The organism is Halomarina litorea (assembly GCF_024227715.1).
Taxonomy (GTDB): domain Archaea; phylum Halobacteriota; class Halobacteria; order Halobacteriales; family Haloarculaceae; genus Halomarina; species Halomarina litorea.
This window is the reverse complement of sequence record NZ_CP100448.1, coordinates 2,126,085-2,179,847: the sequence shown is the minus strand read 5'-3', so window position 1 is coordinate 2,179,847 and position 53,763 is coordinate 2,126,085. Positions and strand designations below refer to the sequence as shown.

The 53,763-nt window shown below is 69.3% G+C and carries 61 protein-coding genes (1 of these 61 cut by a window edge); 28 read left to right on the top strand and 33 right to left on the bottom strand.

Going from position 1 to position 53,763, the window contains the following annotated elements; genetic code table 11:
* Positions 1 to 21: 21 nt before the first annotated feature.
* Together NKG96_RS11955 and priS are read right to left on the bottom strand one after the other, a co-directional pair.
* Entirely contained in the window at positions 22 to 1,026 is a 1,005-nt protein-coding gene (locus NKG96_RS11955; RefSeq protein ID WP_254535179.1) for a DNA replication complex subunit Gins51, read from the bottom strand.
* A 17-nt stretch (positions 1,027 to 1,043) separates the two neighbouring features.
* Complete coding sequence (gene priS, locus NKG96_RS11950; protein WP_254535178.1) at positions 1,044 to 2,231, bottom strand: DNA primase small subunit PriS; 1,188 nt, start codon at positions 2,229 to 2,231, stop codon at positions 1,044 to 1,046.
* A gap of 85 nt (positions 2,232 to 2,316) precedes the next feature.
* Here priS and NKG96_RS11945 point away from each other — a divergent pair, with 85 nt between their 5' ends.
* The gene (locus NKG96_RS11945) at positions 2,317 to 4,599 is read left to right on the top strand and encodes a hypothetical protein (RefSeq protein ID WP_254535177.1); all 2,283 of its coding nucleotides are present in this window, start codon (positions 2,317 to 2,319) and stop codon (positions 4,597 to 4,599) included.
* A 168-nt stretch (positions 4,600 to 4,767) separates the two neighbouring features.
* Here the strand turns inward: NKG96_RS11945 and NKG96_RS11940 are convergent, their stop codons facing one another.
* Positions 4,768 to 5,241, bottom strand: coding sequence for a GNAT family N-acetyltransferase (locus NKG96_RS11940; RefSeq protein ID WP_254535176.1), 474 nt, complete (start codon positions 5,239 to 5,241; stop codon positions 4,768 to 4,770).
* A gap of 100 nt (positions 5,242 to 5,341) precedes the next feature.
* Here NKG96_RS11940 and NKG96_RS11935 point away from each other — a divergent pair, with 100 nt between their 5' ends.
* Positions 5,342 to 6,163 carry a DUF502 domain-containing protein gene (locus NKG96_RS11935; RefSeq protein WP_254535175.1) on the top strand — a complete coding sequence of 274 codons (822 nt, stop codon included), beginning with the start codon at positions 5,342 to 5,344 and terminating at the stop codon, positions 6,161 to 6,163.
* Positions 6,164 to 6,165: 2 nt separating this feature from the next.
* Here NKG96_RS11935 and NKG96_RS11930 read toward each other — a convergent pair whose 3' ends face one another.
* From NKG96_RS11930 to NKG96_RS11905, 6 genes are all read right to left on the bottom strand, one after another.
* On the bottom strand, positions 6,166 to 6,525 hold the full coding sequence (locus NKG96_RS11930; protein WP_254535174.1) for a group I truncated hemoglobin: 360 nt from the start codon (positions 6,523 to 6,525) through the stop codon (positions 6,166 to 6,168).
* Positions 6,526 to 6,594: 69 nt separating this feature from the next.
* A complete protein-coding gene (locus tag NKG96_RS11925; RefSeq protein ID WP_254535173.1) occupies positions 6,595 to 7,257 on the bottom strand; it encodes a helix-turn-helix domain-containing protein in 663 nt (220 codons plus the stop codon).
* 67 nt (positions 7,258 to 7,324) lie between these two features.
* Entirely contained in the window at positions 7,325 to 7,648 is a 324-nt protein-coding gene (locus NKG96_RS11920) for a DUF7969 family protein (protein WP_254535172.1), read from the bottom strand.
* A 49-nt stretch (positions 7,649 to 7,697) separates the two neighbouring features.
* Positions 7,698 to 8,906 carry an acyl-CoA dehydrogenase family protein gene (locus tag NKG96_RS11915; protein ID WP_254535171.1) on the bottom strand — a complete coding sequence of 403 codons (1,209 nt, stop codon included), beginning with the start codon at positions 8,904 to 8,906 and terminating at the stop codon, positions 7,698 to 7,700.
* Complete coding sequence (locus NKG96_RS11910) at positions 8,906 to 9,475, bottom strand: SCP2 sterol-binding domain-containing protein (protein WP_254535170.1); 570 nt, start codon at positions 9,473 to 9,475, stop codon at positions 8,906 to 8,908. The genes NKG96_RS11915 and NKG96_RS11910 overlap by 1 nt, the downstream gene beginning before the upstream one ends.
* Before the next feature lie 93 nt (positions 9,476 to 9,568).
* On the bottom strand, positions 9,569 to 11,578 hold the full coding sequence (locus NKG96_RS11905; protein ID WP_254535169.1) for an AMP-dependent synthetase/ligase: 2,010 nt from the start codon (positions 11,576 to 11,578) through the stop codon (positions 9,569 to 9,571).
* A 226-nt stretch (positions 11,579 to 11,804) separates the two neighbouring features.
* On the opposite strand from NKG96_RS11905, the gene NKG96_RS11900 reads away from it, so the two are divergent.
* Positions 11,805 to 12,464: a helix-turn-helix domain-containing protein gene (locus tag NKG96_RS11900; RefSeq protein ID WP_254535168.1), complete on the top strand. Its 660-nt coding sequence runs from the start codon at positions 11,805 to 11,807 to the stop codon at positions 12,462 to 12,464.
* 52 nt (positions 12,465 to 12,516) lie between these two features.
* Positions 12,517 to 13,350 carry an eIF2B alpha/beta/delta subunit family protein gene (locus tag NKG96_RS11895; protein ID WP_254535167.1) on the top strand — a complete coding sequence of 278 codons (834 nt, stop codon included), beginning with the start codon at positions 12,517 to 12,519 and terminating at the stop codon, positions 13,348 to 13,350.
* Between the two features lie 38 nt (positions 13,351 to 13,388).
* Here the strand turns inward: NKG96_RS11895 and NKG96_RS11890 are convergent, their stop codons facing one another.
* From NKG96_RS11890 to NKG96_RS11880, 3 genes are all read right to left on the bottom strand, one after another.
* Positions 13,389 to 13,598: a DUF8106 domain-containing protein gene (locus tag NKG96_RS11890; protein WP_254535166.1), complete on the bottom strand. Its 210-nt coding sequence runs from the start codon at positions 13,596 to 13,598 to the stop codon at positions 13,389 to 13,391.
* A 158-nt stretch (positions 13,599 to 13,756) separates the two neighbouring features.
* Positions 13,757 to 14,434 (bottom strand): helix-turn-helix domain-containing protein, encoded by a 678-nt coding sequence (locus NKG96_RS11885; protein WP_254535165.1) that lies wholly within the window; start codon positions 14,432 to 14,434, stop codon positions 13,757 to 13,759.
* 158 nt (positions 14,435 to 14,592) lie between these two features.
* Positions 14,593 to 15,333: a proteasome assembly chaperone family protein gene (locus NKG96_RS11880; protein WP_254535164.1), complete on the bottom strand. Its 741-nt coding sequence runs from the start codon at positions 15,331 to 15,333 to the stop codon at positions 14,593 to 14,595.
* Positions 15,334 to 15,408: 75 nt separating this feature from the next.
* Here NKG96_RS11880 and NKG96_RS11875 point away from each other — a divergent pair, with 75 nt between their 5' ends.
* Complete coding sequence (locus NKG96_RS11875) at positions 15,409 to 16,629, top strand: mechanosensitive ion channel family protein (protein ID WP_254535163.1); 1,221 nt, start codon at positions 15,409 to 15,411, stop codon at positions 16,627 to 16,629.
* Positions 16,630 to 16,631: 2 nt separating this feature from the next.
* On the opposite strand, the gene NKG96_RS11870 is transcribed toward NKG96_RS11875, so the two are convergent.
* Complete coding sequence (locus NKG96_RS11870) at positions 16,632 to 17,030, bottom strand: universal stress protein (protein WP_254535162.1); 399 nt, start codon at positions 17,028 to 17,030, stop codon at positions 16,632 to 16,634.
* Positions 17,027 to 18,412 carry a bifunctional metallophosphatase/5'-nucleotidase gene (locus NKG96_RS11865; protein ID WP_254535161.1) on the bottom strand — a complete coding sequence of 462 codons (1,386 nt, stop codon included), beginning with the start codon at positions 18,410 to 18,412 and terminating at the stop codon, positions 17,027 to 17,029. The genes NKG96_RS11870 and NKG96_RS11865 overlap by 4 nt, the downstream gene beginning before the upstream one ends.
* 76 nt (positions 18,413 to 18,488) lie before the next feature.
* Between NKG96_RS11865 and NKG96_RS11860 the strand changes: the two genes are divergently transcribed.
* The 8 genes from NKG96_RS11860 (at position 18,489) to NKG96_RS11825 (ending at position 23,508) form a co-directional block, all read left to right on the top strand.
* Complete coding sequence (locus NKG96_RS11860; RefSeq protein ID WP_254535160.1) at positions 18,489 to 18,725, top strand: DUF5816 domain-containing protein; 237 nt, start codon at positions 18,489 to 18,491, stop codon at positions 18,723 to 18,725.
* A 134-nt stretch (positions 18,726 to 18,859) separates the two neighbouring features.
* Positions 18,860 to 19,177: a DUF7116 family protein gene (locus NKG96_RS11855; RefSeq protein WP_254535159.1), complete on the top strand. Its 318-nt coding sequence runs from the start codon at positions 18,860 to 18,862 to the stop codon at positions 19,175 to 19,177.
* Positions 19,178 to 19,207: 30 nt separating this feature from the next.
* Positions 19,208 to 20,329 (top strand): pyruvate dehydrogenase (acetyl-transferring) E1 component subunit alpha, encoded by a 1,122-nt coding sequence (gene pdhA, locus NKG96_RS11850; RefSeq protein WP_254535158.1) that lies wholly within the window; start codon positions 19,208 to 19,210, stop codon positions 20,327 to 20,329.
* Between the two features lie 57 nt (positions 20,330 to 20,386).
* The gene (locus tag NKG96_RS11845) at positions 20,387 to 20,899 is read left to right on the top strand and encodes an MOSC domain-containing protein (protein ID WP_254535157.1); all 513 of its coding nucleotides are present in this window, start codon (positions 20,387 to 20,389) and stop codon (positions 20,897 to 20,899) included.
* An 81-nt stretch (positions 20,900 to 20,980) separates the two neighbouring features.
* Complete coding sequence (locus tag NKG96_RS11840; protein ID WP_254535156.1) at positions 20,981 to 21,928, top strand: metal-dependent hydrolase; 948 nt, start codon at positions 20,981 to 20,983, stop codon at positions 21,926 to 21,928.
* Positions 21,929 to 21,952: 24 nt separating this feature from the next.
* Positions 21,953 to 22,540, top strand: coding sequence for a hypothetical protein (locus NKG96_RS11835; protein WP_254535155.1), 588 nt, complete (start codon positions 21,953 to 21,955; stop codon positions 22,538 to 22,540).
* A gap of 56 nt (positions 22,541 to 22,596) precedes the next feature.
* On the top strand, positions 22,597 to 23,232 hold the full coding sequence (locus NKG96_RS11830) for a DUF2238 domain-containing protein (protein ID WP_368409310.1): 636 nt from the start codon (positions 22,597 to 22,599) through the stop codon (positions 23,230 to 23,232).
* A gap of 66 nt (positions 23,233 to 23,298) precedes the next feature.
* Complete coding sequence (locus NKG96_RS11825) at positions 23,299 to 23,508, top strand: dodecin (RefSeq protein ID WP_254535153.1); 210 nt, start codon at positions 23,299 to 23,301, stop codon at positions 23,506 to 23,508.
* A gap of 30 nt (positions 23,509 to 23,538) precedes the next feature.
* On the opposite strand, the gene NKG96_RS11820 is transcribed toward NKG96_RS11825, so the two are convergent.
* Both NKG96_RS11820 and NKG96_RS11815 read right to left on the bottom strand, forming a co-directional pair.
* A complete protein-coding gene (locus NKG96_RS11820; RefSeq protein ID WP_254535152.1) occupies positions 23,539 to 23,901 on the bottom strand; it encodes a HesB/IscA family protein in 363 nt (120 codons plus the stop codon).
* A gap of 141 nt (positions 23,902 to 24,042) precedes the next feature.
* The gene (locus NKG96_RS11815; protein WP_254535151.1) at positions 24,043 to 24,414 is read right to left on the bottom strand and encodes an SRPBCC family protein; all 372 of its coding nucleotides are present in this window, start codon (positions 24,412 to 24,414) and stop codon (positions 24,043 to 24,045) included.
* Positions 24,415 to 24,517: 103 nt separating this feature from the next.
* On the opposite strand from NKG96_RS11815, the gene NKG96_RS11810 reads away from it, so the two are divergent.
* Complete coding sequence (locus tag NKG96_RS11810) at positions 24,518 to 25,012, top strand: GNAT family N-acetyltransferase (protein WP_254535150.1); 495 nt, start codon at positions 24,518 to 24,520, stop codon at positions 25,010 to 25,012.
* Here the strand turns inward: NKG96_RS11810 and hisD are convergent.
* From hisD to NKG96_RS11795, 3 genes are all read right to left on the bottom strand, one after another.
* Positions 24,930 to 26,216: a histidinol dehydrogenase gene (gene hisD / locus NKG96_RS11805; RefSeq protein ID WP_254535149.1), complete on the bottom strand. Its 1,287-nt coding sequence runs from the start codon at positions 26,214 to 26,216 to the stop codon at positions 24,930 to 24,932. The two genes, NKG96_RS11810 and hisD, sit on opposite strands and share 83 nt — an antisense overlap.
* Positions 26,217 to 26,260: 44 nt before the next feature.
* Complete coding sequence (locus tag NKG96_RS11800; RefSeq protein ID WP_254535148.1) at positions 26,261 to 26,953, bottom strand: ArsR/SmtB family transcription factor; 693 nt, start codon at positions 26,951 to 26,953, stop codon at positions 26,261 to 26,263.
* Between the two features lie 125 nt (positions 26,954 to 27,078).
* On the bottom strand, positions 27,079 to 27,288 hold the full coding sequence (locus NKG96_RS11795; RefSeq protein WP_254535147.1) for a hypothetical protein: 210 nt from the start codon (positions 27,286 to 27,288) through the stop codon (positions 27,079 to 27,081).
* A 107-nt stretch (positions 27,289 to 27,395) separates the two neighbouring features.
* Here NKG96_RS11795 and NKG96_RS11790 point away from each other — a divergent pair, with 107 nt between their 5' ends.
* From NKG96_RS11790 to NKG96_RS11775, 4 genes are all read left to right on the top strand, one after another.
* Positions 27,396 to 27,608 (top strand): hypothetical protein, encoded by a 213-nt coding sequence (locus tag NKG96_RS11790; RefSeq protein ID WP_254535146.1) that lies wholly within the window; start codon positions 27,396 to 27,398, stop codon positions 27,606 to 27,608.
* Positions 27,609 to 27,660: 52 nt separating this feature from the next.
* Entirely contained in the window at positions 27,661 to 28,227 is a 567-nt protein-coding gene (locus NKG96_RS11785; protein ID WP_254535145.1) for a Rieske (2Fe-2S) protein, read from the top strand.
* Between the two features lie 89 nt (positions 28,228 to 28,316).
* Complete coding sequence (locus tag NKG96_RS11780; RefSeq protein WP_254535144.1) at positions 28,317 to 29,135, top strand: alpha/beta fold hydrolase; 819 nt, start codon at positions 28,317 to 28,319, stop codon at positions 29,133 to 29,135.
* Positions 29,136 to 29,189: 54 nt separating this feature from the next.
* Positions 29,190 to 29,978, top strand: a complete 789-nt coding sequence (locus tag NKG96_RS11775) for an HpcH/HpaI aldolase family protein (protein WP_254535143.1) — start codon at positions 29,190 to 29,192, stop codon at positions 29,976 to 29,978.
* 79 nt (positions 29,979 to 30,057) lie between these two features.
* On the opposite strand, the gene NKG96_RS11770 is transcribed toward NKG96_RS11775, so the two are convergent.
* Positions 30,058 to 30,903 (bottom strand): alpha/beta fold hydrolase, encoded by an 846-nt coding sequence (locus NKG96_RS11770; RefSeq protein WP_254535142.1) that lies wholly within the window; start codon positions 30,901 to 30,903, stop codon positions 30,058 to 30,060.
* A 172-nt stretch (positions 30,904 to 31,075) separates the two neighbouring features.
* On the opposite strand from NKG96_RS11770, the gene NKG96_RS11765 reads away from it, so the two are divergent.
* Both NKG96_RS11765 and NKG96_RS11760 read left to right on the top strand, forming a co-directional pair.
* Positions 31,076 to 31,375, top strand: coding sequence for an antibiotic biosynthesis monooxygenase (locus tag NKG96_RS11765; RefSeq protein ID WP_254535141.1), 300 nt, complete (start codon positions 31,076 to 31,078; stop codon positions 31,373 to 31,375).
* A gap of 156 nt (positions 31,376 to 31,531) precedes the next feature.
* A complete protein-coding gene (locus NKG96_RS11760) occupies positions 31,532 to 32,116 on the top strand; it encodes a cupin domain-containing protein (protein ID WP_254535140.1) in 585 nt (194 codons plus the stop codon).
* A gap of 410 nt (positions 32,117 to 32,526) precedes the next feature.
* On the opposite strand, the gene NKG96_RS11755 is transcribed toward NKG96_RS11760, so the two are convergent.
* Both NKG96_RS11755 and NKG96_RS11750 read right to left on the bottom strand, forming a co-directional pair.
* On the bottom strand, positions 32,527 to 33,879 hold the full coding sequence (locus NKG96_RS11755) for an NAD(P)/FAD-dependent oxidoreductase (protein WP_254535139.1): 1,353 nt from the start codon (positions 33,877 to 33,879) through the stop codon (positions 32,527 to 32,529).
* A gap of 103 nt (positions 33,880 to 33,982) precedes the next feature.
* Positions 33,983 to 34,156, bottom strand: coding sequence for a hypothetical protein (locus tag NKG96_RS11750; protein WP_254535138.1), 174 nt, complete (start codon positions 34,154 to 34,156; stop codon positions 33,983 to 33,985).
* 191 nt (positions 34,157 to 34,347) lie between these two features.
* Here NKG96_RS11750 and NKG96_RS11745 point away from each other — a divergent pair, with 191 nt between their 5' ends.
* From NKG96_RS11745 to NKG96_RS11735, 3 genes are read left to right on the top strand one after another with little or no spacing between them, the layout of a single operon-like run.
* Positions 34,348 to 36,114 carry an Nramp family divalent metal transporter gene (locus NKG96_RS11745; RefSeq protein ID WP_438267352.1) on the top strand — a complete coding sequence of 589 codons (1,767 nt, stop codon included), beginning with the start codon at positions 34,348 to 34,350 and terminating at the stop codon, positions 36,112 to 36,114.
* 46 nt (positions 36,115 to 36,160) lie between these two features.
* Positions 36,161 to 36,565: a hypothetical protein gene (locus tag NKG96_RS11740; protein WP_254535136.1), complete on the top strand. Its 405-nt coding sequence runs from the start codon at positions 36,161 to 36,163 to the stop codon at positions 36,563 to 36,565.
* Positions 36,562 to 37,164, top strand: a complete 603-nt coding sequence (locus NKG96_RS11735; RefSeq protein ID WP_254535135.1) for a hypothetical protein — start codon at positions 36,562 to 36,564, stop codon at positions 37,162 to 37,164. Before NKG96_RS11740 ends, NKG96_RS11735 begins: the two co-directional genes overlap by 4 nt.
* 14 nt (positions 37,165 to 37,178) lie before the next feature.
* Here the strand turns inward: NKG96_RS11735 and NKG96_RS11730 are convergent, their stop codons facing one another.
* Positions 37,179 to 37,751 carry a CFI-box-CTERM domain-containing protein gene (locus NKG96_RS11730; protein WP_254535134.1) on the bottom strand — a complete coding sequence of 191 codons (573 nt, stop codon included), beginning with the start codon at positions 37,749 to 37,751 and terminating at the stop codon, positions 37,179 to 37,181.
* Between the two features lie 117 nt (positions 37,752 to 37,868).
* Here NKG96_RS11730 and NKG96_RS11725 point away from each other — a divergent pair, with 117 nt between their 5' ends.
* The 4 genes from NKG96_RS11725 (at position 37,869) to NKG96_RS11710 (ending at position 44,183) form a co-directional block, all read left to right on the top strand.
* Positions 37,869 to 38,837 carry a D-2-hydroxyacid dehydrogenase gene (locus tag NKG96_RS11725; RefSeq protein WP_368409252.1) on the top strand — a complete coding sequence of 323 codons (969 nt, stop codon included), beginning with the start codon at positions 37,869 to 37,871 and terminating at the stop codon, positions 38,835 to 38,837.
* A gap of 53 nt (positions 38,838 to 38,890) precedes the next feature.
* Positions 38,891 to 40,432, top strand: a complete 1,542-nt coding sequence (locus NKG96_RS11720; RefSeq protein ID WP_254535132.1) for an amidase — start codon at positions 38,891 to 38,893, stop codon at positions 40,430 to 40,432.
* 213 nt (positions 40,433 to 40,645) lie between these two features.
* The gene (locus NKG96_RS11715) at positions 40,646 to 43,750 is read left to right on the top strand and encodes an FAD-binding and (Fe-S)-binding domain-containing protein (RefSeq protein ID WP_254535131.1); all 3,105 of its coding nucleotides are present in this window, start codon (positions 40,646 to 40,648) and stop codon (positions 43,748 to 43,750) included.
* Between the two features lie 52 nt (positions 43,751 to 43,802).
* Positions 43,803 to 44,183 carry a cyclophilin-like fold protein gene (locus NKG96_RS11710; protein WP_254535130.1) on the top strand — a complete coding sequence of 127 codons (381 nt, stop codon included), beginning with the start codon at positions 43,803 to 43,805 and terminating at the stop codon, positions 44,181 to 44,183.
* An 81-nt stretch (positions 44,184 to 44,264) separates the two neighbouring features.
* On the opposite strand, the gene NKG96_RS11705 is transcribed toward NKG96_RS11710, so the two are convergent.
* The 6 genes from NKG96_RS11705 to NKG96_RS11680 form a co-directional block, all read right to left on the bottom strand.
* Positions 44,265 to 44,633: a VOC family protein gene (locus NKG96_RS11705; protein ID WP_254535129.1), complete on the bottom strand. Its 369-nt coding sequence runs from the start codon at positions 44,631 to 44,633 to the stop codon at positions 44,265 to 44,267.
* Between the two features lie 429 nt (positions 44,634 to 45,062).
* Positions 45,063 to 47,321 (bottom strand): NADP-dependent malic enzyme, encoded by a 2,259-nt coding sequence (locus NKG96_RS11700; RefSeq protein ID WP_254535128.1) that lies wholly within the window; start codon positions 47,319 to 47,321, stop codon positions 45,063 to 45,065.
* Positions 47,322 to 47,448: 127 nt separating this feature from the next.
* A complete protein-coding gene (gene asd, locus NKG96_RS11695; RefSeq protein ID WP_254535127.1) occupies positions 47,449 to 48,486 on the bottom strand; it encodes an aspartate-semialdehyde dehydrogenase in 1,038 nt (345 codons plus the stop codon).
* 87 nt (positions 48,487 to 48,573) lie between these two features.
* The gene (locus NKG96_RS11690; RefSeq protein ID WP_254535126.1) at positions 48,574 to 50,019 is read right to left on the bottom strand and encodes an MATE family efflux transporter; all 1,446 of its coding nucleotides are present in this window, start codon (positions 50,017 to 50,019) and stop codon (positions 48,574 to 48,576) included.
* Positions 50,016 to 50,612 (bottom strand): TetR/AcrR family transcriptional regulator, encoded by a 597-nt coding sequence (locus NKG96_RS11685; RefSeq protein WP_254535125.1) that lies wholly within the window; start codon positions 50,610 to 50,612, stop codon positions 50,016 to 50,018. Before NKG96_RS11685 ends, NKG96_RS11690 begins: the two co-directional genes overlap by 4 nt.
* Positions 50,613 to 50,738: 126 nt before the next feature.
* Complete coding sequence (locus tag NKG96_RS11680) at positions 50,739 to 50,927, bottom strand: 30S ribosomal protein S17e (RefSeq protein WP_254535124.1); 189 nt, start codon at positions 50,925 to 50,927, stop codon at positions 50,739 to 50,741.
* Positions 50,928 to 51,203: 276 nt separating this feature from the next.
* On the opposite strand from NKG96_RS11680, the gene NKG96_RS11675 reads away from it, so the two are divergent.
* Positions 51,204 to 51,833, top strand: a complete 630-nt coding sequence (locus NKG96_RS11675; protein WP_254535123.1) for a CHRD domain-containing protein — start codon at positions 51,204 to 51,206, stop codon at positions 51,831 to 51,833.
* A gap of 26 nt (positions 51,834 to 51,859) precedes the next feature.
* Here NKG96_RS11675 and gvpM read toward each other — a convergent pair whose 3' ends face one another.
* The 4 genes in view from gvpM to NKG96_RS11655 are tightly spaced (each overlapping or abutting the next) and all read right to left on the bottom strand, a layout consistent with a single transcriptional unit that may run on beyond the window.
* Positions 51,860 to 52,171, bottom strand: a complete 312-nt coding sequence (gvpM, locus tag NKG96_RS11670; RefSeq protein WP_254535122.1) for a gas vesicle protein GvpM — start codon at positions 52,169 to 52,171, stop codon at positions 51,860 to 51,862.
* Positions 52,158 to 52,985 (bottom strand): gas vesicle protein GvpL, encoded by an 828-nt coding sequence (gene gvpL / locus NKG96_RS11665; RefSeq protein ID WP_254535121.1) that lies wholly within the window; start codon positions 52,983 to 52,985, stop codon positions 52,158 to 52,160. The genes gvpM and gvpL overlap by 14 nt, the downstream gene beginning before the upstream one ends.
* On the bottom strand, positions 52,978 to 53,334 hold the full coding sequence (gene gvpK, locus NKG96_RS11660) for a gas vesicle protein GvpK (protein WP_254535120.1): 357 nt from the start codon (positions 53,332 to 53,334) through the stop codon (positions 52,978 to 52,980). Before gvpK ends, gvpL begins: the two co-directional genes overlap by 8 nt.
* Positions 53,331 to 53,763: the 3' portion of a gas vesicle protein gene (locus NKG96_RS11655; RefSeq protein ID WP_254538145.1), read on the bottom strand. Its footprint extends 53 nt past the window's final position; 433 of the gene's 486 nt are visible here — the last part of the coding sequence; its start codon lies off the right edge, out of view — the gene reads right to left on this strand; it ends in the stop codon at positions 53,331 to 53,333. Before NKG96_RS11655 ends, gvpK begins: the two co-directional genes overlap by 4 nt.

The following is a 53,763-nucleotide window of genomic DNA, read 5'->3' as shown; positions in this document are numbered from 1 at the left end:
TATCCAGCGGAAGTCCGCCGCTCAGTCCAGCCGTTCGGCGGCGTTCCGCTGGAGGAGAGGTTCGGCGTTGGCGCTCGGGAGCGTCACCACGTCCTCGCTCGCGAGGGTGTAGGAGCGCTCGTCGATGCCGAGAATCTCGCCGACGTCCTGCGTGATGCGAACCGTCGTCCGTTCGACGGCGTCCCGTTGGTCGGGTTCGTCCGAATCGCCCTCCACGTCGGGCGTCCGTCCGTCGTCGGGCGTCTCCGGCGCGGCGGTGGGCGCGCGTGCGGCGTCCGTCTCCGACGGCGTGTCCGGGGGCACCTGCCGGCTCTCGCTGTCGCGGGCCGCCTGCCCCGTCGGGTCGGCCCCCGCATCCGGCGGTACCTCGGCGGGGGACGGGTCGGTGCCTTCCTCCGACCCCGTGGGGTCGCTCGGCACGTCGCCACCCATCACGTCCGCCGCGCTGACGCTCTCAGTGGTCGGTTCGTCCGAGGGGTCCGCCCCGGCGTCGGCTCCGACGTCGCTCGCGTCGCTCGGCGTCTCGGGGGGCCGCCCGGCCTTCCGCGAGGGGTCGCCCTCCACGGAGTCGACCGGCGAGGTGTCGTCCGCCTCCGTCGCCGTCCCCTCCGACGACCGGTCCGTCGATTCGGTGGGGTCGCCCGCGACGACTTCGTCGAGGACGTGCGCGCGGTTGGCCTCGATGGTGTCGACCAGTCGCTCGAACACGTCCAGTTCCTCGGTGGTGAGTCCCGACGCGTCGGCGGCCATGCCCGCGGCGTCGAGGCTCGCCTGTTTGACGAGCTTGCCGATACGGCGCTCGTAGATGGCCTCGACGGTGCGCTCTGCGGTCTTGATGTCGTCGGTGAGCCGCCGCACCTCGGGGGCGTCGAAGGGGTCCTCGGCGGCCTCCGCGGCCCGCTCGCGCTCCTCGCGGAGCTGAGCGATGAAGCGGCCGGCCTCCTCGTAGAACGACTCGCGGAGTTGCTGGAGGCTGTCGGTCTGTCGCTCCCGGCTCTGGACCGATTGGAGTTCGTCGAGGTTCATTGGGTGTGGTACACTGGTTACTCCGCTTCGGTGGACTTCCGCGCGTGACCGCGTGCCATCAGGAAGACGCCCACGCTCTCCTTCACGGTGTTGATTCCCTCCGAGATATTATACGTTTCCCCGTCGAGTTCGACCACCCGCGCCGCGTCCGTCTCGACGGTGATGTCGTGCCCGCGGAACGTCTCGGGGACGGCGTCGACCAGCGGGTCGAAGTCGTCCAGTTCGTCGCGCTCGATGTGGCGCACCGCGAGGCCGCTCCCTCCGTGGAGGCTCCCGGGTAGGCGGATGAGCCGGTTGATGTCCGTCGTCACGGGCTCGTCGATGGGCGCGCCCTCCTCGGCGATGGCGTCCTCGAACAGCAGCCCCGCGAGCTTCCGGGTGTACTGCCCCGCGGCTTCGAGGTTGCCCGCTCGCAGCGCGTCGTAGTTGTCCGTCATCGCCTTCTGGAGCGTCGTCGCGCCCTTCTCGCCGATGCCGTCGTACTCGCGGAGGCGGGCGACCCCCTCGTCCTCGTCCAGTTCGCGCACCTCGTCGGCGACGGCGAGCAGTCGGCGGTGGACCCGCCGGCCCCACCCGCCGTCGGTGTGGAGGGTGCGCTTCTCGACGGGGTTCTTCAGGCCCATCCCCGACACCGTCTCGGTGCGGGTGAGTTGGGTCACGTCGTCCAGGCCGATGCCGCGCACGTAGTCGACGATTTCGCGGCGCTGGTCGCGACCCAGCCCCCGTATCGACTCGTCGCGGACGTGGACGTGGTAGCCCCGTCCGCCCGAGAAGACGACGGTGAGGTCCTCGAAGGCGAAGTCGTCCTCGAGGAAGTCCAGCAGGGCGTAGAGGGCGTCCTTGCACGTCGCGAGCATCGACGCGTAGGAGTCGGCCTCCGGGTCGACCCCCGGCAGATGGTCGGCGTCGAGGTCGAAGACGAGGTCCGACTCGCGCCAGCCCTTCTCGTCCATCGACCCGGCGCTCGGGTCGGCGTACCGGCCCGCGGAGAAGTAGACGTGGCGGGGGCGCTCGCTGGCGAGGAAGGCGTCGAGCGCCCCGATGTCGAGGTGCGACTGGTGGCGGACCATCGTCGTCCCCTCGCCCGCCGTGAAGGGGATGTGCCCCCACTCGCGTTCGTCGGCGGCGGGCGGCAGGTCGACCGAGCCCCGCCGGTAGTGGTCGCCGAAGCGTCCCCGGAGGTACTCGCGCGTCCGCTGGTCCATCTATCAATCCGTCCGGGCGAGGCGGTATGAAGGCGTCGGGTTCATAGCCGAAACATTCAGGAATCTGTGATTATACGATAGACCAATGATTCGTTCGGCGGCCACGTATCTCCTCGTACTCCTCCTCGTGACCAGCGGGGCGGCCGTCCCGGTGGCGGCGTCCGGCGCTGCCCCGGCGGCCTCCCCGCTCTCGAACGCGTCGACAGCTAGTGGCTTCAGCACGGCCGCGCCAGAGACGGCCTCGCTCGCCCCTGTCGGGACGAGCGGCGGGACAATCGCGGCCCGGTACGAGGTCACGCGGGTCGACGGCGGGGCGGTCCGCGTCCGCATGGTCGTCCGGACCCCGTCGAACCTCGCCAGCCTGACCGCGGACCTCCCGGACGGCGTCCGGGTCGAGTCGACCGACGGGTTCGGGCGCACGGGCGAGGGGACCTACGAGTGGTCCGGCGGGTCGCCGTCGTCCATCACGTACGTCGTCGACCTGGGGAGCGACCCGGACGTCCCCTCCGGCCCCGACTGGATGCTCGTCGACCGCTGGGACGTCAGCGGCTACCTCAGCTGGTCTTACTGGGGGAGCGCCCCCGACTACGACGCACAGGTAGCGCTCGGCCCGAACCAGTCCGGGACCGTCGGGTCGACGATGGCACTGCTCGGGGAGACCACCGAGACGAGCGACCGGTCGACCGACCAGGAGTTCCGCGTCGTCGTCTCGGACGAGGCCGGTATGCGACACGGGACCGACGAACTGTTCGACGTCCTGCACGCCGCCAACGAGGGGCTGGCCGTCGGAGCCCGCGACGACCGGGTGAACCTCTTCTACGTCCCCTCCATCCCCCGGTACGCGGGCTGGGCGAGCGGGAACCCGACCGGCGGCGAACACGACGTCACCGTCGAGGCCGGCGTCTGGAAACTGGTCACCGTCCACGAGTACGTCCACACGCGCCAGGCGTTCGCCCACACCGGCGAGATGGGCTGGGTCGTCGAGGGGAGCGCCGACTACTACGAGTACCTCATCGGCCTCCACAACGGTGACATCTCGTACGCGGAGTTCCACCGACGCGTGACGACCGACCGGGACGCGGGCGCGACGCTCACCGACCCGGACACGTGGGCGGACTGGCACACGAAGTACACCAAGGGTCGTCGCGTCGTCGCGGCGCTCGACGCCCGCCTCCGCGAGGAGACCGGGGGCGAGGCCTCCTTCCAGGACGTCTTCTACCGGATGAACACCCACGACGAGGTGCTCACCTACGACGCCTTCCGCGGCATCGTCGTCGACGTGGGCGGGGACTCCTTCGGCCCGTGGCTGGACCGGTACGTCGACGGGAGCGACGCCCCGCCCGTCCCCGACGACCGCTCGCTGTTCACCTCGACCGTCGTCGCGGACAGCGACAGCGACGGCCTCCCCGACACCGAGGAGCGCGCCCTCGGGACCGACGCACTGACGCCCGACACGGACGGCGACGACCTGAGCGACGGCACCGAGGTCGAGATCGGGAGCGACCCGCTCGTCGGCGACACGGACGACGACACGCTCACCGACCGCGACGAGTACGACCGCGGGACCGACCCCACCTCGAACGATACGGACGGCGACGGGCTGAACGACGGGAGCGAAGTCCGGATGGAACTGGACCCGCTCACGCCGGACACGGACGGTGACGGCCTCCCGGACGGCGACGAGGTCGACCGGGGGAGCAACCCAAGGAAGACCGACACGGACGGCGACGGTCTGGACGACGCGTTCGAGGCGGACGTCGGCACCGACCCGACCGCGGCGGACACGGACGACGACGGCCTCGACGACGCCGCGGAGTCCGCCGGCCCGACCAGTACGACCCGCGCGGACACGGACGGTGACGGTCTGGACGACGGAGCGGAACTCGACCGCGGGACGGACCCCGTCGTCGCGGACACGGACGGCGACGGCCTGCCCGACGGCGAGGAGGTCGACATCGGGAGCGACCCACTGCGCGTGGACACGGACGGCGACGGCCTCGACGACGGCCGCGAGGTGGACGTCGGCACTGACCCGACGGAGACGGACACGGACGGCGACGGCCTCGACGACGGTACCGAGCGCGACGGTCCGACGGACCCGCTGGCGGACGACACGGACGGTGACGGCCTCTCGGACGGTAACGAGACCACGCGGGGGAGCGACCCACTGCGCGTGGACACGGACGGCGACGGCCTCCCGGACGGCATCGAGGACGGCCTCGACACGGACCTCGCCGTGACTGACACCGACGGCGACGGGTACGACGACGCCCACGAGGACGACATCGGCACCGACCCGACGGCGGACACGGGCGGCATCGAGCACTTCTTCGCCGACCTCGCCGCGTCGCTCCGCGGCCTGTTCTGACCCTCGGCACCCTCATCGGCGCCAGCGGCGTCCCTCCTCGAGATGCACACCGTCGCACTCGCGGACGCCGAGGGGTACGCCCGGCCCGACTACGTCTTCAAGAGCCTCTCGGGTGCGCTCGAAACCGAGGGGCTCGCGCTCAACTCCCGACGAGGAAAACGGTGCGTTCTAGAAGCCCATGAACCGCGAGAGCTTGTCGCGGAAGCCGGCCTCGCCGAGGCTGAGGTAGTAGGCGTCGCCGCCGTCCTCGTAGTAGCCGTTGACGCGGCGCTTGACCTCGAAGCCGAGGTGTTCGTAGAAGTCGAGGGCGTTGTGGTTCGTGGTCCGGGCGTGGCAGGTCACCGAGGAGTGGTTGTCGGCGACGGTGGCCACGAGGCGTTTCCCGTAGCCGCTGCCGCGGTACTCGGGGGTGACGGCGAGAAAGAGGATGTAGCCGTCGCGACGGGTGGCGGCGAACGCGACCAGTTCGTCCTCGCAGACGTAGCAGTAGACCGTCGAGCGGCGGTAGGCGTCGGTGAAGAACCCGCGTCGCTGCTTGAGGACCCCCTCCCCCGTGCGAATGCGCTCTTTCAGGTCCCAGGCTTCGTCCACGTAGGCGTCGTGGCCGGGGGCGACGACGCGGGACTCGACGTTGACGCTCACTAGGATACGTATTCCGTCGCTCGAATATAATTCCACCGGGGTGTGGAACCCCGATTGCAGGCCCTACGACTTTTAGTCTGTGCACTGGAATACGACGTACATGGGGCTGGACGACGGTGATGTCGGGACTGTGGAGTTACGGAAGGGGATGCGCCAGCGCGTCCGGGACTGGATGGTCACGGGCGCGGCGCTGGTCATCCCGATTCTGGTGACGGTGGTCGTCCTCGCGGCCATCGTCAACTTCGTCTCGAAGACGATGGACCCGATGGTGAACGTCCTCGCGACGTCGCTCGGGTTTGTCAAGGCCGACACGCAGGTCGACCGGGCGTTCGTGAAGGTTGCCGCCATCGTCGTGGTGTTCGGGGCGACGCTGGTCGTCGGCGTCGTCGCCAACACCGAACCCACGAACGGCAGGTTCGCCGACGTGTTCCACGAGGGGATGGAGCGCATCCCCGCCGTCGGTTCCATCTACTCCGGGTTCCGCCAGATGAGCGAGGTGGTCGTCGAGAGCGACGTGGACAGCTTTCAGGACGTGAAACTCGTCGAGTTCCCCACCAAGGGGTCGTATACCATCGCGTTCGTCACGGCCGACACGCCGAGCAACGTCGAACAGGCGGCGGGTCACCCGGACATGGTGACGCTGTTCATGCCGATGGCCCCGAACCCGGTGATGGGTGGGTACGTCCTCCACGTCGACCGCTCCCGGGTCGTCGACATCGACATGACCGTCGAGGAGGGCGTCCAGTCCATCGTCACCAGCGGGGTGACCGTCAACGGCGACCAGTCGGCCCGGGAACTCTCCCCGGAACGCCTCCGGTCGATGGGGCTCTCGGCGGGGAACAGCGGCCTCGTCGGGCACGACGGCGACGCCGACGCGACCGACCAGGTCCCACAGCAGGACCCCGGCGAGCGAGCGGAGTAGCCCTACCGGTCGAGGACGGGGGCCTTCAGCGCGGCCACCTCCGTCATGATGGCATCGACGTTCTCCTCCCCGACGCCGTTGTCACGGAGTGCCCCTTCGAGGTACGTCGCGACGGCGTCGAAGTCCGCCTCCGCGATGTCGAGGTGGTCGTGCGCCTCGCGCATGTCCTGGCCGGAGTAGTCGGCGGGACCGCCGGCGACGGAACTGACGAACTGCACCTGGTGGGCGCGGAGTTCCTGCATGTCGTACCCCTCGAAGTAGCCGACGAGGTCGTCGTCCGACAGCACCCGGTCGTAGAAGTCGTCGACGACGGCTTCGACCGCCTCACGACCGCCAATCTCTCGGTAGATGGACTCTGCCATTCTCGAGTGGGACTCCGGGCGAGCGCGGCATACCCCCTGTCGCTAGCTCCTGTGGGTCTATAAGTGGGGTCACGCCTCCCGCGGCGCGTCGTCCGGCGTCCCCTCGTCGAGAAACTGGTCGAGGAGCTTCGCCTGCGCCGTCGCGAGGTGTTCGCCGAACGTCGCCACCGCGATGTCGAGTGCCGCCGCGACGTCGGTGGCGGTTGCCCCCCGAGGCCGGTCGAAGTACCCCATCTCGTGGGCGGTCCGGAACACCTCGTACTGGCGCTCGGTGAACGCCGAGCGGTCCACGACGACCAGTCTGCGGTCGTCGCCGTCGGTCGACCGGGTGAGCCGTTGCACCCGGACGCACTCACAGCAGGCCCGGAGGTCGGCGACGATGGGCCGTATCGACGCCACCGACGGGACGATGAACGAGAGGCGGAGCGTGCCGTCCTCGGCGCGCGTCTCGCGAACCGGACAGCCACGCGCCGGGAGTCGGGTACACGGGCACTCGCCGTCACTCTCGAAGCGGTAGACCGTCCGGTCGCCGTCTGCGAACACGCGTTCGACCTCGTTGGGAAGCGACTCGTCGGCGACGGGGCCGCGTACCGTCGCCTCCCCGACGCTGTCGCCCGCCGTCGTGCGCGCGGCGGTGGTCACCGACTCGACGGTGACCTCCTCGCTCAGCGCGGCCGCCGGGCAGGTCTCGACGCCGTCGACGGCGAGTTGGACGTGGATTCCGTCTCCCATGCCCCGACCGACGGGCCGCCCGGACTAATGTGACGTGGCTGCCCGTCCCGCGGGCCGACCGGTCGGGTCACCGCCGGAAGTCGAAGTTCGGCGCGTCCTCCGGGCGAAGGGGGGCGTCGCCGGGCACCTCACGGCCCTCCTCGTACCTGACGAAGCTCAGGTAGAACGTGTTCCCACAGCCCTCGCCCTCGGTCTCGCTGGCCCCGCAGACGAACTCGACGCCGTCGGCGTCCGGTTCCCCGTCGTCCACGTCCGTGAAGTCGTAGGCGGGGACGTACTCCCACCCCGTCAGGGGGTCCTCGGTGACCGACTTGTCCGCGAGGTAGCCCTCGCGGGCCAGCGTGACGACCACATCGCAGTAGGGACAGGTGTAGCGGACCGGGAAGCTCACGCCCGAACTACGACGTCGGGGGAGGTAAACCGCACGTCCGGAAGTCGGGTCAGTCGTAGGCGCTCACGCCGGTCAGTTCCTTGCCGACGACGAGTTGCTGAATCTCGGTGGTGCCGTCCGGGATGGTCAGCACACGGGCGTCCCGGTAGTAGCGTTCGAGACGGTTCTCGGTCTTCAGGCCCTCGCCGCCGAACACCTGGATTGCCTCGTCGGTCACCTCCTTGGCGGTTTCACAGCAGTAGCCCTTCGCCAGCGAGGAGAGGCGCCGGGCGTCGGAGTCGCCATCTTCCAGCGCCTCGGCGGCCCTGCGGGCCAGTCCGCGCGACGATTCGAGGCCCGCGTTCATCTCGTACAGTTTCCGCTGGACGAGCTGGTGGCCCGCGATGGGGCTCCCGAACGTCTCGCGCTCGGTGGTGTAGTCGAGCGCCTCCTCGAAGGCCGCCCGCATGATGCCGACGGCCATGAACGCCATCCCCGTCCGCATGAACGAGAACGTCGCGTTGAGCGGTTTCTGCTCCATGAACAGCTGGGTGACGCTCGGCGGGAACGGGACGATGTCGTCCATGTCGTTTCCCTCGCGGATGGCGTTCGACACCATCGTCGAGAAGCGGTTCTCGGCGGGGACGCGGACCCCGTCGAACTCCATCAGGGCGTTCGGGACGCCCTTCCAGCCGAGTTTCGAGAGCGTCTCCGTCTCGAAGCCGTCGTACTCGGTGTCGAGGAGGAACATGTCCTGTGCGCCCGACTCCTCGTCGTGGGCGACGACGAGGGCGACGTCCGCGATGCCGCCGTTGCCCACCCACGTCTTCGCGCCGTCGACGACGAACTCGTCGCCGTCGCGTCGGGCGGTCGTCCGGGGGCGCGCCGTGTCGCTCCCGCCGCTCGGTTCGGTGACGCCGAGACAGCCCAGACACTCGCCGGCTTCGAGTGCGGGGAGGTGCGCTTCGCGGGTGTGCTCGCTCGCGAAGCGGACGAACAGCGCGGGAAACGACATCTGGATGGCGACGTTGAGCGAGGGCCACACCCGCGAGAGTTCCTCGCTCGCGATGGCGAAGCGCCACACGTCCCCGAAGTACTCGGGGGCCGTCTCGGGGTCGAAGCCCACCCCGAGGTCCCGCAGGTCGTCGAGGTAGCCGAGCAACTCCGCACGGCTCATCGGTCCGTTCGCGTCGCGTTCGTCCACGACGGGGTCGATTTCGCGCTCCAGATACCCGCTGAGGTCGTCGCGGAACGCCCGCTGGTCGTCGGTCAGGCGCATTACCCGGACTGGGGGATGTTGTCGGCGAGGTCGTTCATGATGGGGGCGAGGCGGGTGCCCTTCTGGACCGGGCCGTCCATCTGGTACTGCTGGGTGAGGAAGCCCTGGATGGGGTCGACGCTCCCCGTGACGAGGCCGACGAGGACGTCAGCCGGGCCGTCGATTTCGAGCGTCGGGTCGTCGAGCAGCCCCGCACCGCCCGTGATGACCTGTTCGTCCCCGTCGACGGTGAGGTGGCCGTCCATCTCGCAGTCGGTCGCCCGGAAGTTGACGGTGATGTCCTCCCCGATGCTCTCCTGGACCTCCGGGGACTCCCGGACGAGCACCTCCATCCCCGTCCAGAGCAGTTCCTGGAACTGGTCTGCCACCTCGGGGTGGTCGTCGACGAACCCCGCGATGTCCATCGTCTCCATCCGGCGGACGAGTCGCCCGAAGATCGCGGGGTGCTCGCGCACCAGGTCCTCCGTCCGCCCCTCCATCGATTCGAGCAGGTTGGGCAGGTCGTCGGCGAGTTTCTCGTCGGACTGGTCGAGTGCGCTCTCGAGTCGCGTGACGGTGTCGTCTGTCATGGTGGGTCGCCGGACCCCGCGTGCGGTGGGGTTCCGACGACTGATTGTGGGGACGGGAGGGCCATCGGACTGGCCCGTCACATGAACGGTGGTTTAAGTGGCGGCCTCGGGTGCGGCGCGTCGGTCCTCGCCGTAGAGGCGGTCGATGCGGTCGGCGAACTGCTCGCGGACGTTCCGGCGCTTGGTCTTCATCGAGGGCGTGAGGAGGTCGTTCTCGGCCGTCCACTCCACGGGGACGAGTTCGAACGCCCCGATGCGCTCGTGTTTCGGGCGGCCCTCGTTGACGCGGTCGACCTCCTCGCGTATCCACGACCGGACTCGCTCGTCGTCACAGCGCGCCTCGGGGTCCGCGGGGAGGTCGAGTCCCTCCCGGTCGGCCCACCGCTCGACGGCCTCCCAGTCCGGGACGACCAGCGCACCGAGGAACTTCCGGTCGTCGCCGACGACCATCACCTGCTCGACCCGGTCGCTGGTGGCGAAGGCGCTCTCTATCGGCTGTGGCGCGACGTTCTTCCCCGTCGAGAGCACGAGCACCTGCTTCAACCGGTCGTGGTAGGTCAGGTAGCCGTCGGGGCTCCGCTCGACGATGTCGCCGGTCCGGAAGTAGCCGTCGTCGGTGAACGCCGCCGCCGTCGCGTCGGGGCGGTTCCAGTACCCCCGCGTCACGTTCGGTCCCTTCACGAGCAGTTCGCCGACCGGGTCGTCGGCCGCCGTCCGGCGCTCCTCGCCGACGACGGACTCGTCGAGTCGCACCTCGCAGCCGACGACGGGCGGGCCGAGCGTCCCGTGTCGGGGGTCCTCGGCGGGGTTCACGGCGACGACGGGCGACGTCTCCGTCAGGCCGTACCCCTGGTTGATGGGGACGGCCATCCCGTCGAACAGTTCGGTCAGTTCGCGGGCGATGGCCCCGCCGCCGCTCATGAACGCCTGAATCTCGCCGCCGAGGTCCTCGCGGACCTGCGAGTAGACGAGGCGGTCCGCGACGGCGTGGCGCGCCCGGAGGCCCACTCCAGGGTCCTCGGTGCGGGTGAACTCGCGGGCGACGTCCAGCGCCCACTCGACGACTCGCTCCTTCACGGCGGACCCGCTGGCCTCCTCGTGCACCCGGTCGTAGATGCGCTCGTACACCCGCGGGACGCTGGTGACGGTGTCGGGCGAGACGGCTTTCAGGTCCTCCGCGACGGTGTCGGTCGACTCGGCGTAGGCGACCGTGGCCCCCGAAGCCAGCGGGAGGAAGTGTCCCGCCGTCCGCTCGTAGACGTGCGCCAGCGGGAGGAAGGAGAGCGTCCGGCCGTCGCTGTCCACGACGGGCATGTCCGCGGGCTTGTCGGGACGTGGCCCGAAGCGCCTGCGCAACTGGTCGACGTTCGACTTGAGGTTGCGGTGGGTGAGTTCGACGCCCTTGGGCTTACCTGTCGTCCCCGAGGTGTAGATGAGACTCGCGAGGTCCCCGGGCGAGCGCTCGTCGAGCCACGACGCGTACGCGTCGTGGTCGAACGCCTCCCGGCCCCGTTCGTACACCGCCCGCAGCGAGACGACGTCGTCGCGATCGGACTCCTCGACCTCGTTCGCCTCGTCCATCACGACGACGAAGGAGAGGTCGAGGTCGTCCTCGACTTCGAGCACCCGGTCGAGCAACTCGGCGTTCTCCACCACCACGCCCGTCGCGCCCGGGTCCGAGAGGAGATATCGAGCGCGCTCGGGCGGCGACTCGGTGTACACCGTCGAGACGACGCCGCCCGCCGCGAGCAGGGCGAAGTCACACTGCGCCCACTCCACCCGGGTGTCCGCACAGAGGCCCACCCGGTCCCCGGACGAGACGCCCAGTTCCCGGAACCCCGCCGCGAGGTGGTGGACAACCTCGCCCATCCGCCGGTAGGTGAGCGCCGCGAACTCGCCGTCCGGGGCCGACGGGAACGCCACGTCCGCGAGCGACCGGTCGTACACCCCTCCCTTGTACCACTGGGCGTTCGCGCCGGCGTTCCGGTCGACGCTCGCCTCGAACATCTCGGGGAGGGTGTCGTCGCCGGTGACCTCGTCGGTGTACGCCCGTTCGGCGGCCCGCCAGTTCGCGTCCGGCGTCCGCCACTGTCGGGACGCCACGGTCAGTCCCCCCCGCGCGGGACGCCCGCCCGCGCCGTCGTGTTCGCCGTCGATTCCTCCCCCCGCCGGTCGGTACCGTGTCGCATCGTCGGTGAGTCGAGCGTCCGTGGCAAGCCGGTTTCGCGTCACATCTGTGGGGCTATTTACCGGCGACGGGGCGGGCGCGACAAGTACGCCCGGCTATCGGCGGCACCGGAGTCAACTCCCGCTGGCCGGACGGAGTACCATGCGGTTCGTCACCTACCTGCTCATCCCGCTGGACGGGGAACTCCATCCTATCGAGGGGGCCATCGCGGACGCCCCGGCCATCGAACGGCGCGCCATCCACCACTTCAGGATGCTCGACGACGGCACGGCGGTCACCCTGTACGAACTCGCGGGCGACCGGGACCGGGCCGACGCCGTCGTCGGCGGGTGTCCCTCCGTGCACGCACACGACGTCTCGGCGTCGGGCGACCGACTGTACTGTCACGTCCGGTTCGACCCGAACGACCTGACCGGACGCGTGTACGGCGTCGCCCAGACGAACGACCTCGTCCTCGACATGCCCATCCGCTACACCGACCGGGGGGCGTTGCGGATGACGGCCATCGGCGAACTGGCCACGTTCCGTGAGGCGACCCGACAGATACCCGACGGCGTCGGCCTGCGCCTCCTGCAGACCGGCGAGTACACCCCCGACGGCGGGGAGCTGTACGCACAGCTCACGGAGCGCCAACAGGAGACGCTCCGGGCGGCCGTCGCCGCGGGCTACTACGAGGAGCCACGACGGGTGACCTACCGGGACATCGCCGAGGAACTGGGTATCGCGCCGGGGACCGTCGGCGAACACCTGCGGAAGGCGGAGTCGGCGGTGTTCACGAGCATCACGCCCTCCACGGGGTGACGGGACGGGCAGACCCAGAAGGGCTTTCCCCCGAACGGGCGAGGTAGGCCCAATGATAGACGAGACCGTCGAGGAGATACGCGAGATGCAGACGCACAGTTCGTCCGTCGTCGCCGTGAAGGCCGCACGGGCGCTGGCGTCGCTGGTCGACCGCGAGGCCACCACCGTCGAGGAGTACGTCCGTGACCTCGAACGCAACTCCAGCGTCCTCCGGCGGGCGAACCCCTCCCACGCCTCACTGTACACGACACAGCGTGAAATCGTCGAGACCGTCATCGACGCCGACCCGGAGAGCGTCGAGGAGGCGAAGCGCCTCACCGCGGAGGCCGCCGAGGCGGTCGTCGAGCGGGTCGAGACGGCGAAACACCGCGCCGCGGAGAACGGTGCGGCCCTGCTCGAGGACGGGACGACCATCCTCACCCACGACTACTCCTCGACGGTCATCGAGGCCGTCGAACTCGCCGCCCGCGACGGGGCGCACTTGACGGTGTACGTCACCGAGGCCCGCCCGCGGTACCTCGGTCGGAAGGCGGCGCGGACGCTCGCCGGGATGGACCGCGTCGAGACGCACCTCCTCATCGACAGCGCCAACGGGTTCGTCCTCCCCGAGTGCGACCACGTCGTCATCGGCATGGACTGCATCGTCGGCGACACCCTCTACAACCGCATCGGGACGTTCCCGCTCGCCGCCACCGCGGAGGAGGTGGGCGTCCCCGTCACCGTCGTCGGGTCCGGCGCGAAGATCATTGAGGATGGCTTCGTCTTCGAGAACGAGTTCCGCTCGCCGAGCGAGGTGATGCGCGAACCCGCCGAGGGGTTCACCATCGAGAATCCCGCCTACGACGAGACGCCGATGCGCCTCGTCAGCGACGTCGTCACCGACTGACCCTCACCAGCTGACGCCCGCCGACGCCAGTGCGCCCGTCACTCGAAAACCGGCTGGACGGTCAGCGTCGTCCCGCAGACCGGACACTCGTAGGCGAGCGCACGTCGGTCGCTCTCGCGTCGGGGGCTGACCTCCCAGTCCCCCTCGTCGCCCGCGAGGCTCTCGTGGCCGCAGGTCGGGCAGAACAGCGTCGCCTTCGGCCGCCCGTCGCTGTCGGGGGACCGTCGGCGGAGGCGCGTCGAACTCATTAGCTCGAACTACGCCACGAATCGGTAAATGTCTGGTGACTCCACACGGTAATATCGACCATCATCGACCGTTAGCGACTCTCTCGCACGTGGTCGGCGTTCGCGTCACGGACCGTCTCGCCACCGGTTATCCCGACACCGGGTGGCGCGGGTCGGGGTCAGCGGGGCCTCCCGACCGGCGGCGGCCGCGCTTTGGTGTCGGGGTTGAGCGTGTTCTCGACGAGGCGCTTCACCCCGCGCCGGAACCGCTGTGAGGCCGCGGTGTCGGAGACGTCGAGTTCCCGCCCGAGGTCCTGAAGCGTGTTCTCGCGGGGGACGTCGAGGTAGCCGAGTTCGACCGCCGCACGGAGCGTCTCCAGTTGCTCCGTGGTCAGGCCGAACTGCTCGCCGTCGCGTCCGGGTCGCTCCTCGTAGACGCGATGGATGGTGTAGCCGAGGCCCGTCGTCCGGCAGTGGTCGAAGAAGTGGTCCACCGTGGTCTGCTCGGGGAAGGCGACCCGCGCCTCCCACCCCTCCGCGGTCCCCGCGAGTGACTGGAGGAGACAGCCCAGTTCGACCAGCAGCAGGTAGGTCCCGTCGAGGGCGTCGCCCACCATCTCCACCTGGTAGAGACGACGACCACCCACCTCGGCGGTCTCCGACCACCGGTTCACCGTCGGGTCCGACGCCATCCCCGCTTCCAGGATCTCGATGTCACCCCCTTCCGCCCACAGGAGCGTGACGATGCGGCCGTCCCCGAGCGCGTCCGTCTGCTCCCAGGAGAGCGTCACTCCGGGTGCCTCGTTCAGCGTCTCACGCAGGAGCGGGTGGTCGATGGAGAACTCGATGATTATCATGGTCAATGGCAGATTACGCCTTGATGCAAAGGTACAACATGCGCTATACATATAGGTTGGGAGCGATTCTCATCGAGGAGTGTTCCGGGGTTCGAATCGTGCTCACGCATCGCGGTTCGACGGCCGTGTGAGGGGGTGCAGGGTCGGCCTACGGGTCGTCACATGTACATCCGGTCGTCCGGCTGTGGCGTCGGGTCGTCCCGTTGCATGCGCTCGGCGAGGTCCGCGTAGTACCGCTGGACCTCGCTGGCGAACGACTCCAGTGGTTCGACGTCGACGTCGAGGTCGTAGACGGTCGCGGCGGCGTCGAGCAGGCGGAGTGCGGCCTCGACGTCCGGCGTCTGGGCGTGGGCGGGGGTTGCGAAGACGCCGACGCGGAGCGCGGTGTCGAGGCCGCGCTGGACCAGCGCCGCGTTCACTCCGTCGAGGAACCCGCCGCCCATCGGAGGGATGTCGTGGTCGGCCAGTCGGTGCTCGCGGTAGTCGTCGGTGGCGACGAAGTACGTCTGGTGTTCCTCGGGGCCGTGGGCGGTGGGGACTCCCGAGAGCACCGCGAGTTCCTCGACGGAGCGCTCGGCCCAGTCGAGGACGCTGTCGCTGAATGGTTTCGCCATCTGGCGCGGGATGAACAGTTCGCCGACGAGGACGCTGAGGTCGGCGTCGTCCGACGAGAAGATGCGCGTGTGGTGGCGCGGCCGCCCGTCCTCGAAGGGAGTGATGGCGGGCAGTTCACCGGCGGTGATGTGGCCCGTCTGTTCCAAGCCCAGTTGCTTGACGAGGTAGTCGGCGGCCGTGAGGCCGGCCAGTCCGTACTCGGCGAACCCACACAAGAGGACGTCGCCGGGCGTCTCCTCGTGGCGCACGTCGAAGGTCGACTGCTCGGGCGGAGTCGCGGGCATGCCTGAGAGAGCGCGGGCCGCGGCCTTAGTTTCGCGGGTCGCAACCCTTTTTCCCCCGTCGGGAGAGCGCCGAGTATGGGACAGGAGGGGAACGGTACCGCGACCGGGAACGGGACGGGGACGCCCGGGAACGGGTCCGGGGCAGTCACCGTCGAGGACCCCCCGAACGCCTCGGTCGGCGGCAACGTCACGGACGAGGTAAACCAGTTGCTCCCCGAGTGGTTCCAGATCCCCCAACTCGTCATCCAACTCGGCCTCTCCGCGCTCATCCTCCTGCTGGCGTGGTACGCCTCCCGGTACGTCAACCAGATGCTCGGCCGGCGCATCGCCCGCCGGTTCAAGCGGCCGAGCGTCTCGCGGACCATCCTGCGGCTCATCCGCCTCGGCATCTTCCTCGTCGCCTTCTCCATCATCTTCGGGACGGTGTTCGGACTGGGGCTCGGCAACGTCGCCCTCTCGGTGACGGTGTTCTCCGCCGTCATCGGTGTCGTCCTCGCGCCCATCGTCGGGAGCATCATCTCGGGGCTGTTCGTCCTCGCGGACCAGCCCTACGAGGTGGGCGACATGATCCAACTGGTCGACCGGGACACCACCGGGTTCGTCGAGGACATCACGCTCCGCTACACGAAGATATTCACGCTCGACAACACGTTCCTCGTCGTCCCGAACGGGTCGATGCGCGAGCGCGACGTGGTGAACTTCTCGGCGGAGGACCCCCGCGTTCGTCTCCGCCTCGACGTGCAGGTCACCTACGAGGGTGACTTAGACGAGGCGCGCAAACTCATCGAGGACGCCGCCCGCGAGTGCGAGAGCGTCATCGAGGGCGGCCCGGACATCCGCATCGGGAGCGCCCGCTACCCCGCCGCGCCGACCTGCTACATCGAGTCGTTCGCGGACCACGGCATCCTCCTGCGCCTGCGCTACTGGGTCCGCGAACCGTACAAACTGCTGACGATGCGCTCGCGCGTCCAGGAGAAGGTCTGGGAGCGCCTCGACGACGCGGACGTGACCATCGCCTACCCCCACTCGCACGTCGTCTTCGACGACACGAGCGGGCAGTTGCGGGTGGCGATGGACGACCGGAACGACGGACGGTCGCTCCCGCCGCGCCTCGACCCCTCCACGGAGGGCCTCCCGGCCCCGAACGGCGCGGGACGACCCGAGGGGGACGTATCGGACGAGCCAACGACGGCGGGGAGCACGCGAACGTCCGGTAGTGGGGACGACCGCGACGGGGAGTCGTCGGGCGGGTCTCGGTCGCCCCCGCCGAGTGCGACCGACCTCGGCGACGAGTGAGCCTACCCGACGGTGACGACCTCGCAGTCGAGGGACTCCTTCAGGAACCGCTCGACGTCGGGGTCGTCGGTCAGGCGGCGGAACATCCGCCGCCAGCGCGAGGCCTGCTTGCGCCCGATGACGACCACGTCGGCGTCCTCGGCGGCCACCTCGTCGAGGATGGACTCCTCGACGAGAAAGCCCGACCGGACGACATAGCGGGCGTGCGACTGGCGGCCGATGACCGCCTCGGCGGCGCGCTTCAGTTCGCTCCGGGTGACGTGTTCGTTGTTCTGATAGAGGTTGACGTGGAGGACGGTGAGTTCCGCGTCGCGCTCCTGGGCGATGCGCCACCCCTCGCTGAGCGTCTCCTTCGAGTGCTCCGACAGCGGGTACCGGACCGGGACGACGACGAGCGTCATCGTCCCTCCGTCCGGGGGGCCGGTTCGGCCCGCCCCGCGAGGTCGATGCGTCCCGACAGTTCGGGGTCGATACCCTCCTCCCGCGCGTAGGCGGCCAGCACCTCGTACTGCGTGTCGAGGGTCCCGATGCGGTGTTCGGGGACGAGCGTCGGGAACTCCGCGGGCGTCCGGAGCAGGAAGTCGTTCGTCGCGACGGTGTAGGTGGCGTCCGGGTCGAGGGGGTCGCCGCCGACGGTCACCCCGCACAGTTCGCGGGCGTCGGTGTCGTAGGTGACGGAACAGCCGCTGACGTGAGCCGTCCAGCGGTCCTCACCGTGGGGGGCGCGGTAGGCCTCCTCGAACAGGCCCCGGAGGGCGCGCCCCGAGAGTTCGGCCACGGAGACGGGTTCGCCGAACGGCACGACGCTGACGAGGTCGGCGACGGTCACCTCGCCCACCAGCGGTGGGCCGTCGCGGATGCCCCCGGCGTTGTGGAGGCCCACGTCGCTCCCGGCGGCCCAGCGGTAGGCGTCCGCGACGACGTTCCCGATGCGACACTCGCCCGACGTGCGCAGTTCGCGGGTGCGCTCGACGGGCCAGTCGGGGTCGACGTGTCCGACCACCTCGTCCAGTCCCGTCTCGCCCGCCAGGCGCTCGAACTCTGCGAGCAGGTCCGTGTCGGGCGTGGCGTCGGCGACGGGGTGGACGGTCGTCTCGCCGGTGGCGAGGTCGACTTCCATCACCCGGTGGCCGTTGGGGCCGGGTCGGGTACAGGGCGTCCCCGCCACTACCTCGGCCCGCTCGGCGTGGACGTGCCCGCCGAGGACGGCGTCCAGGTCGAAGCGACGGGCGAGTTCGTCGTCGCCCGCCCCGAGGTGCGAGAGGACGACGAGGTACTCCGCCCCCCGCTCTCGCATCCGGCCGATCTCGCGCCCCACCGCCTCGACGGGGTCGGTCGCGCGCACGGTGCCCACCTCCGTGGTGAGGTCCGTCGCGGCGGGGTCGATGACGCCCGTGAGGCCGACGCGCGCGCCGTCACACTCGACGACGACGGAGCGTTCGACGCCCGCCGCCGCACCGAACGGGTCGCCCTCGACGGAGAGGTTCGCGCTCACCCACCGCTGGGGGGACTCGCGGACGAGTTCGCGGGTCCTGTCCGGTCCGTAGTCGAAGTCGTGGTTGCCGAAGGTGTCGGCGTCCGGACGCACTCGCTCGAAGAACGGGAGCGCCTGTCGGCCCCGCGAGACGAGCGAGAGCACGCCCGGCGCGGTGTTGTCGCCGGACCCGCAGACGAGCGTGCGGTCGTCGCGCAGTTCGGCGATGCGGCCCGCCAACCGGGCGAGGCGGTCCGGGTGGTCGTAGACGCCCTCGATGTCCGAGTAGTGGAGGACCCGCGGAGTCATTGGCTCGTGCGACGGCCGGGGGTCCTAAAGACACATCGACCGAGGAGCATTTATCCCGCGGCGCGCGAGTGGGGCCATGGAGGCGCGTACCTACGACGGCGAGACGCTCTACGTGGCCCCGAACGAACCCGAACGCGGGTCGAAGGGACCCTTCTACGTGGTCTACCGAACCGACGACGCCCAGCGACGCTGGGGCTTCTTCTGCTCGAACTGCGACACCTTCGACACCGCCGTCGACGCGATGGGCCGCATCCAGTGTAACGACTGTGCGAACCTCCACAAGGCCGAGGAGTGGGACGCCGCCCACGAGTAGGTTCGCGGTCGGGCCCGTCTCCCCGCCACGTCGTCGCCTGTGAGAAAGAGCGTTCGAGTGACACGTCCGGCGGCGGCGAAGTCATGCCACACTGTGCCAAAGTATTTATCCAGGGATGTGGTATCCCCATACGAATGGGGGTCGTTAGCACACCGCTGTTGGACGAAGCGCGTTCGATCTTCACCGACCTCGGTTACACCGTAACCGAACTCGGGTCCGAACTCCGGGCCGAGCGCAAGTGGCGCATCGTCTATATCACGGCCGACGCCCCGGACGAGGTGTCCGAGGACGTCGACCTCCGCTGTTTCGTGGCGAGCGCGAATCGCGCGACACGTCTGCGCGACGACCTGCTCGATAGGGCGCCCGACTACGACTGGGCGGTGATGAGTCTCGACGGTAGCGGGACCTACGAGATACTCCACCCGCAGGCGAGTCAGGCGCTCCCGACATAGTGATACCATAGCGCCGTGTGAGTTCACGGCATGGCCACGACCGAGCAGTCGCTTTTCGACCGCGCTCCGGGCGACCCGTACCGCGTCCTCGACGAGGACGGGCGGGTCGTCGACGGTGCGACGGTCCCGGACCTCGCCGACGAGCAACTCCTCGCGATGTACCGCGAGATGCGGACGGCGCGACACTTCGACGAGCGGATGGTCAGCCTCCAGCGACAGGGCCGCATCGGGACGTACTCGCCGCTCGCGGGACAGGAGGCGGCACAGGTCGCCTCGACGCACGCCCTCCGCGAGGACGACTGGATCTCCTACCAGTACCGCGAACACGGCGCGGTGGTCGTCCGCGGCCTCACGCCGGAGTACGTCCGCTACTGGATGGGCTACGAGGAAGGGAACGCCTCCCTCGTCGACCAGCACATCGTCCCGCTGAACATCTCCATCGCGGGGCACATCCCGCACGCGACGGGGATGGCGTGGGCCGCGAAGCTGAAGGGCGACGACCGGGTCGTGGCCTGTCACTTCGGGGACGGCGCGACGAGCGAGGGCGACTTCCACGAGGGGCTGAACTTCGCGGGCGTCTTCGACACCCCCTCGGTGTTCTTCTGTCACAACAACCAGTGGGCCATCTCGGTCCCCCGCGATCGCCAGACGGCGAGTGCGACCATCGCCCAGAAGGCGGACGCCTACGGATTCAACGGTGTGCAGGTCGACGGGATGGACCCGCTCGCCTCCTACGCCGTCTCGCGCGCCGCGGTCGAGAAGGCCCGAAATCCGGCGGACGGCGAGGCCCGCCCCACCCTCGTGGAGACCCTCCTCTATCGCTTCGGGGCGCACACCACCGCCGACGACCCGACGGCCTACCGCGACGAGGCGGAGGTCGAGGCGTGGCGCGAGAAGGACCCCATCCCGCGCTTCGAGGCGTTCCTCCGTGACCGGGACCTGCTGGACGACGAGCGAGTCGCGACCATCGAGGACGAAATCGAGGAGGAAGTCGCCGCCGTGGTCCGCGAGGCCGAGGACGTGGAACCGGACCCAGCGGATCTCTTCGCGGACGCCTACGCCGAGGAGACGCCGCGAATCCGCGAACAGCGGGAGTACCTCGAACGACTCCGGGAGCGCCACGGCGACGACGCCCTCCTACGCGACGAGTAGCGTCCGACACCCGAGCCCGGGCGCGAGGGCTTTGCCGACGTGTCACCTCCGGTGGGTATGGGACGCGTCGAAGCGGTGTTCACCGCGAGCGAGGACTCGGCACCGATGGAGCGACACGAGCGAAGTGAGGCCGTCGAGGGCGGACTGGCGGGCGACCGCTACCTCCTCGGGACGGGCTACTACTCCCCGTTCGACGTCTGCGAGGTCACGTTCGTCGAGGGTGAGGCACTCGACGCCATCCGCGAGGAGTTCGACATCGACCTCTCCGACGGTCGGCACCGGCGGAACGTCGTCACGCGCGGCGTCACCCTCCACGACCTCCTCGGGACGACGTTCCGCGTCGGCGAGGTGGCGTTCCGGGGCACCCGCCCCCGCCCGCCGTGTGCGCACGTCGAGGACGTGGCGGACGAGGAGGGCGTCACGCGAGCGCTCTCGAACCGGCGCGGGGGTATCTGCGCCGACGTGGTGACGCCGGGCGTCCTGCGCGTCGGCGACGAAATCGAGATTCTGGAGGGAACGGCCCGCGAGGAGGGCGCTCGCGTCGTCGAACGCCTGCGCCGCGGGGAGTAGGGGGAACTCGACGACGGGTGAGCGGCGTGCTACCGCCGGACGCGGCGAGTGGCTTATGCTCCGGAAGTCGTTAGGGGAGCCGTGTTCCTCGGGCACGGACTGGTGGCGTTCGCGCTCGTCGCGGCCGCCGCCGCGCGGGTCGGGTGGCCCCGCGAGCGAGCGCTCGCACTCGGCCTCGTCGCCGCCCTGTTCGGCCTCCTCCCGGACGTGGACATGGTGTACGCGCCGGTCGGACTGCTCGCCGCCGACGGCGGGCCGCTGGCGCTCGCGGAAGGGTTCTGGGCGGCCAGCACGCTCGTCCACCGCGCCGTGACCCACTCGCTCCCCGTCGCCCTCGTCGCCGCCGTCGGGTTCGCCGCGTGGCGACGAACCGACGCCCCCGGACGCGCCGTCGCGCTGGCGCTCCTGTCGGCGCTGGTCCTCGTCGCCGGCGCCGAGAGCGGCTTTCTGGGTGCCGTCGCGATGGGGGCGTTCGTCGTCGCCGGCCTCCTCGTGACGGGCTACGCCGGACGGCTCGACGTCTCCCCGTGGCCGGTGTTCGCGGCGGGGTTCGTTGGTCTCGTCGGCCACCCCTTCGGCGACCTGTTCACCGGCCACCCGCCCGCCTTTCTCTACCCGTTCGACGCGACGCTGTTCGCGACGCGCGTGACGCTCAGCGGCGACCCGACGGTCCACCTGCTGGGGGCGATGGCACTCGAACTGGCGACGTTCTGGGCCGCCGCGGTCGTCTACTTCGACCTGACGGGCCGGGCCGTCCGGACCCACCTCGGTCGGTCGGCGGCGCTCGGCGTGGGCTACGCCGGGGCGGTCCTCGCCGTCCCCGCCCCGACGCTCGGCCTCTCGTACCCGTTCGTCTTCACCGTCCTCGGCCTCGGCGTGGGCTGTGCCGTCCTCGTCGCCGGCCACGGGCGGGTGTACGGCCGGGCGCGCCGGGCGCTCGCGCTGTCGGCGGTGCTGACCTCGCTCGCGGCCGTCACCGTCGCCACGTTCGCCTACGCGACGGCGTATCTCATCGTCGCGTGGCTTTAGTAGTCCGGCGCGCGGAGAGGAAGTATGGACCGGTCGGACATCGGGCGTATCGTCGAGGACGCCCGACTGAACGCCGCACTCGGCTGGATACTGGTGGCGCTCGTCCTCGTGGCCGCCGGCGTGAACCTCGCCAACGGTGACCGCCTCTGGGCCGGGTTCGCGCTCTGTGTCGCCCTCGTCGCCGTCGTCCCGGCGCTCTTCTTGCGCTCGCCGCGGTCGATGCTCCCGTGGGAGGTGCTCGTCCTCGCGGCCTTCCCGTTGCTCGCCCGCCCGTTCGGCGGCCCCGGCGTCAGCGACGTCGCCACCTACCTCTCGGTGGCGGCCATCGCGCTGCTCGTCGCCGTCGAGTTGCACGTCTTCACCCCCGTCGAGATGACCCACTCCTTCGCCGTCTTCTTCGTCGTCGTGGCGACGATGGCCACGGCGGGCATCTGGGCCGTCGTCCGCTGGACGGCGGACATCTACCTCGGGACGGGGTTCGCCCTCGACGAACGGGCGCTCATGCTGGAGTTCGTCGCCTCCACCGTCGCGGGCGTCGGCGCCGGCGTCGTCTTCGAGTTCTACTTCCGGCGCTACGTCCACGGCGAGGAGCGACTGGAGGTGGAGCTGTGAGGGTCCGCGAGGCGCTCGGGCTGAGCGAGCGGGCGCAACACCGCCTGACGTGGGCGATGGAGGTGGGACTCGTCGCCATCCTCGCCGCCGGAATCTGGCTCGGGAACACCGGTATCATCGTCAACGCGGGTATCGCGCTCCTCGTCGCCCAGTTGCCCCCGATTCTCGAACGGGACTACCACATTCCGATGGACGTGGGAGTCACGCTCTGGATAACGACGGCCGTCTTCCTCCACGCGCTCGGGACGGTACCTCTCCCGGCCTGGTTCGTCGAGTTCGTCGGGGCTGCCCCCGAAGGGGTGGCGTACGCGACGCTGTACAGTTCGGGTGGCTGGTGGGACCACCTCACTCACTCGCTGTCGGCGTCCATCGTCGCCGGTGTGGGCTACGCTACGGCGCGGGCGTTCGACGAACACTCCGAGGGCGTCGACCTCCCACCGGAGTTCATGTTCGTCTACCTGCTCCTGTTCGTCGTCGCCTTCGGCGTCCTCTGGGAGGTCATCGAGTTCGTCATCGGCGAGGCCGCCGTCCACTTCGGGATGGGGTCGGTGCTCACCCAGTACGGCCTCGCGGACACGATGCTCGACCTCGTGTTCAACCTCCTCGGCGGGCTCGTCGTCGCCGTCTGGGGCACCGCCTACCTCACGGACGTCGCCGACGCCATCGGCCAGCGACTCTCCGCGTCGGGCTGAGCGATAGCGGCGAGCCAGTCCCGGGGCGACCACACTTATGGGTCGTGCGGGAGTACCGCCGGTGCGATGGTATACAAGAAGATCACGCTCATCGGGTCCAGTTCAGAGAGCTTCGACGCGGCGACCGACGACGCCCTCGACCGGGCGAAGAGCACGCTCGACAACGTCGCCTGGATGGAAGTGAAGGAACTCGGCGTGGAGGTGGCGAGCGCCGACGGTCACGAGTATCAGGCGACCGTCGAGGTGGCGTTCCGTCTCGAAGACCACGACGAGTAGCCCACCCGTAGAACAGCCGATTTTTCCGGACTACGTCCTGAACGACTCGCCGCAGCCACACTCGCTGACGACGTTCGGGTTCTCGACGTGGAAGCCCGCGCCCTGCAGCCCCGACTCGAAGTCGAGGCGCGACCCGCCGATGTAGTTCATGCTGGCGGGGTCGACGAACACGCGCAGGCCGTGGTGTTCGTAGATGGTGTCGTCGGCTTCCGGTTCGTCGTCGAAGCGCATCCCGTAGGAGAGGCCCGCGCAGCCTCCCTGCTGGACGAACAGACGGAGACCGGCGACGCCCGAGTCGAGGCCCTCGCCGTCGAGAAGGTCGAGAGCTTGCTGGGCCGCCGTCTCCGTCACCTCGATGGTCGGGTCGGCGGCCTCGGCGGTCGTGCTACTCATACCCGGACGTACCCACTCCGACGTGTTAACCCTGACGCCGATCCGAGGAACTCGTCGCTCACGCGGCGACGGGTTCCGATTCGAGGCGCGCCCTCAGTTCCACCAGTTCCTCGCGCAGGCGACGGGCCATCAGGCGACGCATCAGGGCCGGAGGACGGTGAACATCGCCGCCGTCGCCCGACCGTCGGGGGCCGTGTCAAGGGCGTTCGTGACGCGCGTCCCCGTGGCGGTGGGTTCGAGGGTGAGCACCCCCTCGAAGGGGAACGGCCCCTCCACCGACCGGATGCCGTACCGGGTCGGCGGGTCGTAGGCCGTCACCTCGTAGGTCATCCGGTGAGTGCCCGGCCCGTAGGTGTACTGGCTCTCGTAGCGCGCGCCGACGCCCGCCTCCTCGCTCAGTCGCCGCACGTCGCTGACGCCCACGATCCACTGGTCCATGCGCTCGGCGTCGGCGACGAACGCGAACACGCCGTCTATCGGCCTGTCGATGTCCACGGTGGCGGATGCTCTCACGGTCGGAACAAGTTGGCGAGCCGAGGGGATAACCGTTCGTACGGGTCGGGGTGGTCGACAGTCCAACCCTCGAAGCGATGGGCCTCCGCCCCCTCACGCCGGTATGGCCGCCGTCACGGAACTCAGGACCGAGGCCGACCGACAGCGGGGGTTGCCGGTCATGCGGGACCTCTTCCCGCACCTCACCGCCGAGCAGTATCGGTCGTTCTTCGAGGACGACCACCTGTTCGCGCGCACGCTGTCGGGCGAAATCGTCGGCCTCGCGGGCGTCTCGGTCCGGTCCGTCCTGCACCGCGAGCGGCACGTCTGGGTCCACGACCTCGTCGTCGCCCACCCGCACCGGGGGGAGGGCCACGGGCGACTGCTGCTCGACCACGTGGAGGCGTGGGCGAGAGCGCAGGGCTGCGATCTCGTGGCGCTGGCGACCGGGGCGGACCGCGACGTGGCCCGCCTGTTCTACGAGAGCAGGGCTACGAGGAGTGGGGGTCGGTGTACGAACGACGGCTCTGAATCGACTACTCGCCGTCGCCGGACTCGAAGCGCTTCTCGACGCTCTCGGCGTGGGCGTCCAGTCCCTCCGTCCGCGCGAGGGCGGTGACGGTTTCCCGGAGGTCCGACAGGCCCTCCTCGGAGAGCCGCTGGACGGTGGTCGACCGGAGGAACGTCTCCACGGAGAGGCCGCCCGTGACGCGCGCGCCGCCGCCCGTCGGGAGGACGTGGTTCGTCCCACTGGCGTAGTCGCCCGCCGCGACGGGCGTGTGCGGTCCGAGGAAGACGCTCCCGGCGTTCGTGATGCGTTCGAGGAGGGCCTCGTCGTCCTCCGCGAGTATCACGAGGTGTTCGGCGGCGTACTCCTCGGTGAACAGCACCGCCTCGGGCATCGACCGCGCGAGGAGGACGGCGCTGGCGTCGTTGGCGAGTGCCTCGCGGATGGTGTCCTCGCGGTCGCGTTCCGCAGCCTGCTCGTCTACCTCCTCGACCACCGCCTCCGCGAGGTCGGTGTCGTCCGTCACCGCGACCACCGACGCGTTCGGGTCGTGTTCGGCCTGCGCGACGAGTTCGGCGGCGACCAGCTCGGGGTCCGCGGTGCCGTCGGCGAGGACGGCCACCTCGCTCGGCCCGGCGAGGAAGTCGATCTCCACGTCGCCGCGGACGGCGGCCTTCGCGGCGGTGACGAAGCGGTTTCCCGGCCCCACGATCTTCTGGACGCTCGACACCGTCTCCGTGCCGTAGGCGAGGGCGCCGATGGCCTGTGCGCCGCCGACCTGGTAGACGGCGTCGGCCCCGGCGACGTGAATGGCCGCCAGCGTGGCGGGGTTCAGTTCGTCCGCGGGGGGCGTACAGACGGCGACGTGGTCCACCCCCGCGACCTTGGCGGGGACGACGCCCATCAGGGCGCTGGAGGGGTACGCGGCCGCCCCGCCGGGGACGTAGACGCCGACGCGTTCGATGGGGCGAAAGCGTCGGCCCAGTTCGCGGCCCGGCGAGAACTCGCGCCGCCAGTCCTCGGGCACCTGCGCCTCGTGGAACTCCCGGACGTTCGCGGCGGCCCGTTCGACGTGCGCGAGGAGGTCCTCGTCCAGTTCCTCGGCGGCGCGTTCCACCTCGTCGGCGATGTCGAGGTTCCCCACCTCGACGTCGTCGAACTCGCGGGCGAACTCACGGAGGGCGACGTCGCCCTCGGTCCGGACCCGGTCGACGATGTCGCGGGCCGTCTCGGCGGCGTCCTCGACCCCCGCGTCGCGCTCGAACAGCGCGCGCCGGGCGTCGGGACCGAGGTCCGCCAGTTCCTGAATCTCCATACGCCGACTGCGGGAGGCGCGCTGAAAACGGTTTCCGACCCGCGCTACCGGGTGGCGTACAGCACGCCGAGGCCGACACAGAGGACGAACAATCCCCCGAGGAAGAACGCGAGCGCGGGATCGAGCGCCATCGCGGCGTCGACGGCCCCCTCGCTCGCGGTTCGCGTCGCCTCGGCGGTGGCCTGTGCGGCCCCGCCGCCGTCGACGTCCTGCGCCCCGATGCCGCCCCCTCCGTCCCCAGACTCGGTCGGCGCGGTGTCGGCGCTCCCGGCGTCCCCGTCCGCGCCCGTGAGACCTCCGAGGCTCCCCTGCAGGTACGTTCGCAGGGCGACGGTGGCGAGGCCGAGTGCGAGGACGACGCCGAACACGCGCGCGAGGAGCGAGCGCAGCGCGGAACGCTGTGACTCCCGGCCCGCGAACAGGACGACGGCCTCGCTGGTCGGCGCGTACACCGTCATCTCGGTGCCCTTCTCGGAGTAGCCCGTCCCGGCCCCCTCGATGAGGTCGGCGTCCTCCAGTTTCCCGAGGTGGTAGTGGACGTTCTGGAGCGAGGTGCCGATCTCGTCGCGGATCTCGGCCGGCGTCGACGGCTGTTCGTAGAGGAAGGCGAGGACGCGGCGCGTCGTCGAGGAGGAGAGCGCCTGAAACGTCTCGTCGGCGTTCTCGTCGTCCAGCCCGACCACCCACGGCTCGTCGGGTTCCGCCACCGACTCGCCCCGGAGCGGCAGTAGACTCATCGTGTGTCCCTATCGCACAGGCAGATAAACCCCTTCCCATGCCTCAAAGCGAGCTTTGAGCCTCCCGGACTGTCGCCTCGGATGGGACAAACCCCCGTTTGAGGTGGGTCAAACGACCCGTTGACTCACTCCAGCGGGCGCAGGCCCGACCACGCCAGCAGGCCGCGGACGAAGAGGAGACAGACCAGCGAGGCCGCGAGCAGCGTCGTCGGCGCGGCGAGCAGTCTCGCCGTCCTGAAACCCACGATTGCACGGGTGAATCCGAGAATCACGAAGCTCACGAGGACGAGAGCGAACGCCAGCACGGCCAGTTTGCCGTAGGTCTGGTGACGCATGGGCGACGCTGGTGGGCGTACGCGGCGGATCACTAAACCGCTCGCGGTTCCCCGGCGACGGCCGCGGGTTCCGTCACCCCTTTGCTCGGACGGCGGGAAAGGGGGACATGGACGAGACTGACGGGATGGAGGGGACGAGTGACACGGAGGACCGAGACCAGACGACCGAACGCGACGTGAGCGTCGAGGTCGAAGTCGACGTCGAGGTGGACACCGACGAACTGGAGTTCGAAGTCGAGGACAGGAAGACGGCGGAGGCCGTCCTCGAAGCCGAGGGCCTCACCATCGAGGTGGAGGCGGAAATCGAGGTCGACGAGTAGGGCGCACGCGCAGCGACAGCATCTTTTAGGCCCGCCGAAAAATAGGGGGAGTATGCGCGAGGGCATCCGCGTCTCGGTCACGACCGACGACGAGGACGAGACGGTCACGGTCCACGACACCGAGGGCACGGTCCGCGCCGGAGACGCCACCTTCCGGTTCGCGGTCGACGACATCGGGACGTCCACAGGGGACGACACGGGAGCGGGCGACGACGGCCCGAACGAGGACGCGAGAGGTCCCGGGGACCCGAGCGACGACCCCCGGTACGTCGCCCCTCTCGACGACCTCCCCGAGGACGGGACGAAGCTCTACGAGGCCCGCGCGGGCAGGCGCGGGACGGAGTTCATCGTCCGCCGCGAGGGTGACTCGGCGCTGGCGTGGCGCAACTCCTGCCCGCACGAACCGGACGTGCGCCTCGACGAGGGCTTCGGCGCGCGGGTGACCGACGACCACATCGTCTGTCACAAACACGGTGCGCGCTTCGTCCGCGGCGAGGGCTTCTGTACCCGCGGTCCCTGTCGCGGCCAGTCGCTCGACGCCATCCTCGTCGAGGTGCGCGACGGACAAGTTTTCCTCTCCGACGACCGCTTCGACTCCTGCCGGAAGATTGGGTTCTGAGGGACCGAGCGCGGCCCGCCGTATCGGTCGATAGCACCTCGACCACCGAACTACTATGTGGTAGCCGACCTCCGTTCGTGGTGATTGTCATGAAACAACATACTGTGGCAGGTGGTAGTGGCATCGACATCCACGTGGACGAGACCGGGTCCCCCGGCGGACGGCCGATACTGTTCGTCCACGGCTACTCGCAGTCCCGACACGCGTGGGCGAACCAGATGAACTCCGACCTCGCCGAGGAGTTCCGTCTCCTCGCGATGGACAACCGTGGGCACGGGCTGTCGGACAAACCCCGCGACGCCTACGGCGACTCCTCGCTGTGGGCCGAGGACGTCCGGGCGGTCATCGAGACGCTGGACCTCGACGACCCCGTTCTCGTCGGGTGGTCCTACGGGGGACTGGTCATCTCGGACTACCTCGGCGAGTACGGTGACGACGACCTCGGGGGAATCAACCTCGTCGGTGCCATCTCGAAACTCGGCACCGACGAGGCGACCGCGGTCATCGGCGAGGCGTTCCTCGAACTCGTCCCGGGCTTCGAGTCTACGGACACCGCCGAGAGCGTCGAAGCGGTACGGAGCCTCGTCGAACGCTGCGTGGCCGGAGGCATCGACGAGGAGGACCTCTACTTCGCCCTCGGATACAACGTGGTCGTCCCCCCGTACGTCAGGGAGGGTCTCCACAGCCGAGAGGTAGTCCACGACGAGGACCTCGCCGCCGTCGACGTGCCTGTCCTCGTCACACACGGCGAGGAGGACGTCGTCGTCCTCCCGGACGCGGCAGAGGACCACGCCCGACGGATCCCCACCGCGGAGACGTCCTACTACGGCGGAGTCGGACACAGTCCGTTCTGGGAGGCCCCCGACAGGTTCAACGAGGAACTCCGCGAGTTCGTCGCGGGACTGTAGCGCCGTTCGAGAACCGCCGGCACGCTTTTCGTCACTTCCTGTGTCTGTAGGAACATGAACGGGACCAGTACCAACGGCCTGCGGGAGCGACTCGACGGGGGGGACGTCGCCCTCGGCGTCCTCGACAACGCGTACAGTCCGACGCTCGTGGAGTTCTACGGCGAACTCGGGCTGGACTTCGTCTGGCTGGACTTCGAACACGGCGGCCCGAGTCCCTGGCACGGCCCCGCGGTGGAGGACCTCCTCCGGGCCGCGGAGCGAACGGGCACCGAGATTCTGGCGCGCCTGCCGACGACGGAGCCGACGCTCGTCCGCAAGGCCCTCGACCTGGGGGTCAGGAACCTCTTCCTCCCGCGCGTCGAGGGGGCCGAGGAGGTCCGCGAGGCGGTCCAGTCCGCGCGGTTCCGCTACGACGGTGGGGCGGGCGAGCGCGGCCTCGCGGCCCCCCGCGCCCGGCGCTGGGGTCTCGCGGACGACTACGTGGCGGGCGAGGATCGCGAGACGGTCGTCGGCGTGACCATCGAAACCCGCGAGGCGGTCGCCGACATCGACGCCATCCTCGACGTGTCGGAACTCGGCTTCGTCTTCGTCGGCCCGTTCGACCTCTCGGTCTCGTACGGCCACCCCGGCGAACTCGACCACTCGGAGGTCGAGGAGGCCGTCGAGACGGTTCGCGCCGCCGCCGTCGAGGCGGACGTCCCCCTCGGCGGTCTCGGGTTCGGCATGGACGACGTGAACCGGAAGGTGGCGGACGGCTACCGGCTGTTGAACCTCGGGAGCACGACGGGGGCGCTCCAGGGCGTCGTGAACGGCTGGTTCGACGACTTCGACGGCGACCGGTAGCGGGGCCGAGAGGGGCGCGCCGATGCCCCCGGAGTCGCGAGCGGTGCGGTCGTGCGAAGCGCCGACTCCCGCCGTCCCGTCAGTCGCTCGCCGCCCCGGCCCGTGGCGCGTCGAGGTCGGCGAGGAGGTCCGCCAGCGTCTCGTCGAACGCGGACGGCGCGTCGAGGTTGACGAGGTGGCCCGCGTCGGGAATCTCCGTCACCGACGCGCCCACTTCCGCCGCGAGCCGTCGCCCCTGGTACTTGACCAGCGGCGCCTCGTGGTCGCCGAAGACGAGCGCGACCGGCGTCTCGACGTGCGAGAGGTCCGGCGGGTCGAACCGGTAGAGCGCCGCGAACACCTTGTGGAACTCGTCGGGGTCGACCTCCCCGGCGGTCGCTATCGCCGCCCGCCGGACGGACGGGTCGATGGAGAGCCACCGGCTACCGGTCGTCACGGTGATCCCCGCGAGCATCGACCGGAACGTCGCCTCCGACCCCATCGTCGCGAGCGAGCCAGCGAGCGCCGGCAGGGGCGAGCAGAAGGGCTTCACCCACGTCGGCATGTCGACCGGTGGCATCGAACGGACCGGTCCGGCGAGCAGCGCTCCGGCCGCCCGGTCGGGGTGGCGGTCGAGGTAGTTCTGGACGACCATCCCACCGAGCGAGAGGCCACAGAGGAGGGGTGATTCGACGTTGAGGTGGTCGAGGAGGCGTTCGAGGTCGTCCGTGAAGAGGTCGATGGAGTAGCGCTCCTCGTCGGTCGCGCCCGTCCGACCGTGTCCCCGGACGTCGAGTCGGATGACCCGGTACTCGTCGGCGAACGACTCGACCTGCGGGGTCCAGGCGTGAGCGTTGCTCCACCCCCCGTGGACGAACACCAGCGGCCGTCCTTCACCAGTCTCGTCGTACCACAGCGTCGTGTCGTCGAGCGCTACCGTTGTCATCGTCTCCTCTTACAAAGTGCACACACGTCAATTGACCGGGATCCTGACCGGACGAATGACGCTCTCCGGGCCGCGACGAACTTCCGGCCGGGAGCGTCATCGTGGCACTGTAACTCGACGTCCCACGGTACGTGTTATCTCCTCCGATGCCCTATCGTACCCGCGATTCGCGATGGTGAACGTACTCATCAGGCACACGGTCGAGGACTACGAGCGGTGGAAACCCTACTTCGACGACCACGCGGGCGTCCGCGCGGAGGGCGGCGAACGGGGCTATCGGCTCTTCCGGACGTTCGAGGACCCGAACGAGGTCGTCATTCTCTTCGAGTGGGACACGGGGGACAACGCGCGGGCGTTCCTCGAATCCGAGGACCTCCGAGAGCGGATGCACGAGGCGGGCGTCCTCGGCACGCCCGAAGTCGCCATCCTCGACGAACTGGAGGCGAAGACGGCGGGCGAACCGGTCGCCTAGCCGGACGCGGCGCCCCGGCGCTCTCGCCACTCGTCCCCGCGGAGGCCGACGTACCCCACGTCGACTCGCTCGGCTCCACCGAACGCCGCCGTCTGTGGGCCGCTGTCGCCGCCGTGAGGCCGGCGAGTTCATCTCCTGTCACGGCGTAGTACACAGATGAGTTCCGAGGCGTACGTCGACGCGAACCCGGTCGTCCGTGAGTGCTACGAGCGACTGGGGTGCCTCCTCGAGGAGGGCGACGACGCCTTCGTCGGCCGGGGTCCGGCCCTCCTGCAGGCGGCGATTCGGGACCCGGCGTTCTTCGACGGCGTCGCCACCGACCCCGCGCCGCCGGGGTCGTACACCCGTCGAAGGGTCGTCGGCGACCCGGGGCGACACGTCGTCCGGTTCATGGAGTGGCCGCCGGGGTTCTCGTTGCTCCCCCACGAACACCACGGCCGTCCGTGCTTCGAGGTGCTGGTGGAGGGCCTGCTCGCAGTCGTCGACATGCGGGCCGACCCGGTGAGCGACGGTCTGTACGAACTGACGCCCCTCGGGACGACGGTGGCCCGCCCCGGCGACGCCGCCGTCGTGGACCCGCGGGTCAACGGCGTCCACGCCGTCTACAGTCCCGTCAGGAGTCGGTCGCTGCACGTCTACCCGAGCGACGAAGCCCACGCCTACGGCTACTGTCTCGTCGAGGACGGCTCCGACCGGTACTCGCGGGAGCGGTTCGACCTCCGGCGGGAACCCCGTGAGTGAAGTCGCCGGTCCGAAGACCCCGACGCCGTCGCTGTCGAAGCGTGAGTGTCGCCCGGAACACTAACGTCCGACCTCATCCCGTGGCGGCGTGCCGCGTCGGTCGGGAAACCCTCGTGCCGGGCGGGTCGCGCTACGCGCGACCGGATGCTGAGGCGGCCGAAAGACGCGGAGCGTCTCTCGAGCCAACCAGACATCTTCGATTTCTGGTGATGGCGCAAGCCGCCGAAGCGCGAGGTCCGTCGGGACCTCGAAGTACCGCGCCGGTTACGCCGGCCAGGCGGAGGCACCGTCGCCTCGAACTGTCGCGCACCAGGGTTCGCCGCACCCTCATTGCACCCTGTCGGGTCTACTCGGGGCGGGGACTTGTGGTACGCACCCGGAGTAGACGACTGCTCCGGTTAAGCGTGTCCCTACACCGCGTAGGCGTCCTCGCGGATCTGGACGTAGCGGTCGCTCCGGAGGCCGAACTTGATGCGGCGGTAGCGTCCGAACAGGCGCGCCCCGGAGAGACCCGCCATCAGCGAACTCGCGAGACCGTAGTCGGTGCCGCGACGGAGGATCTTGTCGGCGGTGGCGAACGTTCGGTCCCAGTCGCGCGGGCCGTGCCCTCGGACGAGTTCCGAGAGGCCGACGTTCCGTCGGACCTCCTCGCCGATGGCGCGTTTCCACTCGTCGTTGTACGCGCGGAGGGCACCGAGGGCGGCCAGTCGCCCGGCGATCTTCCCCGTCCGGACGGCGACGTGGTCGCCGCCCTCGTGGAAGGCGCTGGTCGCGCCCATCGCGCCGCCGACGACGGCGATGTTGGCGGCCGTCGGGGAGTCGATGGGTCGGGTCGAGGAGATGGGGTACGTCTCGGTGCCGCCCTGTTTCCCCCGGTCGGTCACGAGCGGGAAGTCATCGAGGTCGTACTCGGGGTGGAGGCGGTCCAGCAGGCGCCGGATGTACACCTTCCCCTGCGGGATGCGCTCGTCCTCAGGGTCGATGAGGGCGTACTCGTCGCGGTGTTCGACCGTCGAGAGGTCGAGACCGATGGGCATCGTGAGGCCGACGCGGGCGACGGTGCCGTCGTTCGGGAACACCCATGGATAGGCGGTGTGGCCGGGCATATAGCCCCACCAGAACTTGAGCCGGTCGGGTTCGAACAGTTCCTCGGGGAACTCCCGGAATTCCTGGTAGGCGATGTGGTTGGCCCGCGTGGACGCGAGGTTCTCGACGGAGCCGTCCGGGAGGAGGGGGTCGAGCACCTTGCTGGTCACCGTGCGCTGGGGGCCGTCCGCGAGGACGAGGTACTCCGCCTCCAGTTGGGACCCGTCGCGGAGCGTGAGGACGTGCGAGCCGTCGATGAAGTCCGTCTCCACGTCGCTGACGGCCGTCCCGACGCGGTACTCCGCGCCGGCGTCCTCCGCCCGCACGCGGAGCCAATCGTCGAACTTCGTGCGGTGCATCGTGAACCCGAAGTTGGGGTAAGAGGACTCGATGCCCGTCGACTCCATGGTGAACGACTCGTTGGGGCCGATGAACTCGGTCGCGTGGAGTTCGCGGGCTTTCACCCACTCGGGGATGGGTTCGTCGAGGTCCATCAGGTCGACCCAGTAGTCGAGGATGCCGGCGGCGTCCGTCGAGTCGGGACCGAGTCCCTCGCGGTCGGCCCGCGGCACCCCCTTCTCGATGACCACCGCGTCCGCACCCTCCACTGCCGCCGCCCGTGCTGCCGAGGCCCCGGCAGGGCCGCCACCGACGACGGCCACGTCCACCTGTTGCATACCCATAGCCCCGGGGCAACGGACTTAAACGGCGTGACTTCACCTCAGGGAACCGACCCGTCCGGACCCACGGTGGACCGACAACCGGGGTGCCCCGGCCCGCTCAGATGCGCTGTTCGAAGGGTCGGTCGCCGTACTGCAGGAGGTAGGCGTAGGCGGCCAGCGAGACGACGAACACGGCCGCGACGGTGTACATCCCCTGCTGGACGAACAGGAGCGCGAGGAGGACGGCGGCGACGATGATGGCGCGGGTGAGCGCGAGCCCGGCGAGTGTCATACCGTCACTAGTTCACCCACGGGGATAACACCCCGGAGGGATGTGCGCGCCTCTCGCCCACCCGAAACGTTGTTTGTTTCTGTCAGTTTGTGGGTTGCAGCCACCGCTAGATTTTTGACTGGTAGTAGATACCTAGGGACGAGTCCCGTGGTAGCACGGTACGGGGCGACAAATGACGGACGTGTGATGACATGACGGGCGATACACCAATGGACGAAACAGACGTCGAAACCGACGGGGGTGTCGTCAGCGAGGACGACGACATCTACACGACGGCGGAGGTCGGAGAACAGTATCGGGAGTCGGTCTATCGCGACCAGAACTACGAGAGCCTGGAGTCGGCACCACAGAACGCGGACCACCCGAAGACCGGACGGCTCGGGCGGTTCAAGGTGACGGACCTGCCGAAGGTGCCGAAGGTCAGCCACATCGTGGGGCCGAGCGCAATCATGCTCGGCGCGTCGCTGGGCAGCGGCGAGACGATGTTCTGGCCGACCATCATCGCCGACTACGGCTGGGCGCTCTACTGGGCGTTCTGGATCGGCGTACTGACGCAGTTCTTCATCAACACGGAACTGCAGCGCTGGACCATCGCGACGGGCGAGAGCATCTTCCGCGGCTACGACCGCATCCACGCCGTCTGGCCGTGGTTCTTCCTCGTCGCCGGGTTCTTCCACCTGGGATGGCCGGGGTGGGCGGCGGGCGGTGCCGAGGTGTTCGCAGCGTGGACCGGCATCGTCCCGACGGGGGACTGGTGGATCATCGGCGTCGTGTCGATGGTCGTCATCTTCCTGTCGTACCTCGCCGGCCCGGTGATGTACAACATCATCGAGAAGATACAGATCGGCCTGATGTTCCTCGCCATCCTGTTCGCCGTCGTCCTCATCTTCATCGTGGGGTCGGCGGGCCAACTGGCGAACGTCCCGGCCGGTGCCGTGCAGTTCGGCACCCTGCCGCCCGCGGACGAACTCGACATCGCCACCTTCCTCGGCGGCCTCGCGTACGCGGGCGCCGGGGGGTACATCAACCTCGCACAGGGCGTCTGGGCCCGCGAGAAGGGCTACGGCATGGGGACCTACCAGGGTCGCGTGAAGAACCCCCTGCGCGGGGCGACCCCCGAGGAGGTCCACGACGGCTACAGCTTCGAACCGACCGAGAAGAACCTCAAGCGCTGGCGTGGCTGGTGGAAGGTCACCCAGCGCGAGCACTTCCTGACGTTCGTCATCGGTCTCCTCGTGGTCGCGACGGTGGCGATGACCATCTCGATGGAGTTCGCACAGGGCGCCTCCTTCGACGGCGGCATCGACATGTGGCTCAACGTCGTCATCCCGCAGTTGCCGGGACTGACGGCGACGATGCTGTACGCGACCATCTTCGTCGCGCTGTTCAGCACCCAGTACGCCATCGTCGAGGCGTTCGTCCGCAACAGCGTCGACATCCTCTTCCAGGGGTACGGCCGCCGGGCCGGCTGGGACCTCTCGAAGGTGTTCCTCGGACTGCTCGCCGGGTTCACCCTCTGGGGCATCGCTATCATCGTCGCGAGCGGTACCCTCGAAGGGTTCGGTCAGCCGTGGCTCCTGCTGGTCATCGGCGCGGCCATCGCCGGCGCGATGATGTGGCCGTACAACGCCCTGACGACCATCCTGAACACGACGCGACTGCCCGAACACACCCAGCCCGGGTGGGGCCGCGTCGTCGCCATGTGGTGGGCGACGGGCTTCTTCGGCTACTTCACCGTCCTGCTCATCGGCGGCGTGCTGAACAACCCCGACTACAACTTGAGCTTCCCCATCATGCAGACGACGGTCGACGTCGTCAGCAGCAACGCGGGCGGCTACGTCCTCTGGGCGATATTCCTGCTCGTCCAGATCTACGTGATGGTCGTCTCCGCGCGGGCGAAGATGGACGCGAGTGGAACCGTCGCCGGTGCCGACGAGGCGTCCGGCTTCCTCTCGTAATCGGCGGACCCGAGGCTTTTTCTTTGGCGGTGCGAAGCGAACGGTCATGAACGCGAGAGCGCGAGCGCTGGGACTGCTGGTCGCCCACCGATTGGTGGTGTACCTCGGCGGGTTGCTCGTCATCGCCGCGCTCTCGCTCGCCTCCCGGACGGGCGTGGCGGTGCCCGTCGAGGCCCGCACCGCCGTCGTCGTCGTCGCCCTCGGCCTGATGGTCCTCACCTACGTTGGCGAGCGCCGGTTCCAGGGGCGCGAGGGGGGTATCGACACCGTCGGGAACGGGCGGGCCACCTACTCGTGGCGCACTCGCTTCGCCGCCGTCATGACCATCCTCGGCATCGCCGCCGGCATCTACGTCCTCCTCGCCGTCGACCTCGCACTGGGACTGCTGTTCGTCGCTGGGGCGTTGCTGTTCGCCCGCGTCGCCTTCGGCGGCGAGGAGGTGGAGGCGTGAGCGACTCGCCGCCCTCCGACGCCGGGGACGACGAACCCTCCCGCGGGACCGACCCCGGCGACTTCGGCGCGGACCCCGAACCGGAGGAGTTCGAGCACCTGCCCACCTCGGACATCGAGGTGGACCTGCACGTCCACTTCGGGATGACCGGGTCGTTCCCGCTGCGCCTCGCGGAACTGTTCTTCGCGGACGACGGCCTCCACGTCGCGGAGTACGCCTACCTGACGCCGATGTTCGGCCTCGGGATGAAGAAACACGAACGCGAGGCAGACGCGATGGGCCGAATCTTCGACATCCACGGGGTCGACGAGGTGCTCCTGCAGGCCGACACCGTCTTCTGGTACGGCTACCCCGCCGTCGAGCGAATCGTCGTCCACGACGGCGGGCGGACGGGCCGGCCCCGCCTCGCCGTCCACACCACCGAACGCCCGCCCCACGCCTACCGCCTCCACGACGTCGAGGGCGACGAGGACGAGTTCGACGAGTTCGTCGCCTCCCTCGAAGCCTGCGGGGAGCGCCACGGCTTCGCCGTCGACCGGAAGTCGGGCGTCGGCTTCTCGCTCAGAGAGAGCCTCGCGCGCTTCTTCGTCCGGTACTGACCGGGCTACTCGACCTACTCGACTCGCTCCCGGACGCGAATCAGCAGGTGCCCGGCGAGCGCCAGCGCCACCCCGACGACGTACAGGAGCGTCAGGAGCACGGAGAGGGCACGCCGGGCGAGTCCCGACTGCGCCTCTCGGCGACGCGCCAGCGTGGCACAGCGCTCGACCAGCCACTGGACCGTCCGGGCGGTCCGCGAGTCGGGGTGTTCGGCGATGGTGGTGGCGATGGGGGGACTGACGCGCTCGTAGACGGCGACCAGCGCCCGGCCCGTCGCCGTCGGCGTCATCGCCCCGTCGCGGAAACCCCGGAGGGCGTCGAGCGTCGGTCCCTCGCCGGCGGCGGCCGTCGTGACGAAACACGCCGAGTGGTGCTGTTTTATCTCGGCGCGCAACAGGTCCGCCTTCGCGTAGCGGTGGGAGTCGTCGTCGGGGAACTCGAAGTCCGGCGAGACGACGAAGGCGTCGACGGAGTGCTTGAGGTACACTTCGCCGTGTTCGTGGCGCCGACCGTCGCTGGTGACGACGGTGAGGTGTTTCTTCCGCCCGTCGCCGACGAACCCCTCCTCGAACTCCTCCGCTGGCATGGGGTGCGCTACCGGGTGCCGGTACAAAGCGGTTTCCCGTCGCGGCGGTCGGCGGGCGGGAGGCAAGCCTCGTCGCGGCCGTCGGGGACTATGTGGGGTGGGGGCGAAGCGCCCCGCATGAGTCAGACGCCCGATGTCGTCGTCCTCCGCGACGGCGTCCACGGGATGCCCGTCGACGACTACGCAGACGCCCTGCGCGAACGCCTCCCCGACCACGAGATTCGGGTCGGCTACACCCCCGCACAGGAACGGGAACTGCTCGCGGACGCCCCGGTGGCGACGGGTCGCCTGCTGGACGCGGACTTGCTCGCCGACGCCCCCGCCCTGCGCTACTTCGCGTGTGCGTACGCCGGCTACGGTCACCTCCCGGTCGACGCCCTCGAATCGCGCGACGTCGCCGTGACCACCGCCTCGGGGGTCCACGGGCCGAACATCGCCGAACACGTCGTCGGGTCGATTCTCGCGTTCGCCCGGCGGTTCCCCGAGGCGTGGCGCCGCCAGCAACGCCGCGAGTGGCGACACATGCAGTCGCACGAACTGACCGGCTCGACGGTCACCGTCGTCGGCCTCGGGGGAATCGGCGAGACGGTGGTCGGCCGTCTCTCGGGGTTCGACGTGACCACCCTCGGCGTCCGCCACAGTCCCGAGAAGGGCGGTCCGACGGACGAGGTGTTCGGCTCCGACGACCTGCACGAGGCGCTCGCCCGCACCGACTACCTCGTGCTGGCCTGCCCGCTGACCGACGAGACGCGCGGGATGATAGACGGGGCAGCCTTCGAGACGCTCCCGCCCTCCGCCGTCCTCGTGAACGTCGCCCGTGGTCCCGTCGTCGACACCGACGCACTCGTGAGCGCGCTTCGAGGCAGCGAGATCCGCGGGGCGGCCCTCGACGTGACCGACCCCGAACCCCTCCCCGAGGACCACCCCCTGTGGACGCTCTCGAACGTCCTCCTCACGCCACACAGTTCGGGCCACACCCCGGAGTACTACGAGCGACTGGCCGACATCGTCGCGGAGAACCTCCGGCGGGTGGCCGGGACGGGGTCGTACACCGACCTCCGCAACCAAGTTCTCTCGCCCGAGTAATTCTCCTGTCGGGGAGCTAGGGTTTTGTCGCGGGCCTCGTCACGTGTGACCGTATGACGGAACTCCCACCGAACGTCAGGCCGCCCACGCCCGAGGAGATTCGCGAGCACGCGGCGACCCACTTCATGTCGCTCTCGGAGGCCGAGGTGGAGGACTTCGCCGCCGCCATCGAGGGCACCCTCGACGGATACGAGCGACTGGACGCACTGCCGGAACCGACGCAGGACCGCCAGTTCACGGAGCGCGACCCCGGCTACCGGCCCGACGACGAGGAGGACCCGCTGAACGCCGTCGTCAGGAAGTGCCGCGTTCCGGGGGCCTCGACGGGACCGCTGTCGGGGTACGAGGTCGGTCTGAAGGACAACGTCTCGCTGGCGGGCGTCGAGATGACCTGCGGGTCGAAGCTGTTCGACGGGTACGTCCCCGAACGCGACGCGACGGTGGTGACCCGACTGCTGGAGGCGGGGGCGACCATCACGGCCAAGTTGAACATGGAGGACATGGCGTTCTCGGGGAGCGGGGAACTCTCCGCGACGGGTCCCGTCCTCAACCCGCACGACGAGGACCACATCGCCGGCGGGTCGTCCAGCGGTTCCATCGCGGCCGTGATGAACGGCGACGTGGACGTTGCCATCGGCGGCGACCAGGGTGGGTCCATCCGCATCCCGGCGTCGTGGAGCGGCGGTGTCGGCCACAAACCAACGCACAGTCTCGTCCCCTACACGGGCGTCGTCGGCCTCGGCCACACCTACGACCACGTCGGGCCGATGGCGAGGGACGTCACGGACTGCGCGCGGGTCCTCGACGCGATCGCCGGGAAGGACCCCGACGACCCGCGACAGGGGGCCGTCCCGACGGAGGCGGGCGGCTACCTCGACGGCCTGGGCGACGACCCCTCGGACGTGACCGTGGGCGTCCTCGCGGAGGGGTTCGGCCACGAGGCCAGCGAGGAGGGCGTCGACGAGCGAGTACAGGATGCACTGGACGACTTCGAGGCGGCAGGGGCGACGGTCGAGGAGGTGTCCGTCCCGATGCACGACGACGGCCTCGCCATCTGGAACGGCGTCGTCATCGAGGAGACGCGGGCGCTGGTCCGCGACGAGGGCGTCGGTCACTTCGGGAAGGGCCACTACGACACGCAGTTCGCGGAGACGTTCGGACGCGCCCGTCGAGCGGGGGCGGACGACTACCTGACGACGCTCAAACTCACGCTCGTCCTCGGCGAGTACCTCGCGGAGCAGTACCACGGGCGCTACTACGCGAAGGCACAGAACCTCGCTCGCGAACTGGCCGAACGGTACGACGAGGCGCTCGCGGACGTGGACGTACTGGCGATGCCGACGACGCCGCAGACGGCCCACGAGCGCCGCGACCACCTCACCCGACTGGAGGTCATCGAGCGCGCACTGAACATGCTCGACAACACCGCGCCGTTCGACGTGACGGGCCACCCGGCCATCTCGGTGCCCGCGGGCGAATCGGACGGGTTGCCGGTCGGACTGATGTTCGTCGGGGAGCGCTTCGAGGACGCGACGGTCCTCGGGGCCGGACGGGCCTTCGAGGCGAGCGTCGGCTGGGACTGGCAGGAGGACTAACCCTCCCGTCCCGCCGGTTCTCCCACCCGAGCGTCGTGGCGCTCCTCACCACGGTGACTGGTACCGATACCCGTTCGATACATATCCAACGATAATGTAGATTACCGAAGATAGGGGATACCGTTGCCGCGAAAAGTGTGCTACTGAACGGTGATTGCCGCGAATGTCAATCGCTACCACAAGTTTAACCCTATCGACCCTGTGGGTCCAGTCATGGCTGTCGAGGACCGGTACTACGACCCTGACGATTTGAACACGTCTGCGGACTCCCTGGGGCACGACCGCCCCGACGTCGAGGAGTATCGCGACCTCGCGGCGGACCTCCGCCGCGACGTGAAAGGCGGCGTCGAGTTCGACGAGTACGCCCAGATCCTGTACGCTACGGACGGGAGCATCTACCAGGCCCGGCCCGCCGGCGTGGTGTACCCGATGGACACCGCCGACGTGCAGTCGACGGCCCGCGTCGCCGCCGAGCACGGCGTCCCCCTGATGCCTCGCGGCACCGGGTCGTCGCTCGCCGGACAGGCGGTCGGTCCCGGCTGCATCGTCATGGACATGACGCGGCACATGGACGACGTCGTCGACATCGACCCGGACGAACAGTTGGCGACGGTCCAGCCCGGTCTCGTGCAGGACCACCTCGACAACGAACTCGCGGAGTACGGGCTGAAGTTCGCCCCCGACCCGGCGTCGTCGGGCCGGTCGACCGTGGGCGGCGGCATCGGCAACAACTCGACCGGCGCACACTCCGTGCGCTACGGTATCACCGACGCCTACACCGAGGAACTGCGCGTCGTCCTCGCGAACGGCGACCTGATTCACACCCGCGAGGTCGTCCTCGACTCCGAGGAGTGGGACGACATCGTCTCGCGCGACACGCTCGAATCTGCCATCTACGAGACCACGCGCGAACTGGTCGAGGACAATCGGGAGGAGATCGAGGACAAGTTCCCCACCCTGAAACGCTCCGTCTCGGGGTACAACCTCCACAAGGTCGTCTACGAGAACGACGACGGCGAGGAGGTCATCAACCTCTCGAAACTGTTCGTCGGCGCGGAGGCGACGCTCGGCACCGTCGTCGAGGCCACCGTCTCGCTGGTGACGAAACCCGAGGAGACGGCGCTCGCGCTCTACTGCTTCGAGAACCTCGTCGACGCGATGAAGGCCGTCCCCGAGGCCCTCGACCACGGGGCCAGCGCCGTCGAACTGATGGACGACGAGGTGTTCCGCCTCGCCCTCGAATCGACCGAGTACGCCCAGTACGCCGAACCCATCCCCGAGGGGACGGCCGCCGCCCTCATGCTGGAGTGGGACTCCGAGGTCTGCGACGACTTCGAGGAGGCCGTCGCGGAGGCCAACGCCCACTTCGTCCACAGCGGCGACGCCTTCGACGTCCTCGAAGCGTACACCGAGGAGGACCAGGACAAACTCTGGAAGCTCCGAAAGGCCGCGATTCCGCTCCTGATGGGCCTGCAGGGCGACCCCAAGCCCTACCCGTTCATCGAGGACGCCACCGTCCCGCCCGAGGAACTCGCCGAGTACGTCATGGAGTTCGAGCAGGTGCTGGAGGACCACGACACCTCCGCGGCGTACTTCGCGCACGCCGGAGCGGGGACACTCCACATCCGGCCCATCCTCAACCTGAAGGACGGCGAGGGCATCGAGAAGATGCACTCCATCACCGAGGACGTCACCGACCTCGTCCTCAAGCACCACGGGTCGTTCTCGGGCGAGCACGGCGACGGGATGGCCCGCACCGAGTTCAACCCGAAGATGTACGGCGACCAGCTCTGGACGGCGTTCAAGGAGCTGAAGACCGCCTTCGACCCCGACTGGCAGATGCACCCCGGCAACGTCGTCTACCGCGACGGCCCCGAGGACGTCGGGCCGGAGGGCGACCGCGGCGTCGGCGCGGACATGCGCGAGAACCTCCGCTACGGCACGGGCTACCAGTCGCTCGAACCGCAGACGACGATGGACTTCTCGGACGAGGGCGGCTTCTCGCACCTCGTCGAACTCTGTAACGGCTGTGGGACCTGCCGGACGACGACCACGGACACGATGTGTCCGACCTACCGCGCCTCCAAGGAGGAGATTCAGACCACCCGCGGGCGGGCGAACATGCTCCGCGCGGCCATCTCCGGCGAGATTCCCGAAGAGGAGATGTACTCCGAGCAGTTCCAGGAGGAGGTTCTCGACCTCTGTGTCGGCTGTAAGGGCTGTCAATCGGACTGCCCGACGGGCGTCGACATGGCGAAGCTGAAGACCGAGGTCAAACACCAGTACCACAAGGAGAAGGGCGCGAGCGCCCGCTCGCGGATGTTCGCGGAGATAGACACCCTCTCGAAGCTCGGAAGCACGTTCGCGCCGCTGGCGAACCTCGCGCCGAAACTGCCCGGCGCGCGCGAGTTCATGGAGGACACGCTCGGCATCGCCGCCGACCGCGAACTCCCACACTTCACGCGCGACACGCTGGAAGACTGGCTCGAGGCCCGCGGCGGGTCGACCGTCCCGCTCCGCGACGCCGAGCAGAAGGTGCTGCTGTTCCCCGACACGTACACGAACTACAGCTACCCCGCACCCGGCAAGGCCGCGGTGAAGGCACTCGAAGCCGCCGGCTGTCACGTCGCCATCCCGGACGACGTCGGTCCCTCCGGTCGGGCGGCCCACTCGAAGGGCTTCCTCGACAAGTCCCGCGCCCGCGCCCGGCACAACGTGGACGCCCTCCACGCCCGGGTCGCGGACGGCTGGGACGTGGTGTTCATCGAACCCTCGGACGCCGTGATGTTCCAGGACGAGTACCTCGACCTGCTGACCGGCGACGAGGTGGTCGACGTCGCGGGCAGCGCCTACGGCGTCTGTGAGTACATCGACACGCACCGGCTGGACGAGGAGATGGACTTCGCCGGCTCCGCGACGTCGCTGACCTACCACGGCCACTGCAACCAGAAGGCCACGAACAAGGACCACCACGCGGTCGGCGTCCTCCGACGCTCGGGCTACGACGTGGACCCCCTCGACTCCGGGTGCTGTGGGATGGCCGGGTCGTTCGGCTACGAGGCCGAACACTACGACATCTCGCAGGCCATCGGCCGCATCCTCTTCCGGCAGGTCGAGACGAGCGACGGCGAGCAGGTGACCGCCCCCGGCGCGTCCTGTCGCTCCCAGCTCGGCGACCGGCCCGGTGAGGAGCTGCCGCCCCACCCCATCGAGATGGTCGCCGCGGCCATCGACGGCGAACCGGTGGCGACGACGAACTCGGCCCAGTCGCAGTCCGTCGCCGCCAGCGTCGCGTCCGTGCTCGGCTTCGGGAAGTAACGCCGCCCACGACTGCCGACTGTTTTTCACGCTCGCCCGCGACGCTCCGGCGATGTCCGACCTCAGACTCACCGTCGACGGCCGACAGCTGACCGCGCGGTGGACCGACGAGAACCCGGAGACGCGCGCGGCCATCGAGGAGGCACTCCCTCTCGCCGGTGACGCCTCTCGCTGGGGCGACGAACTGTACTTCGACGTGCCGGTCGACGTACCCACCGAGAACGGCCGCGAGGCCGTCGAGGTCGGGAGTGTGGCCTACTGGCCCGGCGGCTCGGTGCTCTGTCTGTTCTGGGGGCCGACGCCCGCGAGCGAGGGCGACGAACCGCGGGCCGCCTCGCCGGTGAACGTCGTCGCGCGAATCGACGACGTGAGCGCACTCTCGGAGGTGGACGGCGGCGCGTCGGTGCGGGTGGAACTCGACCCGGGACGGTAGGATACTCGCCTCCGGTCCCCTTCCTGACTGGACCGGGCGCTTGGTGGACGCCGCGAAACAGGGTCGAAGAAGGGGCTTCCCTCAGTCGTCCAGCGGCTGGACGAGTTCGACGACGTGGCCGTCAGGGTCCTCGAGGAAGGCGGTGCGCGCGCTCGCCGCGGGCTGGTCGGCCGGCTCCTTGATGACGCCGTGGTTCTCGATGTCCTCGAACGCCTCGTCGACGTCCTCGACGCCGATGGCGAGGTGGTCGAACTGGTCGGCCTCGCTGATGACGTCGACGCCCTCCTCGTCGGTCAACTGGAGTTCGAAGCCGTTGCCGTCGGCGACGTAGACGTGGCGCGCGCCGTCGCTCTCGAACTCCCACGAGCGCTCGAAGTCCAGTTGCTCGACGTACCAGTCTGCGCTCTCGTCGGCGTCCGCGACGTGCAGTCGGACGTGGATGAGGTCCATGGTCGTGGACCGGACGGCGGAGGGATAAGCAGGCGGGTGACGGCGGATTCTGCGCGAGCCGTTATGTCAGAAGACGGGGCCCCCGACGGCGTGGTCTGACTGACGTGACGGGTCGGTCCGAGTAGGCGGGGCGTCGCGCCCCGGCACCGTCGGCGTCGCCCGAGGGTGTGCGACACGTCGGCCCGTTGGCGGAGCGTGTCGCCTGTTCGCCACCCTACGAGTCACTACTCCTCTCCCTCGTGTCCGCTCGCTGGTGTTCCGTGGACTCGTGGAGTCGCTGCCCGTTTCGGACCGCCCTACTCACGGCTCCCGCTGGTCGCCGCTCGCTCTTCCGCGGTCTCACTTCGTTCGACCACGCTGCTCGCGGGTCGCACCGCTCCTCGCTCGCATCGGTCGCGGTTCTCGTGCCCTTCGGTCACTCGAACCGCGCTACTCTCGCTCCTGTGCGTCGACCACCGCCACCCCGGCGAGGTTGACGATGTCCTTGACCTCGTCGCCGCGCTGGAGGACGTGGACGGGCTTGTCCATCCCCGCGAGCATTGGCCCCGTCGCGTCGGCCCCACCCAAGCGCTGGAGGAGTTTGTAGCCGATGTTCCCTGCCTCCAGATTGGGGAAGACGAGGACGTTAGCGGGTTCGTCGAGGTCACAGAACTCGTAGGTGCCGTTGAGCATCTCCTCGACCACCGCGGTGTCGGCCTGCATCTCGCCGTCGACGGGGAAATCGACGTCCGGGTCTGACCGGAGCAACTGGGCCGCCCGGCGCGGCTTTCGGGTTCCCTCGTTGTCGACGCTCCCGAAGTCCGAGTACGACAGCAGCGCCACCTGCGGGTCCACGTCGAACCGGCGGGCGACCCCGGCGGCGTGCCGGGCCACCTCCGCCAGCGCGTTCTCGTCGGGGTCCTGATTGACCGTAGCGTCCGCACAGAAGACGACGCGGTTCTTGAACGTCAGCATGTAGACGCCCGCCGCGTAGTCGGTGTCGCTGGCCGTCCCGACCACCTGCAGGGGCGGGCGGAGTGCCGTCGGGTAGTGGTGCGTGAGGCCGGTGAGCATGGCGTCCGCGTCGCCCATCTCCACCATCACGCTCCCGAGGTAGTTGCCGTCCTCGATGAGTTCCGACGCCTCGCCGCGCGTGATGCCCTTTCGCTTTCGGAGTTCGTGTAACCGGTCGGCGTAGGGTGCGAGGCTCTGCTCGTCGGGGTCCACGACGGTCGGGAACACCCCGAGGTCGAGTCGGTCGATGGTGCGCTCGATGTCCCGCCGGTCGCCGACGAGGATGGGTTCGGCGATGCGTTCCTCGTGCATCTGGACGGCGGCGCGAATCATCTTCTCGTCGTCGCCCTCCGCGAGGACGACGCGTTTCGGGTCGCTCTTGGCCTTGTTGAGGACGACGCGCATCATCTCGCGGGACTTGCCGAGGCGCGCTTCCAACTGCTCGCGGTAGGCGGTCAGGTCGAGTTCGCGCCGCGCCGCCCCCGACTCCATGGCCGCCTCCGCGACGGCCCCCGCCACCTCGAACAGCACCCGCTGATCGACGGGCTTGGGGATAATGTAGTCGGGGCCGAACTGGAGCGGCTGGTCGCCGTAGGCCTTCCGCACCGCGTCGGGGACGTCCTGTCGCGCGAGGTCCGCCAGCGCCTCCGCCGCCGCCACCGTCATCGCCTCGTTGATCTCGGTGGCGCGCACGTCGAGTGCCCCCCGGAACAGGAACGGGAAGCAGAGGACGTTGTTGACCTGGTTGGGGTAGTCCGAGCGCCCGGTGGCGACGATGACGTCGTCCTCGCGGGCGTCTTTCGCCTCGGGGTAGGTGATTTCGGGGTCAGGATTGGCCATCGCGAAGATGATGGGGTCGTCGGCCATCGACCGCACCATCTCCTGGGAGACGATGCCGCCCACCGACAGCCCCACGAACACGTCCCGTCCCTCGATGATGTCGGACAGCCCCGCATCCTCGGGCGTATCGACGGCGAAGGGTTCGGTCTGCGGGGTCAGGTCGCCCGCCTCGGCGCGGTCGGTCGTGAGCACGCCGTCGATGTCGCACATCGCGATGTTCTCCGGGGGGACGCCGAGCGAGACGTAGAAGTTCGCCGTCGCGGTGGCGGCCGCCCCCGCCCCCGAGAAGGCGACGGTGAGGTCTTCTATCTCTTTGCCGGCGATGTCGGCGGCGTTGAGCAGCGCCGCCCCGGTGATGATGGCGGTGCCGTGCTGGTCGTCGTGGAAGACGGGGATGGACATCTCCTCGCGCAGGCGTTCCTCTATCTCGAAGCACTCGGGGGCCTTGATGTCCTCTAAGTTGATGCCCCCGAACGTCGGCTCCATCATCTTGATGGCCTCCACGAGACGGTCCGGGTCGTCCTCGTCGAGTTCGATGTCGAAGACGTCGATGTCGGCGAAGCGCTTGAACAGCACGCCCTTCCCCTCCATGACCGGCTTGGAGGCCTGCGCCCCGATGTCACCGAGGCCGAGGACGGCGGAGCCGTTCGAGACGACGCCCACCATGTTCCCCTTCGCGGTGTACGTGTACGCCTCGTCCGGGTCGTCGGCGATTTCCCGGCAGGGGGCGGCCACGCCCGGCGAGTACGCCAGCGAGAGGTCTCGCTGGGTGTTCGTGGGCTTGGTCGTGCTGATCTCGATCTTGCCGGGTGGGTCGCGTCGGTGGTACTCCAGTGCGTCGTCGTCGAGGCTCATCGCGTCCCCCCCGTCGGCCCGCGGGCTATCGATTCCACGCGTCGCTGGCTCTCGCTTGTCATGGTCGAGGGTTCGGAAAAAGCGCGCATAAAACCCGCGTCCGCGGCCGTTCTTCGCCCGTTCCCGTTCAGACCCAGCCCTTCTCGGCGAGGAGTTCGCCGTTCAGGACACTCGCGCCCGCCGCCCCGCGCAGGGTGTTGTGCGCGAGGCAGTTGTACTGGACGCCTCCGCTGGTCTCGCGGAACCCGCCGGCGGTGACGGCCATCCCGTCGCCGTGCATCCGGTCGAGTCGTGGTTGGGGGCGGTCGGGTTCCTCGAAGACGTGGATGAGCGGGTCCGGCGAGGACGGCAGGTCGGGACTCGGGAACTCGCGCATCGCGTCGGCCGCCTCGCCCGTCGAGACGTCCCCCGAGAGGTCGGCCCAGACGTTCTCGAGGTGCCCGTCGAGGGTGGGGATGCGGTTACACGAGGCGGCGACGTCGGCGTCGTGCCACTGGACCTCGGCACCGTCGAACGACCCGAGCAGTTTCCGGGCTTCCGTCTCCATCTTCTCCTCCTCGCCGCCGATGTGCGGGATGGCGTTGTCGATGATCTCCATCGAGGAGACGCCGGAGTAGCCCGCGCCGGAGACGGCCTGCAGGGTGGAGACGCGGACGGCGTCGAGACCGAACTCGCGGTCGAGGGCGGCGAGCGTCGGGACCATCGTGATGGTCGAACAGTTCGGGTTCTTCAGGAGTGCACCGTCCCAGCCGCGTTCGTCCTGCTGGACTTCGAGCAGGTCGACGTGGTCGCCGTTGACCTCGGGGATGACGAGGGGGACGTCGTCAGCGGTTCTGTCGTTCGAGGAGTTCGAGGAGACGACGTAGCCCGCCTCGCAGAGGCCGGGTTCGACGGCCTCGCCGACCGAGGAGGGCAGCGAGGAGAACAACAGGTCCACGTCGTCGGGGATGTCGTCGGCGTCGGTTCGCCGGACGGTCATCTCCGCCACGTCGTCGGGGATGGCCATCTCGATTCGCCACTTCGCGGCCTCCCGATACGACTTCCCCGCGCTCTCGTCACTCGCGGTGACGCACGCGAGGTCGAAGTCGGGGTGCGGGTCGAGCAGTTGGATGAGGCGCTGGCCTACGGCACCGGTCGCGCCGAGGACGCCGACTCTGACAGCCATTGCCCTGCGTGGGGGTGAGACACGCAAAACGGTTGTGATACGCGCAACGTCGGCCCGCCGTCGGCCGACGAGGTCGCCGTCCCGGACTCAGTCGTCGTCGGTCGCGGTGTACGTCTCCTTCGGTCCGCGGGCGACGTCCGCGCCGCGCCACGTCCCGCGCTGGTACCACGCGTAGGCCAGTATCGCCCCGAGGACGTTCGAGACGAGAAACGAGAGCCAGATGCCCGACGACCCGAGGCCGAGACCGACGTCCTGCGAGGCGAACCACGCGACCGGGAGACGGACGACGCCGAGCATCCCGACGGCGATGACGGCGGCGGTGAGCGTCTTGCCCGCCCCGCGGAACCCGCCGGTGTACGAGCGCATCACGCCGATGAACGCGAAGGAGGGGGCGACGTAGCGCAGGAACGTCGCGCCCACCTCGACCACCTCGGGGTCGGGCGTGAACACGCCGACGACGGCCGGCGCGAACACCCACGTCACGACGCCGGCCGCGCCGAGGACGACGAACATCGTCTTGGCGGCGAAGCGACTCGTCGCGGCGGCGCGGTCCTCCTCGCCCGCGCCGATGTTCTGGCCGGCCATCGTCTCCACCCCGCGGGCGACGGCGATGGCGGGCATGAAGATGACCGAGAAGACGCGGATGCCGATGCCGAAGGCGGCCACCACCGTCGTCGGGAACAGGCCGACGATGAGGAGGAGGGCGTTGACAGAGACGGCCCGTCCGGTCCCCTCGATGGAGGCCGGCACGCCCAGTTTCACTATCTTCCCGAGGTAGACGGGGTCCGGGCGCATGTCCGCGAGGTGGATCTCGACGCCCCGCGTCCCCGCGAACATGATGGCCATGCCGACGACCATCGCCAGTCCCCGCGAGACGACGGTGGCGACTGCGGCCCCCTCGACGCCGAGTGCGGGGAACGGTCCCCACCCGAAGATGAGGAACGGGTCCAGCACGATGTTGAAGACGACGGTGCCGAACATGACGAGCATCGGCGTCACGGTGTCGCCGTACCCGCGCATCAGCGAGATGAAGATGAAGAACCCGAACATGAACGGCAGGCCGAGCGAGATGACCTGCATGTACTCGGTGGCGAGGGGGAGGACATCGGCTGAGGCGCCGAGGACAGCCAGCAACGGGCCGACGCCGAAGTAGCCGACGACGCCGAGGGCGACGGAGACGAGCAACGAGAACGTCACCGTCTGGGAGGCGGCGTACTCCGCGGCCTCGTCGTCACCCGCACCCGTGTTCTGTGCGACGAGGATGCTCCCCGCCGTCGAGAGGCCGATGCCGAGCGAGATGAGCAGGAACACCATCGGGAAGGCGAAGCTGATGGCCGCGAGCGCCTCCGTGGAGTACTGCCCGAGCCAGAACGTGTCCGCGAGGTTGTACGCCGTCTGGAGGAGGTTCGTGATGACGATGGGCAAGGAGAGATAGAACAGCGGCTTGCCGATGCCGCCGGAGGTGAGGTCGAACTCGTCGCGTCCCTTGAAGACGACGGAGAACAGCCCCGAGAGCCGACCGCGGATGCTCATCCGGCCACCCACGGCTCGGCCGCCTCACGGAACAGGTGCGTCTCGAAGCGCGTGGCGAGGAGTTCGCGGGCCGCCGCGGGCGACTCCCCGAACGTGACGGCGCGGACGTGCGCCCCGTCGATGACCGTCGCCGTGAGGTCGGTCAGCGCACAGGGGTCGGCGTCCTCGGCGAAGACGCCGGACTCGATGCCGTCCTCGACGATGTCGCGCAGCGTCTCCCGGAGGAGCGCGTCGAGCGCCGCCAACCGGTCACGGAACGCCTCGTCGTAGGGGGCCTGCGCCTTCAGTTCGAGGAGGGCGGTGCGGAACTCGCGGTGGCTCCCCCCGTCGGACGGCGAGAGCGTCGCGTCGAGGAAGCCCTCCAGCCGTTCCTCCGGCGGGGCGTCCTCGTCGGGCAGTCGCCCGCGGAACCGCTCGACGAGGTGGTCGAGGAAGCCGAGCAGGAGGTCCCGCTTCGTGTCGTAGTGGTAGTGGAGGTTCCCCTTGCTCTGTTCGTACTCGACGGCGATGTCGTGCATCGTCAGGTCCGCGTAGCCGTGCTTGCAGAGGGCGCAGTACGTCGCAGACATGATGCGGTCGTCGGCCTCGGTCACTACTGACTGGTTAGTCAGTCAGGCTCCAAAAGGGTTCGGAAGGGGGCGACAGATTCCCGAGGGGCGGCGTCGCCACTGGCCGGCGTGGTCACTGGTCGGCGTCGAATGCGATGCGAGAAGCGTGTCTTACTGGGCCGTGCCGCCCTTCTTCCGGGTGATGTAGCCGGCGACGCGGTTGCGGACCCCCTTCGACTCGATGTTGGTCAGTTGGGTGACGATGTCCTTGTTGCGCTCGAAGTCCGAGTTGAACGCCTTGTCGTACTTCTCGAGTAGGACCGTCGCCGTCTTCTTGACGTACGCGGGTTTGATGGCCATACGGGTTGGTCAGGACGGCGCGGCTAAAAGGATTCGTTTCCTCGACGGAATCCGGCCACGAGGCCGTCTCGGGAGGGTGGTGGCGCGACGGGTCGTCCGGGAGCGTCGACGGACCGTGAGCGTCCGCGCGGTCGGACGGTAGCGGGACGCGGACGGTTATCGTGATAGCAGTCGAACATAAGCTCGTCCGTGCGAGTGTATCAGACAATACCAAACCGGCGTGACGTACTCAAACTCGGTGTCGGTGTCGCAGCCGTCGGGGCGCTCGGGGGCCTCGTGAGCGCGGACGAGGACTCCCGGACGGAGGTGGGAGCGCTGTTCAGCAGCGGACGGCTCCTCGGTGCGAACGAGGTTCCGCCGGTCGACTCCCCCGGTGACGGGGCGGCCGTCGTCGCCGTCTCCCCCGACGGGGACGAACTCCAGTACTTCCTGTACGCCCGGAACACGGAGCGGGTGACGCAGGCGCACATCCACGTCGGCGGGCCGGACGAGAACGGATCCGTCGTCCTGTTTCTGTTCGGCCGCGAGGACGAGGACGGCCGGTTCGTCGGCGCCCTCGACCAGGGGGTGACGTCGAACGGCCTCCTCGCGAGTGGGACGCTGTCGGCCGACGACCTCGTCGGCCCGCTGGCGGACGCGGACTCGCTCGACTCGCTCCTCGAGGAGATGCGTTCGGGCAACGCGTACGTCAACGTCCACACGGCGGCCACCCCCGGCGGCGAGATTCGCGAGCAGGTGCGACCCGTCGACACCGTCGAGGTCGAGTTCGAAGAGGAGGTCACCGTCACCGGGACGAGCGGGCTCCTCGACTTCGAACTGGAGACCGAACTCGAAATCGAGGAGGACGGGGAGAGTGTCGGTGGCGTGCCCGACTCCGGCGACGGCAGTTCTGACGACGGCGAGTGAGACGTCCCGGTCGGGGCGACTCCCGGTCAGCGGGAGTCGCCGTCAGCCCCGTCGTCGAGTTCCGACTCCTCGGCCGCGAACTCCCCCGTCGCCACCGACGATGCGGAGGGGGACTCCTCGCGTTCGCGGGCCAGTCGACGCTGGGCGGCGTCCCAGTCGGTCATGAGCCCGTAGTCCGTCATCGTCTCCAGGCCGGCCAGCGCCGCCCTGAGTTGCAGGCCCACGAGCGGGATGTCCGCCACGCTGATGACGACGTCCGCCTGAAGGAGGACGCCCTCCTCCAGAATCACGTCGAGGAGGTCCACGACGGCGTCCTGCTCGGTTCTACTCGGTTCCATCGTCGAAGGAGGGGGCGAAGGAGTACGGCGGCCACGGGCCGGTGAAGCGGACCTCGACGCCCGTCTCGGCCGCCACGTCGTCGAGGACCTCGCCGATGGCCGCCTCGTTCGATTCGGGGGCGAGGACCGTCAGGCGGGCCTGCGTCTCCCGGTCCTCGCGTTCGACGCCGAGCGCCGTCGTCCGGGAGCCGAGGCGCTCGACCTCGTCGGCGAGGTCCGTGAGGCGCGACTCGAGCGACGAGGTCCGCGCCTCGCGGGCCGTCCGTTTGACCTCGCGTAGTCGGTTCTCGTACTGCTTGTCGACCATGAACGCCGTGCCCTCGCCGACGCGTTCGCGCTTCTCGGCGAGTTCGCGCAACTGCTCGTCGTCCTCGGCGAGGCCCGCCCGGAGCGTCTCCGGATCCACGAGCACCTCGATGCGGTACTCCCAGCACCCGGCGAAACGGCCCAGGTGGCGTTCGAGGGTGTCGCGGTGGTCTTCCAGCCACGACCGGACGCCCTCGTCGCCGCCGCGCAGGACCGTGTCGAACCGGACGGGGAGCGGCGTCCCGAACCGCTCGCCGGCGGCGTCCACGACCGACTGGTGGTCGAGCAGCCACGACTGGACCTGCTGGGGGTCCTCGGAGTCGTACAGCGCGTCCGTGTCGTGGACCACCGCTCCGAGACCCGCGAACGCGACGACGCGGACGGCCACGGAATCGACGCCCTCGGCGTCGAACGCCGACGGGTCCTCCTCCTCGTCGAGCGAGACGACGCAGTAGAGGTATCGACCGGCCTCGATGTCGGGGGCGGACTCCGACTCGGTGTCACTCACGACGGCTCACCTCCCCGTCCGGGCGCTCGCGTGCCGCCTCCGAGGCCGGCGGGCGACCGAAGGGAGTCTCGAGGCCGCTCACCACGTCGCGGACGAGGCCGTCGAGGTCGTCCCGGATGCCAGCGACGTGGTCGCCCACGTCGTGGTCGTCCTTCATGCGCTCTACCTCGGCTTCGAGGGCGGCGAACTGCTGGCCCAGTCGCTCCACCTCCTCGTCGGTCAGGTCGCCGGACTCCATCCGCCGGAGGGCCTCGCGCTCCATCGCCTCTACGAGGAGTTCCACGACGGCGACCACGAGGGCGACGAGGCCGTCGGCGGCGTCCTCCCCGTCGATGTCGATATGGGTCACGCGTCCTCGCCCCCGCTTTCGCTCTCGGCTTCCTGCTCGCCCCCCTCGTCGTCGGACGGTGCCTCCCGCTCGTCGTCAGCGTCCGGGTCCTCTGTTGCCTCGCCGTCGTTCGGGGTCGTCTCCTCTCCCTTCTCCTCCGGCGACGAAGACTCGCCACCGTCGGAGGCCCCCGTCTCCTCGTCGTCTTCGTCGCTACCGTCGTCTTCGTCGCCGGGACGCTCCCCGCCGCGCGGCGCGGGCGAGATACCGGTCGTCCCCGGACTGCGCACCGAGATGGGCGACCCGCCCTTGGAGTGCATCTGGGAGCGTCCCGAGGCCTCCTCGACGCGGCGCATGTCCGTCCCGTCGGGGAACTGCAGGCCGTACTTCGCGGCCGTCTCGAAGGAGGCCAGCGCCGCCCGAATGTGGATGCCGAGCAGTTCCGTCTCG

Bases quoted from the DNA above. Each gene is read 5' to 3' on its own strand.
- NKG96_RS11955 (WP_254535179.1), bottom strand. From the start codon at position 1,026: ATGAACCTCGACGAACTCCAATCGGTCCAGAGCCGGGAGCGACAGACC.
- priS (WP_254535178.1), bottom strand. From the start codon at position 2,231: ATGGACCAGCGGACGCGCGAGTACCTCCGGGGACGCTTCGGCGACCAC.
- NKG96_RS11945 (WP_254535177.1), top strand. From the start codon at position 2,317: ATGATTCGTTCGGCGGCCACGTATCTCCTCGTACTCCTCCTCGTGACC.
- NKG96_RS11935 (WP_254535175.1), top strand. From the start codon at position 5,342: ATGGGGCTGGACGACGGTGATGTCGGGACTGTGGAGTTACGGAAGGGG.
- NKG96_RS11930 (WP_254535174.1), bottom strand. From the start codon at position 6,525: ATGGCAGAGTCCATCTACCGAGAGATTGGCGGTCGTGAGGCGGTCGAA.
- NKG96_RS11925 (WP_254535173.1), bottom strand. From the start codon at position 7,257: ATGGGAGACGGAATCCACGTCCAACTCGCCGTCGACGGCGTCGAGACC.
- NKG96_RS11915 (WP_254535171.1), bottom strand. From the start codon at position 8,906: ATGCGCCTGACCGACGACCAGCGGGCGTTCCGCGACGACCTCAGCGGG.
- NKG96_RS11910 (WP_254535170.1), bottom strand. From the start codon at position 9,475: ATGACAGACGACACCGTCACGCGACTCGAGAGCGCACTCGACCAGTCC.
- NKG96_RS11900 (WP_254535168.1), top strand. From the start codon at position 11,805: ATGCGGTTCGTCACCTACCTGCTCATCCCGCTGGACGGGGAACTCCAT.
- NKG96_RS11895 (WP_254535167.1), top strand. From the start codon at position 12,517: ATGATAGACGAGACCGTCGAGGAGATACGCGAGATGCAGACGCACAGT.
- NKG96_RS11890 (WP_254535166.1), bottom strand. From the start codon at position 13,598: ATGAGTTCGACGCGCCTCCGCCGACGGTCCCCCGACAGCGACGGGCGG.
- NKG96_RS11885 (WP_254535165.1), bottom strand. From the start codon at position 14,434: ATGATAATCATCGAGTTCTCCATCGACCACCCGCTCCTGCGTGAGACG.
- NKG96_RS11880 (WP_254535164.1), bottom strand. From the start codon at position 15,333: ATGCCCGCGACTCCGCCCGAGCAGTCGACCTTCGACGTGCGCCACGAG.
- NKG96_RS11875 (WP_254535163.1), top strand. From the start codon at position 15,409: ATGGGACAGGAGGGGAACGGTACCGCGACCGGGAACGGGACGGGGACG.
- NKG96_RS11870 (WP_254535162.1), bottom strand. From the start codon at position 17,030: ATGACGCTCGTCGTCGTCCCGGTCCGGTACCCGCTGTCGGAGCACTCG.
- NKG96_RS11865 (WP_254535161.1), bottom strand. From the start codon at position 18,412: ATGACTCCGCGGGTCCTCCACTACTCGGACATCGAGGGCGTCTACGAC.
- NKG96_RS11860 (WP_254535160.1), top strand. From the start codon at position 18,489: ATGGAGGCGCGTACCTACGACGGCGAGACGCTCTACGTGGCCCCGAAC.
- NKG96_RS11855 (WP_254535159.1), top strand. From the start codon at position 18,860: ATGGGGGTCGTTAGCACACCGCTGTTGGACGAAGCGCGTTCGATCTTC.
- pdhA (WP_254535158.1), top strand. From the start codon at position 19,208: ATGGCCACGACCGAGCAGTCGCTTTTCGACCGCGCTCCGGGCGACCCG.
- NKG96_RS11845 (WP_254535157.1), top strand. From the start codon at position 20,387: ATGGGACGCGTCGAAGCGGTGTTCACCGCGAGCGAGGACTCGGCACCG.
- NKG96_RS11835 (WP_254535155.1), top strand. From the start codon at position 21,953: ATGGACCGGTCGGACATCGGGCGTATCGTCGAGGACGCCCGACTGAAC.
- NKG96_RS11830 (WP_368409310.1), top strand. From the start codon at position 22,597: ATGGAGGTGGGACTCGTCGCCATCCTCGCCGCCGGAATCTGGCTCGGG.
- NKG96_RS11825 (WP_254535153.1), top strand. From the start codon at position 23,299: ATGGTATACAAGAAGATCACGCTCATCGGGTCCAGTTCAGAGAGCTTC.
- NKG96_RS11820 (WP_254535152.1), bottom strand. From the start codon at position 23,901: ATGAGTAGCACGACCGCCGAGGCCGCCGACCCGACCATCGAGGTGACG.
- NKG96_RS11810 (WP_254535150.1), top strand. From the start codon at position 24,518: ATGGCCGCCGTCACGGAACTCAGGACCGAGGCCGACCGACAGCGGGGG.
- hisD (WP_254535149.1), bottom strand. From the start codon at position 26,216: ATGGAGATTCAGGAACTGGCGGACCTCGGTCCCGACGCCCGGCGCGCG.
- NKG96_RS11800 (WP_254535148.1), bottom strand. From the start codon at position 26,953: ATGAGTCTACTGCCGCTCCGGGGCGAGTCGGTGGCGGAACCCGACGAG.
- NKG96_RS11795 (WP_254535147.1), bottom strand. From the start codon at position 27,288: ATGCGTCACCAGACCTACGGCAAACTGGCCGTGCTGGCGTTCGCTCTC.
- NKG96_RS11790 (WP_254535146.1), top strand. From the start codon at position 27,396: ATGGACGAGACTGACGGGATGGAGGGGACGAGTGACACGGAGGACCGA.
- NKG96_RS11785 (WP_254535145.1), top strand. From the start codon at position 27,661: ATGCGCGAGGGCATCCGCGTCTCGGTCACGACCGACGACGAGGACGAG.
- NKG96_RS11780 (WP_254535144.1), top strand. From the start codon at position 28,317: ATGAAACAACATACTGTGGCAGGTGGTAGTGGCATCGACATCCACGTG.
- NKG96_RS11775 (WP_254535143.1), top strand. From the start codon at position 29,190: ATGAACGGGACCAGTACCAACGGCCTGCGGGAGCGACTCGACGGGGGG.
- NKG96_RS11770 (WP_254535142.1), bottom strand. From the start codon at position 30,903: ATGACAACGGTAGCGCTCGACGACACGACGCTGTGGTACGACGAGACT.
- NKG96_RS11765 (WP_254535141.1), top strand. From the start codon at position 31,076: ATGGTGAACGTACTCATCAGGCACACGGTCGAGGACTACGAGCGGTGG.
- NKG96_RS11760 (WP_254535140.1), top strand. From the start codon at position 31,532: ATGAGTTCCGAGGCGTACGTCGACGCGAACCCGGTCGTCCGTGAGTGC.
- NKG96_RS11755 (WP_254535139.1), bottom strand. From the start codon at position 33,879: ATGCAACAGGTGGACGTGGCCGTCGTCGGTGGCGGCCCTGCCGGGGCC.
- NKG96_RS11750 (WP_254535138.1), bottom strand. From the start codon at position 34,156: ATGACACTCGCCGGGCTCGCGCTCACCCGCGCCATCATCGTCGCCGCC.
- NKG96_RS11745 (WP_438267352.1), top strand. From the start codon at position 34,348: ATGACGGGCGATACACCAATGGACGAAACAGACGTCGAAACCGACGGG.
- NKG96_RS11740 (WP_254535136.1), top strand. From the start codon at position 36,161: ATGAACGCGAGAGCGCGAGCGCTGGGACTGCTGGTCGCCCACCGATTG.
- NKG96_RS11730 (WP_254535134.1), bottom strand. From the start codon at position 37,751: ATGCCAGCGGAGGAGTTCGAGGAGGGGTTCGTCGGCGACGGGCGGAAG.
- NKG96_RS11725 (WP_368409252.1), top strand. From the start codon at position 37,869: ATGAGTCAGACGCCCGATGTCGTCGTCCTCCGCGACGGCGTCCACGGG.
- NKG96_RS11720 (WP_254535132.1), top strand. From the start codon at position 38,891: ATGACGGAACTCCCACCGAACGTCAGGCCGCCCACGCCCGAGGAGATT.
- NKG96_RS11715 (WP_254535131.1), top strand. From the start codon at position 40,646: ATGGCTGTCGAGGACCGGTACTACGACCCTGACGATTTGAACACGTCT.
- NKG96_RS11710 (WP_254535130.1), top strand. From the start codon at position 43,803: ATGTCCGACCTCAGACTCACCGTCGACGGCCGACAGCTGACCGCGCGG.
- NKG96_RS11705 (WP_254535129.1), bottom strand. From the start codon at position 44,633: ATGGACCTCATCCACGTCCGACTGCACGTCGCGGACGCCGACGAGAGC.
- NKG96_RS11700 (WP_254535128.1), bottom strand. From the start codon at position 47,321: ATGAGCCTCGACGACGACGCACTGGAGTACCACCGACGCGACCCACCC.
- asd (WP_254535127.1), bottom strand. From the start codon at position 48,486: ATGGCTGTCAGAGTCGGCGTCCTCGGCGCGACCGGTGCCGTAGGCCAG.
- NKG96_RS11690 (WP_254535126.1), bottom strand. From the start codon at position 50,019: ATGAGCATCCGCGGTCGGCTCTCGGGGCTGTTCTCCGTCGTCTTCAAG.
- NKG96_RS11680 (WP_254535124.1), bottom strand. From the start codon at position 50,927: ATGGCCATCAAACCCGCGTACGTCAAGAAGACGGCGACGGTCCTACTC.
- gvpM (WP_254535122.1), bottom strand. From the start codon at position 52,171: ATGGAACCGAGTAGAACCGAGCAGGACGCCGTCGTGGACCTCCTCGAC.